This is a genomic window from Kurthia huakuii LAM0618 (genome assembly GCF_000505545.1).
GTDB classification, from domain to species: Bacteria; Bacillota; Bacilli; order Bacillales_A; family Planococcaceae; genus Kurthia; species Kurthia huakuii.
In genome coordinates this window covers 113,334-160,740 of record NZ_AYTB01000012.1, presented here as the reverse complement: position 1 = coordinate 160,740, position 47,407 = coordinate 113,334, and the positions used below count along the sequence as shown (strand labels likewise).

Sequence of the window (47,407 nt, the reverse complement as noted above, 5' to 3'; positions counted from 1 at the left end):
GATGAAATTTACGAAAGAAAAAATGAATTACTTTACGATTATCGGCTTTGGCGTTTGTAATTTTGCAATCAGCTATTTGTTACTTTATTATGGAACAATTTATAGTACAGCAGCACTTGTCACACTAATTTTCTCATTGAAAGCAATTATAACGCCTATTTTTTTAAATATTGTATTTAAAACAGAGCTACAGAAAAAAATCTACATAGGTGGCGCACTAGGCTTGTTAAGTGTTGTTGTCATTCTTTATCCGGATTTACACACTATTTCGTCAGGTTTTGTGATTGGTATTGTTTTAGCGTTAGTTGGTACTATTGTTACGTCAATCGGTGATGTGTTTTCATACTACAATAATAAGAAAAATATCGACCCTATAATGGCCAATACAATCGGAATGTTTTCAGCTACTATTTTAATATTAATATTTACGATTGCTTCAGCAAAAAGCTTTGTTGTGCCTAATTCTCTTCATTATTGGGTAGGGTTACTCTATTTAGCGGTTCTAGCTTCATTTGTAGCCTGGTTATTGTATTTATTGTTAATCAAAAATCTAGGAGCTTCGGAAAGTAGCTATATGGTTGCCCTATTCCCAGCTATCGGTGGTTTTGCTAGTGTGATCATTGGTGAAACACAAATTTCAATTAACTTAGTTGTCGGCATTATATTAGCTGTCGTAGGTGCTTACATTGCAGTGGCTAAAAGGAAAAAGACTGTAATTTAATTATGGTTTGTTTAAACGAAATAAAAAGCGAACGCATATACAACAAGTGCGTTCGCTTTTTCATTCCCAAAGTGTCATTTGGGAAAGTTATTTTGTATGAGAAATTAATAAGATTCGCCAATTGCATAGCGATTTTGCTTACCCATCCAATCATTAACTTCTCGCCATTTCATTCTTTTAGCTGAAATCCAATTGCTACAAGCGTCCGAATTTTCTTTAGGATGCCAATTATAATCATCAGCCCAATAAAAATTATCTTCAACTTTCAAAATGATTGCATCACGTATGATTGAATCATAATTTTCTGGACTCGGAATAATCTGAACCCCTGTTACGTTTTCAAAAAGGATTTCAATTGCAGATGGATTGGCAAATTGACGCTGAAATAATATCTTTACATTTGTATCTAATTCTCCCGGTACTGCCATAGATAAATCTTCATTCACATAAGTTCCTGTCCACATATACATTTCTCTTAAACAGCCATCGTGAAAATAACCAAAATGCTCTAGTAAATGCTCAATATCTGATTGTTCATTTATTTCAACCCAATTCATATGTATTCCCCCTTTGAATCATACTCTAATACATTTCGTAATGGATAAGCAAAGAAGATTCCCAAAGCGGTGTTTGGTCACATTTTGAAATGTTTGTTGAACTAAAGCACCTCGTTTGTTTAAGTAGATTGATTCACAAAGAGCAATGAATTTTATGGTGTCAAAAAGTACGAAATAGAATTAATAAATCTGTTACAACAAAAATTGTTAGAATAATTAGGTTGATAATCAAAATTATTTTTCCAAATAAATCAGGATTCCTTTTCACGCTAATTATACTAAAGACGAATCCAAGGATAGCGATTATATGGCTTGCTAAAAGGTAATCAGATGGCGGATAAACACTAATAAAAATAGGGCAAAGAATAGACAAAAGTTTAAGCATTGGCAATTGATAACTGTTTTCCAAATTAAACACCTCACTTTGTTTAATACAGCCAATTTTTATTTAATCCAATTGTAACATTTTGTAAAAATATAACAAATCCTTATAGAGCTAACCTGCTCCGTTAATTGAAGTATAACCTTCCCAAACCGACGTTTGGTAAACAAAATTTCGCAAATTCCGTAAGTGCCGATAATAACCCTTTATGCGAAATGTATAGACAATTTAGACGTTAAATAAGTACGATTTACTTTCTTTAATTATTGTAACATAAACAGTTTTAAAGTTTCGCTCACCCTTGACTCCAAAGTTTTCAGGCCATGTTTTTCGGACGCTGGGCCAAGCTTGATAAAAACACTTGGCGTCCGAGTGAAACAGCGTAACATGGCCTTGTTTGACGTCAAGGGACGAGCTGCATGAATCAAAAATAACGTCATTTATACGATCAAATGACGTTATTTTTGCTGAAATATGGATTATTAATATAAGTGGAGAAATGGGTTGACAATAAAAATAAAGGTGTGATATCATGGAAAATTTGATAAAAATGCGGAAAAGTGTTAAAATTAAATAGGTGATTATAAATGGAGGCGAATTATTTGTTTCAAATTGGCGAAAATATTATTTATCCAATGTACGGAGCAGGTATCATTAAAGCGATAGAACAAAAGGAAATCAAAGGGCAGCCGCAAGCATGCTACGTGATCCATTTAACAGCAAGCAATATGCAACTGACTGTCCCAGAGACTAAATTCTTGAGTTCAAATATACGTTCTGTTACGGATATAACGGAGTTACAACATATTATAGACATTTTTCAACATGGAGAATCAGATAGCTCATTACCATGGAAACAGCGGTATACAGTGAATACTGATAAAGTAAAAACAGGAAAAATACAAGAGTGTGCAGAAGTTGTACGTGATTTAATGCGCTTGAAGGAAGACAAAGCACTTAATACGAGCGAAAAAGCGATGTTAAACAACACACACAAGTTTTTACTTAGCGAACTTAATCTAATTAAAGGGATTACAGAAACGGAAATAAATATTTTTAGTTAAAATTATTTGTAATAGGTGCTTTTAAAGGTAGCCAAATGTTATTTTTTGTTGTATACTATATGTAATAAGAATAATAAATTCACGTATTACAAAATGTATTAGTGTTTTATTTAATATTTTTTGTAATACGTGAATTTTTTCTTTTTGAGGAATTATAATCTTATTAATATAATTATTGGAGGTCATTTAAATGACACAAGGTACAGTAAAATGGTTTAACGCAGACAAAGGTTTCGGCTTCATCGAAGTTGAAGGCGGTTCTGACGTATTCGCTCACTTCTCAGCAATTCAAGGTGAAGGTTTCAAATCACTTGAAGAAGGCCAAAAAGTAGAATTCGACGTAGAAGACGGCCAACGCGGTCCTCAAGCTGCTAACATCGTAAAACTTTAATCGTTGACGATAAAAAAAGGCACCCCATCTAATGGGCGTGCCTTTTTTGTGTTTGCAAAGCATGTTATTTTTTCTTTTGATCGTCCATTTCTTTTTTTAAGAAATCATCAAACATTTTTTTCACTTCATCACTGCTCAATAAGTCCGTAACAAATTCCGTAACATCTTCGCCACGAATATTTTTCTTCGCGATGCGATAGCAAATTTCGGACACTGTAAAGCCAAGTGATACTGTAATTGCCGTAGCAACGGAACCGTTAATAACCGAGCCGGCGCCAGGAATAAATTTCGTTAATTGTGCGACTAAATAACGACCAAGATTACTAACAATTGTACCTGCACCAAGCGCACTAATAATGACCGAAATATTTTCAAAGTCGCTATCAAGACCGTATTGCTTCATAATTCGGCCAATCATTGCGCTCTGATTGGCTAATAAAATCGGTCCATCAGCAAAGGGAATCGGTGTAAAGCCTACCGCAAATGATGCGGCCGCATGTTGACGAATCGCTTTGTTCACTTCTTTTTTCACGAGATCGATATTTGAGCGCTGTGCACGTAAAAACGCATATTTGACAGAAGGTTCGATCTGTTCATACGTCCATGAAATTAACTGACTTAATTCAAAGTTGCCGCCCGCATCAAAGACGGTTGAAACATAAAAATGTGGAATCGTTGCTTGTTGTAAAATCGCCATCATTGCTCGTAAATCGTCTTCTGCCGCCATATCCGCCTTCGTTAGTACGACAGCTAGCGGTTTACCGGTTTTACGGAAACGCTCAATCATTGCGATATCCATATCCGTTATACGACTATTTGGCGCAGCAATACAATACCACACCATATGAATTTGGTCCTCGGGTTTTGTCGTATGATCTTCCATATAGAGTTGCATTTCATTTAAAAATCGCGTATGTTCTTCGCTCGCAAGTTCATAACCTTTCGTATCGAACAATGTCAGTGGCATATTAGGTACCGTATATTTCGTTGTTTCTTGCGTGACCGGTTTACCATTGCCCACTTTCGTAAAATCGATAGCGAAAACTTTGTTGACGAGTGCTGATTTGCCGACGCCAGTAGCGCCAACAACGAGAATATTCGCATTGCCATCCTCTTTTAAAAATAGCTCGAGCGCCTGTTCAATTTGCTCGTTCATTTGTAAATTTTCTTTTTTCATTTATCGTTCCTCCTTATCAATAACGGCACTTGCGCGCGCAATCGTTTGGCGTGTTTCCGCGTCAATACGCTGGCGATTGTCCTCTAAATAGCGTAGCATTTCCTTTTGGAATTTGCGGCCAACTTGTGGTGGTGATTGCATTAAAATCGTCGCACGAAATGCTTCTTCTAGTTTACCAAATGCGATGTCTAGTGCTTCAATGCGCCAGTCATTCGTTGATTGTTTATGACGGTGAGCGCGACGCGTTGGATGTGTTACATCAAGTGTACTCGCATAGGTCGTCATCGCCGCATGTACTTCACGTTCGATTAGAACATTTAAATCTTGTGTAATAAAGCGCTCTGATAGCTGTTTTGCCAGTGCAACTGCTTCTTTACTTGACGGGCTTTCTTCAATACGCCGGCGGTATTCCCCAGCTACTTTACGCTCAGCTAAATAAAAAATACGTTCCGGTAAGCGTTCATTTAGCATTTCTAAATAATTGACGCGAATATGCGCGGTAATCTCGTGAAGGCCTTGTTGTTCAATCATTTGCCCTGTCATAAGCTTTTGCGCGACACTATTAACAGAAATGACCGTCACATTTTTTTGTGTGGCATCGTGAATCGTAGCGGTCAACTCAGTAACGACTTGTGGTGAGACGAGCGCCGCTTTGGTTAAGGCAACAATGACATGAATTTTTTGCGCGCGCAGCATATCAATCACTTGTAAATCAAAATCTTGGACGCGTGTAGACGCAGCTGAAATGCAGTAAACAGCGATATGCACCCATTCTGACACCGCTGACTTATAACCACGTGTTTCAAGGAAATGTTTAAAATCAGCGAGCCATAATTGGTCTTTTCCTTGCTCGATACCCCATGAATCAATGAGTGAGACAGGAATACCATTTAACACGAGCTTTTCTTCAAAAAAACCTTGTTCGGTTACTGGTTTACCGGCACCGGTTGCCCGTTTTGGCTCGTTAAATAAGTAATTAATAAGCGAAGATTTACCGACGCCTGTCTGTCCTAAAATGGCAACATTGACAGCGTGTCGTGCGCGCACCGGTAGCATCGCTTCTTTCACTTGTGCAATATATTCTTCGATTAAATCTGCGACATCACGGTTTGTGCGTAGTTGTTCGAGGACATATTGTTCAAAAGCATCCGCTACATGAAACGATGATTTATTCACAATGGAGCGCGCTTTATGCGATGTTTTGTCAAAGAAGTTTTTAAGGCGTCCAGATTTTTCTTCGGTCAGTTCTTCGGTGCCACGTAGTTGTTTGAAAAAATTAGCGATATTTTGTGTAAATGTTTCAAACGATAAATTTTGCTCGTCTTGCTCTTCAAAAAAAGCGATTTTTGGCGATAACGGCATGAGTAATTGTTCTGCTACACGATGCAAAATAGGGCGTAAATCTTGCGTTAAAAACGTGAGCGTATATTGCTCAGCTTGTTGTTCGGCATTTTTAGTACGCCATATTTTTTCGACTTTTTCTTTGTATGGTAAAAGTGCTTTTTTAGCATACATCATCATTTTTGCGCGGAAAAAGGCTCGCACAACACGTAAATAGCCATCAAATAATGCATCTTCAAGTAGGATGGCATCGTCGGCACTTGTGAGTGTCACATTTGCTGGCAAGACCATATCTAAATCAATCGGACCATTAATATGGCGGAGTGCGAGAATGACCGGCATTTTTTTTGCCGCTTGCTGAATTGTAAACAGCTCTTCTGCGGTTGGACCGTTAGCTGTCATGACATACAGCATGATTGTTGCAGCATTCGCGCTTTTAATAATCGGTACGTCACCAACTTGTGTGAACGGCAGCGAGAAATCGTGCGCGCCCGGTTGTTTATAGAGTAAAATATTGAGTTGTGTTAAATCCAACATCATCACCATCTTTTTTAGAATGTATTATACTATACGGAATACACCAAAAAATGTTTCATCGAACGCAAAAAAAACCGAGACATTGCGGTGCCTCGGCCATTTATTATTTGACATATTTTTTATAATCACTGCGCTTTACACTCATAAAATTGACGTGGTCAAGCGATGTTTTTTTGCCATTTAAACGGAAATCAATCGTTTGTAGACGCGGCATATTTTTAAAGAATGTTACAGCGATGCGATCAGTGAAGAATTGACCACCAGTAGAACCTTGTACGACTTGACTATTTGCTAGCGTAGATTTGAAGTTGAGCGTTACGCTTTTTTCAGAATGTGAGACAGCATAACTTTTTAAATAGCGTGTATAGCCAAGTTCATGCATCAAAAATTTTGTTAATAAGCCATCTTCATGATAGCTGTAAGGTGCTTTATGCTCAACGACTAATTTTGTCGCTGTTTTATTTGGTGCATAGACAATTACTTGCTGTTCGGCATGTGCAGCAAGCGGAGCGGTCATGAGCGGAAGTGCCATCATCATCGCAATTATTGGTTTTGTCCATTTCTTCATTGTGAATCACACCTTTCGTTTTAAGCTATAGTTTACTATTCCCGGAAATAGCTAAAACCATGCTAGGGAAAGGGACTTATTACTCTTTTAGGTATGTATGACTACGAGACAGATCTCTTACTGAATGGCCGAATGAGCGCGAACGTTTTTAAAAATGTCCTTATTTTTTAAGCGACCAACATAGCTTAGCGTCCATTTAGTTGCTTTGTTGATAGACTTTAAGGAAGCAACATAATGCACTTTTTTGTTAGAAGTTCATTTTTTGGGGCAACCTCTTTATATAAGGGTGTCTGTTTCTTACTAATCGCATCCGATTCATTTTAGCACCTATGAAATTAAAGGAGGACAATGAACATGGAGCAACATAATAAGAAAAAAGAACAATTAGAGCAGCATACGGTGGAAGATCGTGATAAAGCGCTAACGACAAATCAAGGTTTAAAAATGAGCGAAGATGAATTTTCATTAAAAGTGGGAGACCGCGGTCCAACAATTATGGAAGATTTTCATTTTCGTGAAAAAATGACGCATTTTGACCATGAACGCATTCCAGAGCGTGTCGTTCATGCACGAGGAACAGCTGCACATGGTTATTTTGAGTGTTATGAAGATGCAAGCGACATTACAATGGCAGATTTTTTAAGTGAAAAAGGAAAACAAACGCCGGTGTTTGTACGTTTTTCAACTGTAGCAGGATCACGCGGTTCAGCAGATAGTGTACGAGATGCGCGCGGATTTGCGACGAAGTTTTATACCGATGAAGGCAATTATGATTTAGTCGGCAATAATATTCCTGTTTTCTTTATTCAAGACGCAATTAAATTCCCGGATTTTGTCCATGCCGTAAAACCGGAACCACATAATGAAATTCCACAAGCGCAAAGTGCTCATGATACATTTTGGGATTTTGTCGCAAACAATCAAGAGTCTGCACATATGGTTATGTGGCACATGTCAGACCGTTCGATTCCGCGGAGTTACCGGATGATGGAAGGTTTTGGTGTGAACACCTACCGTTTTGTTAATAAAGAAGGGGTGGCGCATTTTGTAAAACTCCACTGGAAACCAGTGCTTGGCGTTCATTCGCTTGTGTGGGATGAGGCGCAAAAAGTCGCTGGTAAAGATCCTGACTTCCATCGACGTGATTTATATGATGCTATTGAATTAGGCAATTATCCACAATACGAATTAGCCGTTCAAGTTATCCCGGAAGAACAAGAATTTTCGTTTGACTTCGACATTTTAGATCCAACAAAGATTTGGCCGGAAGAACAAGTGCCACTTCGTAAATTAGGCATGATGACGTTAAATCGTAATGTCGATAACTTCTTTGCGGAAACAGAACAAGTGGCCTTCCACGTTGGACACGTCGTACCTGGTATTGATTTTTCAAATGACCCGCTGTTACAAGGGCGTTTATTTTCATACACCGATACCCAACTCATTCGTTTAGGTGGTCCTAATTTCCACGAGTTACCGATTAATAAACCGGTTTGTCCATTCCATAATAATCAACGCGATGGCTATAATCGTCAAACGATTAATCGTGGGCAAGTAAGCTATCACCAAAATAGCCTTCAGAATAATACGCCAAACCCTGTACCGCGCGAGCAGGGCGGCTATGAACATTACCAAGAAAAAGTAGATGGGCGCAAAATTCGTGCGCGTAGTGAAGGATTTAAAGATCACTTCTCACAAGCACGTCTATTTTGGAATAGTATGACGCCAGTAGAAAAAGAGCATATTGTCAAAGCCTTTTGTTTTGAAGTAGGAAAAGTGCAAAGTATGGATGTTCGGAAACAAGTAGTGGAAATGTTTGCACATGTTAGCCACGAACTTGCGGCAACGTTAGCAAAAAAAGTCGGCGTCACGACAACGATCGATACGATTCCAGAAGAGACAAATACGAAGCAATCGCCTGCTGTAAGTATGTATACGAATCCTGTACGTTTTGTCGAAACGAAAAAAGTGGCTGTAATTGCCAATGAACAGTATGATGTCACGCCAGCGATTAAAGCGCTTGAAGCAGCTGGAATCGTCGTTGAAGTAGTAAGTGACCACCAGGGACAACTTAACGACGTCACAAGCGACCATACATTTGAGACGGCATCACCTGTTTTGTATGATGGTCTCGTTGTTGCGGCAACATTTGAAGACGCGCAGACTCAGCGCAAGGTCGAAACATTTATCGATGAAGTTTACAATCATTATAAAGCTATTGGGTATACGCATGAAGACTTTGTGCTTGCTGCCTATAGTGAAGCACCAGGAGTTGTCAGCGGTGTTGAATCCTTTATAGAAGCTCTTGCAACGGATCGTCACTTTGATCGTGATTATGCGATTGGCTAAAAAAAGCGCCACACGTACGTGGCGCTTTTTTTACGGTATTTAAACGTTCTTAGACGGTAATTTTAAAAAACAACCGACACTTATTAAGTAAAACGGCTTATTTTTCAGTTAGTAATAAAGTTATGTTAAACCGAATTTTGATAGGGAATACTACAAGTAAGGACGTTGACCACATAAGGAGGAAATGGCATTGAAAAAAATTTTATTTATTTCAGAACATGGAGATCCATTAGCACCTTTAGGAAGTAAACAGGCTGGAGGGCAAAATAATTATGTGCAACAATTAGCCTTAGAATTAGACAATCTAGGGTATTCTGTAGATATTGCCACGCATTGGTGTAATACAGAAGCCCCTCAAATCGAACGAATCGGGCAACATAGTTATGTACATCGCTTTGATGCAGGTGTACATGGGTACGTGGATAAAAATGAGATGCGTCATTTAATGGATGCTTTTTACGAAGAAATTGTTGAAACCTTGCCCATTGAATCCTACGACTTAGTGCACACGCATTACTGGATGTCAGGCTTAATTGGCTGTCAATTAAAAGAGCATTATGCGCTACCATTTATTCATACGAACCACTCGCTCGCCCTTGCAAAACAACAAGGCGGTGAAGAACTAGACCGTTATCGTTTAGCTTGTGAACGTCAAGTACTAGAACAAGCAGATACAGTGCTTGCGACGACAAGACAAGAGAAAGCGTTGATTGAAAAATGTGCGCCGAACAGTCAAGTAGAAGTGATTCCAATTGGAGTAGCACCGGTTTATTTAACTAAAACAGTTGATGTATCTTATGCCAATACAAACTATTACTTTTATGCAGGTCGACTTGTTAAAACAAAAGGAATCTTTGAATTAATTGCTGCTTTTAAAGCCTTAATTCAACAACAGGAAATCCCTAAAGACGTCTTACTAATCGTCGCAGGGGGTACAAAGGCAAGCATTAATCCAAAAACGCAATTGCCTCGTAACCGTAAAATTTTAAAGGCATTAAAAGGAATTGAAGATCGTGTACTGTTTATCGGGCCGCAAAATGCGAACCAATTAAAAATTTTATATGCCAATGCGATTGCCACCATTATGCCCTCTTATTATGAGTCATTTGGTATGGTAGCAGCAGAAGCACAAGCGACAGGGTGTCCTGTCATTGCAACAAATGTGGGCGGATTACAGGAAGTCGTGGTTAATAATCATACAGGACTTCATGTACCAAAAGCGTCTACACATGCTTTAACGGCAGCTATGCGTAAATTGCTAATTCGCAAAACAACACGTCTCATGATGAAACATCAAGCGCGAAAGCGAGCGATGACGACGTTTAACTGGAAAGAAATTGTGACGGATGTGACCGCACTGTATAGAAGGAGTTTGAATTATGTATCCAAATCTTAAAGACCAAGTACTCGCAACAGATCTCGATGATACGCTTGTGAGTAACCAAGTGGACCATCAAAAGTTATGGGCGTATTTTGGAGCGCATCGCCCCTCACTAATTTACATTACGGGGCGTTATTTTCAGTCCGCTTATCAATTAATCCAAGAACAACAATTACCGCAACCTGATATTTTAATTTGTGATGCCGGGGGGGCTATTTATTGCGGTGAGACACTAAATGAAGATTTGTTGTGGAGCACGGCTTTTCAAAAAATGCCTCTCTCGACGATTGAAAAAATCGCCGAGGATATAGGCATTCAACGTCAACCTATCGAAGCAAATAATCGCTTTGCGTTTACTGCCACATCCGAACAATACAAGCTATTTAAATATGCGCTGCAAGCACAAGGTATCGACGCGACAACGATTTTTAGCAACGCCAGTCAATTGGACGTCTTAGCACCGAATGTCAATAAGGGAGCGGCACTTCATTACGTATTAGAGAAGTGCCAATATACGAAAAATGTAGTAGTTGCTGGAGATTCTGAAAATGATGTTCATTTAATTGCTGCAGGGTATCCTGCGATTATTGTAGGCAATGCATGTGAGGAATTAAAAATGCTTGAAGGACCGCTCATTTATCATGCGCAACAACAAGCAGCTGATGGCATTATTGAAGGATGGCATTACCATCGTCATCAATACGACATTATTTAATGAGCGAACAGGATTAGTCGACACTTTTTAAGAAAAACTCTTAAAAGGTGTTTTTTTATGCTTACTATTTCGTCACAACACGGCCGAGCAAAAAGAGGTTGGGACAAAACAGTTCATGTTCCTTTTTTAGCGTTCGCCACAAAAAACCGGAACCGCACCACAGCGCGATTCCGGTTTTTCTTATGCTCATCTAAGAGGGTGTTTCAGCCGCTTAAAGAAATACTTACAAGCGAGAACTACACTCTTTTAACGAAATATACAGGTACTAATAATAAAGTACCTAGCACACCACCGAAGAAAATACTACCAAATAATAAGAAATAGAAAAATGCCGTCCAGCTACCTTCAATGGATAATGCAATGAAACTACAAATCAATGCTAACAGGCCAATCCCAACACCTTGTAAAAGAAACAGGCGACGGCTGCCAAAAAGCTTCATCGAAACGCCGATGAATAACACAATCGTCATCGTTAACATTGCATACATCATTAATGGATTTTCCATGTTATCACCTCTTTCATTATCCTCATACCCGTTTCGAATGAGAGTATGCACGACGAAAAAAGCGTTAACAAATTATTTACAAAATAGCTGATTGTTACACCGTTTTTTGAAAATTTAATGTAAATAAATAGTTTACATCATCGTTGTAGTGTAAAATATATAGAAACAATCGAATTAAGTGAATAAAAAGGAGGTCTTTAATTATGAATAATATAGTTAATAATATTTATAATGCGCAGTTTTCTTATCATTTAACGAACTTAAAAGCAAGAATTTATGCATGGCCTAACACTAGAATGAAACGAGAATTACAAACGAAACTTTTGTATATTGAACGCTTGTCACAGTTGACGGACGATGATTATATGCTTATGTTATGTGCGCTCAAAAAGATGAAGCTGTCGGCGCTTGAATTTGATTTATGCGTGTATTGTTTAAAAGGGCTGACGACATATAGTTTACATCGGTATCGTTTAAGTGAAGAATCGCTATAGGACAACTGAATCGATAACTTCTCTATTAAAAAAAACAACGTCGTAAGCGTGCTTACAACGTTGTTTTTTTTAATTAGTATGGGTTTGTGCCAAGAATCGTTGCTTGTTTTACGTAAATGCGATTTGGCAATTTTAATTGGTTAACGATGACTTCTGCTAAATCTTCTGGTTGCATCATGCGTTCCGCTTTCGCTTCATCAATTAAACCAGATTCGCGCGCAAGTTCCGTTACAACCGTACTTGGTGCTAATGCGGTTACACGGATGTTGTTGCGGCGTACTTCTTGTGCAAGTGACTCTGTTAAGCCGATGATGCCAAATTTAGCTGCTGAATAGGCAGTTGATGTAGCAGCACCGTTTAAGCCATTTGTTGAAGAAATATTGATGATGTCGCCTTCATTTTTTTCAATTAATTGTGGTAATACCGCGTGTGTGACGTAGTATGTACCTTTGATGCCGGTGTCGACAATTTTCACCCATGTATCTTGATCTTGTTCAAGTAATTTGCCAAAGCCACCCATGCCGGCGTTGTTAATTAAAATATCGGCATTACCAAGCGCTGTTGTTAATGTAGCAACGGCTTGTTGGACTTCCTCATTATTTGTTACGTCAGCTGTAGCATATGCTGCTTTGCCACCTTGTGCAGTGATTTTTTCTGCTACCTCTTTTACTTGTGCTTCTGTACGAGCAAGTAAGCCTACGTGTGCGCCTTCTTTTGCTAATGCTTCGGCTACTGCACGGCCAATACCGCGTCCTGCACCTGTAACAAATGCGATTTTACCTTCTAATGATTGTACCATTTTACTCATTCCTTTCATGAACATACATCCATTATAAACTTTTTTCCTGATTTTTAAAAAGATACTGTTTCCATGTTTAAAATAATGGAAAGTTGTCAATAATGTAAAGTAGATATTACAAATGCCTGACAGACAACAATAAGGAGGATAAATTGTGGACATCCAGAAATATGATCAGACAAAGCAACGCGTTACATTACAATTTTCAGCAGAAGAGTGGGGAACGCTTTGCCAGCTTTTAAAAGGCCAACGCTATGAACAAACTGTACCCGATAAAATTTTATCTATTGCCTCGCATATCGAGACGCAGGAACATTTTCTTGCACGCCGATAATTTAATAAAGAAGTAAGGTGAAGATATGTATTTAAAATCTTATAATCATGCGAAGCAAAAAATCTTACTTGAAATGAGCGAACATGAATTCGAAGAACTGTGTGAGTTATTAGAGACACATCAAATGTCGCGACAAGCTATGGACAGGTTGAATTTTTTAAAGCAGCAACAAGAAGAGCAACGTAAAAGTGACATATGAGTGTCGAAATGACGCTCTTTTTTTGTGCTTAAATGGTATACTATAGGGCAACAAGGAGGCGATTGGCCGATGGAAGCAGCATGGATGGTAGAAGCTTTTAATGCATTGAATGGTAAAAAACTACGTCACGTTTATAGCATGTATGTCGAAATGACGTCGCTCGACTTATTTGGCTCAGCATGGAATAAGGAACTTGAAGCGGCGATGGACAATCATGTGGCGCGTTTGGCGAGTATGTCTGACGACGAAATTCGCCTGCAACTAGTGTTACAATTACTACAAACGACAAATCAACGTGCCGTACATATTGAAACGACGCCAGAGCTAGAACTAGCTTGTGCGCGGCTTTTAGGAGCGACCGGAGAGACAACGATTCAGCCGCTAATTGACCGAGCGTGGCAGCAATTACTCGAACAATTAGAGCAGCAATGGCAACAATTATCGCCGATTGAACGCTCGCATATTGCCAAAGCCTTATATGATTATAGTGCGACATTTTCAGTGGATGTGCGCGATCAATTGCAGCAAGCACTGCAAATGCCGCAGATGACGTCACGCCATTTAGAGCAAGCCTTAACTGAACGTGGTGTCGTAGAAGGGATCGAACAACTTCACGAACAGTTTGGAAATGCGATTTTATCGCTTGTGGTGAACAGTGTTATAGAGGTTGAAAAAATCGATATACCGCTTGCGTTTTTTACACTGACTGATTCGGACAAGGCGGTAGCTGCTGTGTCGAGTAGTTTTTTAACATATCGCATTGCGAATAAATCAATGAAGCGCGAAATGCTCCCAGCTATTATTGTGCAAGCCGTATTACCTTATTTTATTGCGAATAAACCAACTGTACCACCGCATTTGCAAACCTATTGGGCACAAATTGTGAAACATTACAGCACGCTAAAAAAAGCATTGCAACAACTTGAAGAGCAGCAACAAGAAACGGAATTAGATATTCAAATGCTGACCGATATGACCGGTATTTTAACGGGAAAATTGCAGCAGGAGCGCGAACAGTTACTAGAAGCGGCGAATGCACTGTATCGTCGCCTAACCACAACGGAGCATTTGCCAGACATTGAGCCGCATACAACGACTGTACAAGCACTGCGCGATGATATTGCACGTCTACAGCGCTTGCAAGAAACAAGCGTTGTGACGCAAAGTTTATTTGATAAAATGAAGTCTGCTACGAAAAAATTAGAGCATCGTACAAAAGTGAAGGCGAAAGAACGTGCGCTTGAAAAAGCATTGGAAAAAATGGCTGTCGCGATGTTGCAACAGCAAATTCCATTTGATGACACGCTGCAATTACCTTATACAATGGCGCAAACGCAAATGACATCTGTTCAGCAGGAACAACAGCTCGTTGCTGACAAGCTTGTGCAGCGTACGGAAAAACTACGTCAAATTATTGCACAATATGAGCGTATGGAGCAGCAAGTATTTGAACTAGCAACGCGTTATCCACTCATTCGGACAATATAAAAGAGGTTAGGACAGAACAAAAATAGGGTTTCTAAAAAACGAAGAATTTTCTAATAATTACGCTATGAATAACGAAAAAAAGCGAACGATGCTGAATCTTTGGAGTAAAGTTTCAGCATATCGTTCGCTTTTTTCATTGGCTGAAACCTTTTTGTCCAAGCCTCTTTCTTATGAGTGGGCAGGCATACGAGCTTGTTGTGTTGCCGTAATTACTTGCATCATGTTAATTAATTGGCTTAATAAAGCATCGTCCTCGCGTTCAAAATGCGTTGTTGCGATTGTCGTATGGTTGATTTGGCATAGGCCATCGCGAATGAGCAGCTGTTGTACTGCCGCATACGGTACGTCAATCGTTTTAAACCAGCGCCCTTTCCCGCGAATACCTGTCGTCGTTAAGACGAGCACCGGCGATTTTCGGACAATATACGCAAACAACACAGCTTCTTGCTTTAGTTGTTGTGTGAGCAACGGTTTGGTTGCAGCGCTAAACTGTGCAATTGCTGCCGCAAATGCTGTTTCTAGCGATTGAAAATCATTTGTTGTAACGAGTGTAAAAAATAGCGGATTTTGCACGAGCTCTAAATGAATCGTTGCATTATGCTCGCCAAAAAGCGCTGCAGTAGTTGCACAGCCGGGTAGTAAATCAAGCGCTTCACTATAGCCAATGAGCGTTAAAAAATGTTGCAATTCTTGATTATCATCGCCATATAGTGCATAGGCGAGCGCAACATGCACCGGATTGTATGGGTCGGCTAATAATAGTGCGACAACGTTTTCTCGTGTCGGCTGTTGCTTTAAACACTGTAACAGCGTAGGAACTTCTTGCCATCGTTGAAATGGTAAGTTTTCAGGTAGCCAAGCTTCATCGAATTTAACGTCGACCGCAAGTTTTGTATAAACGATATGTAATGAAATAAGCGCATTGTAGATCGTTTGGTCATAGCGTTCAAACATCGCCGGCGTAAAAATTTCATCGTTAATCTTCGTTAAATTATGCGTTTGTGTGGCCTCATCAAATTGAGCTGTAATCTGTTGTTCAAATTCATCAATAGGGTGCAATGCATGTGCGGCCTGCTGACGAAAAGTCGTTTCATCAAGCGTTGGGTCAAGAATGCGCCCCTGTGAATAATAATAATCGATTTCTTGTGTCATTAATAATGCGCGTTCTGTACGGATTTTTGAGAAGGCGGCTACAAGATGCAATGCATGTTGCCCAATCAGCTGTAATTTTTTAACGACTGCATGCGCACGCACAGCAGCAATTTTGCGGATTGCAGCATAATCTTGCGTAATGGTTGGAACGGTAATTTGTTGCTTATATAATGTAACGGAATGAGTAGAAATCATCGAAGTCGCCTCCTTTTTCTACAATAATATCATATAATGCTATTTTGCGTATACGATAAACTGCTTTATGTTTTAAAAAAGTTCCTTCAAGTAGTCTAGACGGCTATAATAGAATAAAAGGAGGTTTTTTGAATGCAATTAGAACAATTAATGAGCAAAGAACGCTTAGCAGAAACGTTAATTGGGACACTTGATATTGAATTTCAAGAATTAACGAAGGAGCGCGTAGTTTGTACGATGCCGGTAGGACCTAAAACGCATCAACCACTGGGCTTGCTTCATGGCGGGGCATCCGTTGCATTAGCAGAAACAGCTGCATCCATTGCTGCTTTTTTAAATATTAATCCAGCAACGCACTATACAGTTGGTTTAGAAATTAACGCCAACCATATTCGCGGAAAACGTGAGGGCGTTGTGACGGCGACTGCTACACCGCTACATATTGGGCGCTCAACGATGGTATGGAATATTGAAATTGTCGATGAACAGCAACGTCAAATTTGTATTTCGCGTTGTACGATGGCAGTTGTTGAACAAAAATAACAAAAACGAGGCTGGGACATAAGCGTAAAAACACCATCTTAGATGAGCATAAAAAAAACCGGAATCGCGCTGTGGCGCGGTTCCGTTTTTTTGTTGCGAACGCTAAAAAAGGAAAATGAAATGTTTTGTCCCAGCCTCACTTTTTTAGTAATAGCGTACAATATTGACAATTTTTGTTTTTCCAGAAGTAAATGTCAAACGAATTTTTTCATTTGTCAGCCATGTTGCCGTTTTAATAGGTGGAAACGCTTGCGTAATTTTAGGCGTATCTAGTATGCCATTTGTATAGCTGAAATGAAGATGTGCCTCGTTCTCTGTGCGCATGATAATTAAGACCATCGCTTGATCTTTCGACAAAATTTCAGCTTGTACCGTTCCATTTCCTAACTTAGCAATAGAGCCTGAATTACCATGATCTAATACAGCAATCGTCGGACAGTGTTGTTTCCCACAGCGTGTCGTCACGTAGTCATTGTTTGTATAACGGGCTGGTGTATACAGAAGCTTTGCTTGCGGCGGAGCATGAAGCGCTTCTCGTACTTCATCTACTAACAATTCAGAAATGCCCTTTGTTTGGCCCGTTTTTTCGTTTATCATAATATCCCCAACTTCAACGCTAACACCCATGTCAACTTCAGTTTGTATTTGTTGTGGTGCCTCTTTTTTTACACTAAAGAAGGACATGCAAATAGCGATAATACTTAGAGCAATGAACCATTGAAACACAGGCTTTTTCCTTTTGTTCATACGTTGTGCTACACGTATTTTGACGCGCTGCTCTTGTGAAGCGGTATCACCTATTTTTTGTTGTAGCTGCTTACGAATTGGATTCATAGTTAAACAACTCCCACTCTGTTGCTGTAATTTGTTGTTGCAGTTTCTTTTTTGCTTGTGTAAATCGATAATGTACTGTACTTTCTGGTAGTTGAAGGAGTAGACTAATGTCGTGAAATGTTTTATTTTGATAAAAATATAAAATAATCGGTTCACGATATTTTAATGGCAATGCCAAAATCGCATCAGCAATTGCGAGCTGCTCTTCTTTAACGAGTAATGTATTTGGCGTTGAGATACTTTGTGTAAAGTAATTCGTTAGCTGTTGTGTACGATAACGAAAACTTTTCAAATAATCTTTTGAGCGATTGATTGTCATACGCGTCAAATAAGTGGCGATGGAAGCTTCATGACGAAAAAGTTCCTGCTTTTCAAAAAATTTAACGAAAACATCTTGTACGATATCTTCGGCGGCATGCCAATCTTTTACATAGAGAAAACTGATATGTAGTAATGCTTGGGTATGTTGTTGTAACAATGCTTGCCAATAGGATTCTTCCAATTTATTCACTCCTTCCATACTTATTAGACGATGCTACTGAAGATTTCTCCAACTATTTTTAAAAATAAAAAGAGGCTGGGACAAAACCCTAGTCAATAAGAAAAGACATTCATGATTTGAATAAAATCGTGAATGTCTTTTTTGTCTGCTAGGCAGCCGTTGTTCGTTGTTTCGGCCGACGCTTTTCGCAGGCACGGCTCCATCTAATTTTTTTCGCGCCCTCGCGAAAAAAATGGATATTCCGCTCGTGCTGTTCCCGCAGAAGTCGCGGCCTTCACTCCGAACAACTCTTATATGCTTCTATCAAAAATTCCTTATAGAAAAAAGGACAATGCCTGTTAAAATTTAAGTATCCTACTACCAAATCTTAAACGAAAGAAGTGTCCTTATGTTTAAAAATTATAACATGAATCAATTCATATTGCCGCTAGGTTTAGAAGCAAAATTACAAAAAAATGATATTGCCATTCGCATTTATCATCTCGGCGAAAGTATTCCGAGAGAAGCTTTTAGAACCAAAAACAGCTGCAATCTATCGTCAACGTAAAATAGATGTAGAGCTAATTTTTGGATTTTTGAAAGCTAATTTAGGTTTCATTCGATTCTCCGTCCGAGAAAAATTGAAAGTGAAAAGCGAAATTGGCCGCGCATTAATGGCTACAAACTTATGAAAATACGCTATACGTGAAGGCTAGTTCTCATATCGCGTATAAAAATAGAGAAGGTGATGTCAAATTCGACATCACCTTCTCTATTAGAGGATGGAATTTTTACTTATGTCCCAGCTTCTTTGTTCGTTAATAATTTGAAATGTCTGCAATTGTTTGCATCGTTTTGAAATTACCAACGCTTAATGTAGTATTACCATAGTAGGATGAGAATCCAACGTAATATTTTGACGTTTTATATAAATTATCGAGTGGATCACCATATAAATTTTGCATATCTTGTTTTGTATAAGCTTCTTTGAAGTACACTTTATTAATAGCTTGTACTTTAGCAGAGGCATTTGGCGTTGATTTATTACCATTGGGCTTAAAAATATATGTTGCGCCATCTTTTGCTTGATATACGATAAAATTACCTTCTGTTATTCCTGAATAACCCGGAACTTTTTTCTTCAATGTTTTATAGGTCATGTTAATTGAACCTTTTGTATTCGGTAGCGTTCCTTTTTTCGTAAAGTGTTCTAAAGAAGTTGTCGTAGTTGACTTTGTTTTATATGTTGAAGCCTGTGCTTGTGTTGTTGTCGCTAGTGAAATTGGTGCCATTAATAAGAAATTGCATAGTAAAAAACCAAATGTATATTTCATTTTTGCCATAATAATTCCTCCTTTTCTTTAATTCTAATAAAATGATAGGTCAATGTAAATAGTTTCGGTGAAATTAATTGAGATAAAAGAATCATTTAGTGCGATTTCTCTATAACACATAAAAAGCCCAACCCTGGGGAGGAGTTGGACCTTTTACGTTTCAAACTGAGATGAGTGGAGTTGCATACAAGTGTATGCAAAAAAATCATTCTTATGAAGGGACCTCTTCATAAGCCAACATGCAACAATGTTGTAATTTAAATATATATGAAAATTCTGAATTTTTCAAGGAAAAAAATGAATTTTTTAGCATATTTCATCCACTAAATAGCTTTAAATGGAAATAAATGAGAGGGAGAATGTACATGAAAAGTTGGCTCGTGCTGTTATGCGGCCTAATATTGTTATTAGCTGGTTGTAGTGAAAAATCCGAATCAGCACCAGAAATAGATGATAGTTATAAACGTCCTCCGACATTGTTTTTAGCTGTTAGTGACGTCTTAATTGAAAAAATAGAAGCACAAAATTATACGTGGCAGTATGTAGATAAAACAACACAACAAATAGAAAAAGCCTCAACAGATGCCTTACCACCATCGAAAACGGTGTCGATTACAAAGCCCGTTCAAATTAAGAGCATGCGTTATTTGAAAATTGGCTTTCAACCAAAACCGCAATATTATCGTATTATTTTATGGGATGCGTACGATCGACAACAACAGACATATACAAATACAGCAGATATTAAAGAACAAGGAACTTATATTATGGAAGTAGAAGCTAATTTTGAAACCGGCAAAGCACATTATTATATACCGGTAACATTTCCTGAAAAATGATACGAGCAGTACGACAAAAAAGGAGGAGATTCTATACGATGAATCCCCTCCTTTTTTGTGTTAAAAAATACGTTTTAGCTCTTCTGCTTCAAGCTGTAAATCGCTCGCCTTGTTTGTTAAATTTTCATACGATTCGGCGTTTTCAGCGATCACTTCTTGCACAATCGCCATCATTTGTGTTGCAGCCTCGGAACTTGCAGAGATTTTTGTTGTTTGTTCGGTAATTTGCTCAACGCTTTCGCGTACTTCGACGATGGCTTTATCTACTTGTTGTGATAATTTTCGCACTTCGTCAGCTACAACGCTAAAGCCACGGCCATATTCACCGGCACGCGCTGCTTCAATTGCTGCATTGAGCGCCAACATATTCGTTTGACGAGAAATACTACGAATCATATCGACAATGTGATGGATTTGCGTTGTTTGTGTATCCAATGTTTCAACGGCATCTTTGTTTAGCTCCGAAGCATAGACGACATCATTCATATTGTTGTTTAGCAGTGTGATTTTTTCTTGGCCAACAACGGATAATTCCGTTAATTGTGTGGCAATGTCGAAAACAGTTGATGAAGCTGCATTAATACGTTCTGTGCGTCCTGTAATGTTGAACGCAATTTTTGCGACCGCAATGACTTGCTGTTGTTCATCAAAAATTGGAAAGTAATTCGCTTCTAAAAAAATTTCATTGTTGTGTCGGTCGCGGCGAATAATTTTGTCTTGGAAGCTATTTCCTTGAAATAAATTATGCCAAAACTTACGATATTCAGCACTTTGTGAGAACGAAGGAAAACATAAGTCTTGATGGTACATTGTCAGTAATTCTTGTTCTCGATAACCAACTGTTTTTGCAAATGATGTGGTCGCAAAAATAATCTTTTTATTTTTATCGAAAATAATAATCGCCAATTCTTTAAAAAATGACGGTAAAAGAGCATTTAAAATAGTTTGTTCGATATTCATAACTGGGCACCTCGTAATTCAGTGTTACAATGTAGATATTTACCTGAAAATAAAGCTATTATTTTCAATGCATAAAATAATAGCTTGTATGTAATGAAATATACCTATTGTTTAATTCATTATAATTAAAAAACGATAAAAAATATAGCTGTTTACGATTTAAAGGTCTTATATTCTAATTTAAAAAATAAAAAAATGATAATAGATTCTTTTGACCTATTAATTTTGAAGAGATAAGGAATATGTTTTTCTTATCATGAACTTTATGATATTTTGTGAAACTATAGGCTGTATTTTGCAATAAAAATTAGGCGGAAATATGTATTATGTTTGAAAGTGGATAGTTTTGTTCGAAAAATGGGAAAAGTACAATGAAATGAGGTGAGAAACGATGGCAATTGATTTTCATGATGAGAAAAATAAAATGACGTATGCTTCACGTAAAGCAAATGCATCGTGGAGTGAGGATTTAGAGAGCTTATTACCACCAGGAAAACATTTTGTTCGTGCCGTAGATCTTGGCTGTGGTGGTGGGATTTATTCAAAAGCTCTTGTAGATGCAGGGGTAGAATCCGTTGTAGGTGTTGATTTCTCAAAGGCAATGTTACATGGAGCAAAAACAAATTGTGAAGAGTATGACACGATTTCATTTCAGTTAGGGAGTGCATTTGAAACAGCACTACAAGATGAAACATTTGATTTAGTGTTGGCACGTGCACTTATTCACCATTTAGACGATTTGCATCTTTTTTTCGCAGAGGCTCATCGCATTTTAGAGAAAGATGGGTACTTTATTGTGCAAGATCGCACACCTGAAGACGTATTACTTCCAGGTAGCGAAGAGCATATTAGAGGTTACTTCTTTGAAAAGTTTATTAAGTTAAAAACGGCTGAAACGGAGCGCCGTCATCGTGGGCCAGAAGTGCGCAAGGCGTTAGAAGAAACAGGCTTTACGCTTGTTAAGGAAGTACCTTTTTGGGAAGTACGCGGCACGTATCCATCGAAAAACTTATTAAAAGAAGAGTTACGCCATCGCATTGGTCGCAGTATTTTGTATGAATTGGATGACTCTGAACTGGACGAATTGATTGACTATATAGATAATAAAGTAACACAAGAGCGCAATATTGTTGAAAAGGATCGCTGGACAGTATGGATTGCACAGAAAAAATAAAAAGAGGTTGGGACATACGTGTAACAACAGCCTCTCAGATGAGCATAAGAAAAACCGGAATCGTGCGGTGGCGCGGTTCCGGTTTTTTGTGGTGAACGCTAAAAAAGGAACAGGAACTGTTTTGTCAAAGCCTCTTTTTTACGCTTGTGCCGCGCTGCGCAAAAAATCAGCACATGCTTTTCCAATGGCACTAATAACGGGGGCAGCATAGGGCAAGTTTTGCGTTAGTACAGCGACATATAATCGGTGTTGACCGACCGAGAAAATCGCAACATCATGTTCAATGCCGGTATTATCACCGGACTTGCTCGCTATTTTGACATCGCCAAACTCGTCCACTTGACCGCCGAGTAAATGGTTAAATTGTTGATCATAAAGCATACCGTAAAGATGGCGACGGCTTTCTTCAGTGAAATATGGATTAGGTTCGCCAATTAATTTGAGCCACGTCACCATGTCATGTGCCGTTGTAAAATTATCGCGCATACGATTGAGTGACATAAAGTTGCGTAACAGCACTGTAGACGGTGCACCGACTTGCTGTGCTAAGTCATTGACTGCTTCAAAACCGACCAATTCGATTAAGTAATTCGATGCGCTATTGTCCGATACGATAATCGCGAGCTTCATTACGTCATGTAGCGAAAATTCATGCGCATGATGAAGATAGGCTAATACGCCAGCGCCTTTCACTGTGTCGTCGATTGTACATCGTTGTTCGAGTTGCAGTGCATCTTCTTGAATACGTTTCATAACTGCTAATACAAGCGGTATTTTAATAATACTTGCTGACGATACTTCGTTTAGTTCATGAAAACTAAAGCTTTGTTTACCATATGTAATCTTTAGTTGTAAACCTTCTGAATGTTCATCACATAGGCTTTGTAAGCGATTTGTTAATTCTGACCAATTCATACAAACACCTCGATAGTTTAGTTTTTCTTAGTGTAACTTAATTAAATGTTAAGTGCATAGTAATATGATTTACTGTAAAGTTAGTGTACATTCGACATATGACAAGACAGGTAAGGGGGACCTATTTATGAAAAATGTTGTGAATTTTCTGGAAATGAAGCAAACAGGTGAGCCAATTGTGATGATGACGGCGTATGATTATCCATCAGCACGCCTAGCAGAACAGCAAAATATCGATATGATTTTAGTTGGAGATTCATTAGGGATGGTCGTATTAGGCTATGATTCGACAGTATCGGTGACAATCGATGACATGATTCATCATGCGAAAGCAGTACGCCGCGGTGCACCAGACACGTTTGTTGTCGTTGATATGCCATTTGGAACGTATCATGTCAGCACCGAGCAAGCTGTACAACATGCGATTCAATTATTCCAACAATCAAATGCAAACGCTATCAAGGTAGAAGGTGCTGGCGAGCTTGTACCAGCGATTGAGCGCATTGTCGCAGCAGGAATTCCGGTAGTAGGGCATTTAGGTTTGCAACCACAATCGGCCGAAGTGCTTGGCGGCTACAAAGTGCAAGGTAATACCGCTAGTAGTGCTCAAAAATTAATTAATGATGCGAAGGCGCTTGAAAAAGCAGGGGTTTGTGCCATTGTTTTTGAATGTATTCCAAAACAGCTTGGAGGCATTTTAGCAGCGCAAGTGTCGGTGCCAATTATCGGCATTGGTGCAGGCGTTAATGTCGATGGGCAAGTGCTTGTGTATCACGATTTACTTGGCTATGGAGATCACCGCGTACCGAAATTCGTCGAAAAATTTAGCGATGTACATTCGGTGATGGCAGCAGGTATTGCAGCGTACCGCGATGGTGTCAAGGCACGTACATTCCCAAGTGATGCACAAAGCTTTACGATGAATGAACAACAACTTGATGGACTGTATGGGGGCGTAATAAAATAATGAAAGTTATCACAACAATTCAAGAATTACAGCAGGCGTTAGCACCGTATTATGCGGCGAACAATACGATTGGGCTCGTACCGACGATGGGCTATTTGCATGAAGGGCATCAAACATTAGCAAAGGCGGCCGTTTCAGAAAATGATGTTGTCGTCATGAGCGACTTTGTTAATCCAACGCAGTTTGGTCCAAATGAAGATTATGAAGCGTATCCACGTGATTTAGAACGCGATGCGCGTATTGCAAGCGATGTCGGTGTAGACATTTTATTTGCGCCGAGCGTTGAAGAAATGTATCCACATCAAGGGGGCATTACGTTTGAAGCAGGAGCTGCATCAAAAATTTTATGTGGTGCTACGCGTCCAGGGCATTTTAATGGTGTACTACAAGTCGTGACAAAATTATTTCAAATTGTGCGGCCAACAACTGCTTATTTTGGTCAAAAGGATGCGCAGCAGCTTGCGTTAATTGAAATGCTCGTGCGCGACTATCATATGCCGATTACGATTCGACCGATTCCAATTGTACGAGAGGTAGATGGACTAGCAAAAAGCTCGCGCAATGTATTTTTATCAGCCGAAGAGCGTAAATTAGCACCCAATTTATACAAAACGTTACAGTCGTTACAGCAGACGATTACGCAGTTTGACCACATAGCAGCGAAAGCGCAAATCGAAGCGGCAACAAACGGACGCGTTGATTATATTGAATTGTTGAGTTATCCCGATTTACAACCTGTCAAAGAGGCCGATACGCAACTGATTTTAGCGACAGCATTATATTATGATAATGTACGTTTGATTGACAATATTATTTTTACGGTAGGTGAGTAGTATGTTTAAAGAAATGATGACATCAAAGCTACATCGTGCAACAGTGACACAAGCTGATTTGAACTATGTAGGGAGTATTACGATTGATGAAGATTTAATGGATGCGGTAGGTTTACTACGCAATGAAAAGGTGCATATCGTCAACAACAATAATGGTGCGCGTTTTGAAACGTATACAATTGCTGGTGAACGAGGAAGCGGCGTTGTGTGTGTTAATGGTGCAGCGGCACGTCTTGTACAACCTGGAGATATCGTTATTATTATTGGGTACACGTATATGTCTGTTGAAGAGGCGGCAAATTATTCACCAAAAGTAGCGGTTATGGGACCTGAAAATACTATCGTAGAAATGATTGGTCATGAACCAGAAGCAACGATTATGAATTTTTAATCAAAAAATATAAAAGCAGGCACCGTACATGACGCGGTGCCTGCTTTTGCGTTATTTTGTGAATTTGGCTGGTGTGACAAAGAGCGTTAAGACAAAGCCAACAATCGAAATGGCTAAAATGAATAGAAATGCAAATTGTGTGCCAGAAGCCATCAATGCTGCTTCTGACGTACCTGTTGCTTGTGTCATACCGACATTCATTAATGTGATAGCAAGCGCAGTTCCAGCGGCGCCAGCGATTTGTTGTAGGGTGTTCATCGCTGCTGCACCGTGTGGGTACAGTTGTGGCGGTAGTTCATTTAACCCGTTTGTTTGTGCCGGCATTAATGACATAGCCAGTCCTAAGCAAAGAAGCGCAAATGCTACAATGATTATCCATTGCGGAGGATTGTCATTCAATGTGAACACAAACAAAGCATTCGCGAGCACTGTCAGCGCAAAACCGCCAATCAATAAGAAGCGGGGCCCAATTTTATCGAAAATACGACCAACAACGGGTGCTAAAATAGCATTTAAAATATTTCCTGGTAGCATCATTAAACCTGCTGCAACAGCTGTTAATAATAGCGCACCTTTTAAATAAAGCGGCAATAAAATAGCTGACGATAAAATAAGCGAAAAGCCGATAAATAATAACATCGTGCCAAGTAAAAAATTTTTAAATTGAAAGACGCGTAAATTGATCATCGGTTCATCCATGCTCAATTGGCGTTTGCCAAACAGTACAAGGGCGATAGTACCGAGAATTAATGGTACAAAAACAGTTGGCTCTGTAATCGATGTTCCTGCCAACGTACCAAGACCATAAATCAATCCTCCAAATCCGATTGTTGAATAAATAATAGAAGGCAGATCAATTTTTGGCTTTGTCACGTCTGATACATTTTGAATCGTTGGTACCCATAAGATAAATAGTACAACGTAAAATACTAAACTAATCCAAAAAATATAATGCCAGCTTAGAGCATCGACGATAATGCCTGATAGTGTCGGACCGATTGCCGGAGCTAATGTAATCACAAGCCCCATAATTCCCATCACAGAGCCACGTTTTTCAATCGGGAAAATGACTAAAATAACGTTCATCATAAGTGGAATTAAAATCCCCGTGCCGATTGCTTGAGCAATACGACCAAGCATTAATAACGTAAAATTTGGTGCAAGCGCGCAAATAATTGTACCAATTATTGAAAATATAAGTGCGGTTATAGCGAGCTGTTTAGTCGTGAACCATTGCAATAATAATGTGGAGACCGGAACTAAAATACCGAGTACAAGGAGATAGCCTGTCGTTAACCATTGTACGGTTCCAGTTGAAACAGAGAAATCGGCCATAATATTCGTCAATGCCATATTAAGTGCAGTTTCTCCAAACAATCCGATAAAGGCGCTAAGCATGAGACCAGCAGCCATCAGTTTCGGATTGGAAATTACTTTTAATGTTGTCATAAAAACCTCCAATATGTTGTTGTTCTATATAAAGCTAATCGATTACATAGGATTCGGCAACCGCCATTGGACTGAGATGTGTATTTTTTAAAAAGATACGTGGTATAACGAGCTGAAATAAGTAAAAAAGCAAGGAACCGTATTGATACGATTCCTTGCCTGCTACGATCTAGCCAAATGCGACGCTATAAATAAGTCGAGGTGTTAATGCGAGCATAAATAACAACGTAGCATAGTAAAGTACATAGTTTTTATCATTTTTTTGACGATAGCCCATAACAAGAACAATGCACAACATCACAAACGCGATGAGGGCGAAGACAAGTCGCCAAGCAAATGGGGATAGAAATGTCCAACTATAAAACAAAGTTGCGAGTGGTGTAATGAAAATAGCAATCAGTAAGGCGATTAACAGCAACGCGCCAATTTTCAATTGTTGAGTCATAGGAATCACCCCTTTCTTACAGTGTACCCCTCTCAATAAAAAAAACACGCAAACAAGTGAAAAAAATACAGTGTTTGGTTTACGAAATGCGCATATTAGTACTATAATAACTAGGTGTGTAGATTGTACACAACTGTAGATAAAATGTGCTTTCATGTCTATTATACTAAGTCTATTATCATATACAAGTAATAGGAAAGCGCGTACCATTTCTTATAGATAACTTATGGAGGCTATCATGGCAAAATTAAATTTCATCCCGATTATTGTCGGTACAGATATTAATGCATATAATATGTCTATTTCTTTTCACGAAGAATATGACGTGAACCCAATTTTAGTAGGACGCGGCGAATTACCATTTACAAAATTCAGTACGATTCCTGGCAAAATTGAATATTTCCCAAAATTAGGTGACCCAGCGGAATTCCCGAAAATTATGGAAAAAGTCGCAAAAAAATATGGGAAATCAGGTAAGAAATTAATGCTTGTCGGCACGAATGATATGTACGTGCGCTACATTGTAGAACATGCAGAATTCCTTAAAAAATATTTCGTATTCAACTATCCTACAATTGACGTAATGGATAAACTGCAATACAAAGCACAATTCTATCAACTTTGCGAAGAGTATGGCATTGACTATCCCGTAACACGTTTTTATGATTGCACAACAATTGATGCACCATTTAACGATAACAAAATTCTTTACCCATTAATTTTAAAACCAAGTAACGTCATTCTGTATTTAGATTTAAAATTTGAAGGCAAAGAAAAAGTATACAAAGCGGAAACAGAAGAAGAAGTAAATCGTATTTTAAACTTATTACACGATGCAGGTTACCACGATGAAATTATCATCCAAGAATTTATTCCTGGTGATGATACGTTAATGTGGGATGGTGTTGTGTACGCGGATCAACATAAAAATGTGCAATTAGTAGCACTTGGTCAAGTCGTGTTACAAGAGCATACACCAACAGCGATTGGGAACTACACATCAATCATTAGCCGTTTCGATAAAGAGTTAATGCGTAAAATGCAAGACTTCATCGAATACATCGGGTACACAGGTTTTGCGAACTTCGACTTAAAATATGATACGCGTGATGGAAAATTCAAAGTGTTTGAAATCAACATCCGTCAAGGGCGCTCAAGCTATTATGTGACACGTTTAGGTCACAATTTAGCGCGCTACCTCGTAGATGACTGTGTCAACAATGAGAAAAAAGACGTTGTTTACGCAAATGGCGAATTTTTATTCTCCGTTGTACCGAAAAAAGTATTACGCGATTTCGTGGATAATAATGAAATCAACGCGGAATGCCGTCGCTTAATTAAAGAAGGCAAATGGGCAAATCCGTTGTTCTATCCGAAAGATAAAAGTTTTAAACGCAAATTGTATATGGCGGCACGTCAATACAACTACTATCAAAAATATAAAAATAACCAATGGTAACAAAAAAGAGCTGGATGCGGTCCAGCTCTTTTTTTATTTGGAGGAAATAGTGTCTGTTTTTTTGGACATATCTTGTATTATTCTCTGTTTAAATCAGTAGATTAAATTATCTATAAGTCCTTCTATTATAGTATAATAGTTTCTAATTACAGCTGATTGATAAGGGGAATATAGTGATAATGGCACAAAATGACAAAGTTCAGCGCGCAACACAACTACATCCATTTTACACGTATATTATTTTGCGTGACTATTCAAGTGCAAGTAACCCGATGAATGCTAAGCAAGTTGCAGTGAAAATGCGCGAACGTTTTTTTGAACAAGACGTGCGTGAGCAATTCAAAAATGGTGAGCATATTCAAAAGCCGTATGAGCTAAATCGCCAGACGATTTATAAGCACTTTAATTTACTAGCAGAAATTACAGAAGACTATAGCGAATACGTTCCATTTAAATTTACGCGTAATGATAACGGTACGGCATATATCGAGCCGTTATTTGAAAAAGGAGAAGCTTATTTATTAAGCGATGCGGTTGCAACATCGCGTTTTATCGATAAAGAAAAAAGTGTAGAGCTCATTACGTTACTTGGAAATTTAGTTAATTTAAATTTATTAAGCTTTTATAAGCCACGCCTGGAATTTAAAAACAATAGTGACAAAGCTTATAACGATGAAATTTTTAGCAACGTGACGTTACTAGCAGAGGCGATTCAAAAAGGTATGAAGGTAACGTTAAATTATATGAAATATGATCTTCATAAAAAGCTCGTACCGATTAGTGAAAAAAATGCAGGGTTCCGCAAAATCCGTCCGTATTATTTAATTTGGTCGCTCAATAAATATTATGTGATGTATTTATATGATGATAGCACCGAGCCGCGTTTTATGCGCGTTGATAAAATGAAAAATATTGAAATGACGAATGAAAAAGTCGGTACGCTAACATCGATTTCTAATTTGTCGGATTATACGCGTAATCAAGTATTTATGTTTGGTGGCAAGCCGGAATGGATTAGCTTCCGTTGTAAAATGGATATTATCGGGCAAGTAATCGATTTCTTCGGCGAAGATGTCAAATTGACGAAAGCAGGTGAGCATCATTTTACGGTCGAAATCTACACGTCGAAAGCGAGTATTCGCTATTGGTTAATGCAATATAGCTCGTCTGTTGACCAGATTAAACCGGCTGAGCTTAGGGAAGATGTTATCGCGATGCTAGAAGATGCGCTCGCGCGTAATCGTGCCGACAATTAGCTATTGCTAAGTACTTCGAGGAAGCGTATTTTTAACGTAGGGGTGATGAAGAGATGGAAACGAAACGCATTGCGGTAATTGCTGGAGATGGCATTGGACCAGAAGTAGTTGCAGAGGGGATTAAAGTCATGAATCGCGCAGCAGAAATTGATGGTACGATTCAATTTGACTATACATATTTCCCGTGGGGTTGTGAATATTATACAAAGCATGGCACAATGTTGCCGGAAGATGGCTTAGAACAATTAAAGGCATTTGATGCGATTTATTTAGGCGCAGTAGGATTTCCTGGTGTGCCAGATTACATTTCATTACGCGAATTGTTGCTCGTGATTCGTAAAAAATTTGATCAATACGTTAATATCCGTCCAGTGAAGTTGTTAAAAGGCATTGAATCGCCGCTCCGTCACGGGACCGAGAAAAATATTGATATGCTTGTGATTCGTGAAAATAGCGAAGGCGAGTATGCCGGTGCAGGGGAATGGCTTTATAAAGGTGAACCAAGCGAAAAAGTGCTACAAACCGGCGTTTTCACACGTAAAGGGGTCGAGCGTATTATCCGCTACGCCTTTGACGAAGCACGCCGCCAAGGTGGTAAATCGGTAACGAGCATTAGTAAGGCAAATGCTCTGAATTATTCAATGGTATTTTGGGACGAAGTGTTTGAGGACGTTGCAAAAGATTATCCGGAAATTCCAACGCATTCGTATTTAGTTGATGCAGCAGCGATGTTTATGGTTATGGACCCAGGACGCTTTGAAATTGTGGTGACATCGAATTTATTTGGTGATATTTTGACGGATTTAGGTGCAGCAATTGCCGGTGGGATGGGGATTGCAGCCGGTGCGAATGTAGACCCAGAGCGCCGTTATCCATCGATGTTTGAACCGATTCATGGTTCCGCACCGGATATTGCGGGCCAAGGAATTGCCAATCCACTAGCGGCTATTTGGTCTGTTAGTCAAATGTTCGACTTTTTTGAACGACCAGCGATCGGCGCGCATATTTTAGCGACGATTGAACAATTGCTCGCTGAAAAAACGACACTGACGCCTGATTTTGGAGGCACTGCGACAACAGAAGCAGTTGGTACGCGTCTAGTAGCGTTACTATAAGTTGAAAAATTTGAACTGACCCAAAAAGAAAATGACACGTTCAAAGGATAAAATCTTTGAACGTGTTTTTTGATGGATAAAAAAACAAGCGTATCATACGAAATAACATTAAAAGCGGTTGAGATGATATTGGCAAATGCAGCTAATTTAAAATAATTCGTGCTATACTGAAAAAAAGAGGGAAGCGTTAAAAGCCATTTATGATGTAAATCCAGATGCCTTCATGTTTGGGTCCGATTTACCATCAATGCGTGCAAAACGTCCGTTTCATAAAGCTGATAATACGTTGATTCAAAATCTTTTTGAAGCGTCGGCAGTTGAAAAAATTTTGTACCAAAATGCGCTGCAATGGTATCGATTGTAAGTTAAGGAATGAAACGAGGGACTATGTTTGGATGCACAAGAATTAGCGATAAAAGATTATTTAATTGCCCAAATTGACAATGGTACATATGCGACGACTGAGCCGCTACCGAGCGATTATCAATTAGTCGAACAGTTTGGTGTCCCGCGCATGAAAGTACGAAACGTGTATGCGCTGTTAGAGCAACTTGGTTATATTTATGCGCGTAAAGGCATCGGGCGCTTTATTTGCGCTAAAAAGCAACTGCTCGACATGGTATTATCAGGAGATGTTAGTTTTAGCGAAAAAATGAAAGCGCAAGCTAAACAGTATTATTCAGTCGTGAAGCGTGCAGAAGTAGTGCGACATGAGCATGCTATCTTTCAAAAATCGTATGTAACGGCGCAAAATCTTTATTTAGTCGAGCGCTTACGTTTTGTTGATGAAGTACCAGCCGCCCTACATCGTTCGTATATTTTGTTAGAGCATGTGCCAGAAGTACAAGAGCGAGAGCGCGTGCTGTCATCCATTCATTCTTTTTACCGTGAGCTAGGAATCGAGCAGTTTCATAGTACGTTTTCAAAACTCGATATTCTTGTACCCGATGAAGAAATACGCCATTTATTGCAAAGCCAATTGCTCGTCCCAATTATGAAGCTAGAGTCTGATAACTGGGATTCAGCAACAAATCGTCAATTAGAGTATACAGAAATTTTTTATCGTACCGACCGTTTTCAATTTCAATTTTAATCATAAAACCATCCTTTTCATGAGAGCTGAGAAGGGTGGTTTTTATTATGTCTATCGTCCCTTTGTAAATGCCGCTTTACAAATTCTTCAAAAAGGCCATACACTACGCTGCTTGGCGCCAAGTTACAGTAGTAAGTGAGAGGAGTGAGCTACATGATGACAGCACGACAAACGTGGACAAAATTATTAATTGAAGTTGGTGAAACGGAAGCTTTCGGAAACTTATCGACAGTGCTTGAAAAATTAGTTGAAACCATTGTGTTGTCGATACTTGCGACGACAACAGCTGCATTTTGTGCGCTGTTTTGTGCGATGCTTGGCTCGCGTACAACACAAATTAATGCTTGGTTAGGTTTTATTGTTCGTATGATTGCCTCGTTTTTCCGAAATGTACCGGTTGTTGCTTGGGCACTTGTCCTAGTCATTTCATTTGGCCATCATGTTATTACAGGTTACTTCGCGCTATTTTTCTCGACGTTTGGATTACTCGTGCGCATGTTTATTGACACGATTGATGAAGCTTCTTCGGATGGCGTAGAGGCGCTAAATGGCGTGGGTGCTACCTATTTACAAATGGTGTTTAAAGGAGTACTACCAGAAACGTTACCGCAACTACTAAGCTGGATTTTCTATATGATTGAAACAAATATTCGTAGTGCGACACTTGTTGGATTGTTGACTGGGACCGGCATTGGCTATCTTTTTGATTTTTATTATAAACAACTCAATTATGAAATGCTTGGATTGATCACATTTGTGATTGTAGTCGTTGTATTTCTAATTGAATGGATGTCAAATCGCGTAAGGAGAATCATTTCATGACACAGGCGACACCAATTCGAAAGGCTGGGAAAATTCAAGTTACGCAACGGACAAAAGCGACGCAAACAATGCAACTTATTCTTTGGTCACTTGTACTGTTTACACTCATCGGGCCATTTTTATTGAATTATGAAGTAATCGACGTTCGTGCTGCTGTTAGCATGACGCTAGAAAATTTGCAGATGATGTTTTTGCAACCCGCACTCCATCAAATTACATTTAGTACGGCGCTATTTCAAATTGTTGTGACGCTCGCTCTAGCTTTTTTAGCGACGATACTAGGAGCTATTATGTCGTTTTTCTTAGCGATTTGCAGTGCTAAAAACTTAGCGCCAAAAGGAATTGCCAATGTGATTATTGCGTGTAATTCATTTGTGCGTGCCGTTCCAACGGTATTATGGGTATTAATTTTTGCGATTGTCGCTGGACTTGGTTCCGTTGCTTGTATTCTCGGCATGATGCTTCATACGATTGCCTATTTAACAAAAGCTTATGCAGAATCATTTGAAGAACTAGACGACGGTGTGCTTGAAGCGTTGCGAGCCTCTGGTGCGAGTTGGTGGCATACAATCATTCATGCTGTAGTGCCACAATCGTTTTCATATATGGTATCATGGACATTTTTACGCTTTGAAACAAACTACGGTGTCGCAGTAGCGATGGGTGCCGCAGCTGCAGCAGGTGGTATAGGATTTGAGCTATTCATGGCGTCTAGTTTTTACTATGATCTCCATGAAGTTGGGATGATTACGTACTGCGCGCTAGTAGTAGCGATGTTATTAGAAGGCATTGCATTATTGATTAAAAAGCGCCTCTATACAGCACGTTAAGAAGTGGAAGAATCGCATTGATGCGGTTCTTTTTTAATGGTCATCGTCTTGGAAAAATGGCTTAATACGAAATAATACGACGGCTTTCACATCTTTTGTCATGTCAATCGCATTAAAAATCCGCGAATCGGTAGAATGATTGCGATTGTCGCCCATCACATAAAGGTGATTTTTAGGGACGGTAATATGCAGCGATGTCTCGGTCATTTGCTCTTTAATATACGGTTCGTCAATGAACCTATTGTTGCGATAGAGCTGATTGTTACGAATATCAAGTGTATCGCCGGGCAAGCCAATGACACGCTTAATGTAGAGTTCATGCCCAGGGATTATTGCCGCATCGAGAATGACAATATCGTTATAGCGGGGTTCTTGCCATTTGTACGCGAGCTGACTCGTAATAAATTGGTCGCCATCATGAATCGAATTTTCCATACTTTTGCCGTTAACGATGACGGAGCCAATACTATAATGAACCGATGCCGCAAAAAAAATAAGTAGTACTAAACTAAAAAATAACATGTACATCGAGCGTTGTTTAAAAATGGTTACCCCTCCCTTGTTCTTCAAAAACCGATTATGGTATGGTTAGTAGTACTTACTGTATACCACGAAATACGGTAGATTATGCGAAGCAGGGGGAATGAATGATGGCAAAAGTGTTAGTGATTGGAGGCACGCGCTTTTTTGGCAAACATTTAGTCGGAAAACTTGTGCAACAAGGGCATGATGTAACGATTGCAACGCGAGGACAGCATGATAATCCATTTGATGAGCGTGTGCATCATACGATACTTGATCGAACGAATAGCGGCGAATTACGTGAAGCTTTTGAAGACACGGTTTATGATGTAGTGTACGATAATATTTGCTATACGCCAAAAGAGGCGATGGAGCTATGTGCCATTTTAAATGACCATACGACGCGTCTTATTTTCACATCCACTATGTCTGTCTATGACGTCGATGGCAATGCAAAACGCGAGGAAGATTTTAATGCGCTTCATTATATGTACGATTTAACACCGTCCCAGCAATATAGTTATGCCGAAGGAAAGCGGCAGGCAGAAGCAGTTTTTGAGGACTATGCCAATTTTCCAGTCGTTGCGGTGCGCTTTCCAATTGTTATGGGCGATGATGATTATACGAATCGTTTAAGTTATTATGTTGAACATATCGCAAAAGGCGACGCAGTTGAGTTTTTAAATCTTGATGCAGAAATGTCGTTTATTTTGGCAGATGAAGCGGCAGCATTTTTATATTGGCTCGCTTTTAGCAATGTAGATGGACCAATTAATGCAACGGCAAATGGCACAATTTCTATGCGCGAACTCGTTGAACGGATTGAAACAGTTGTAAACCGACGAGCGACAGTTATTGAAGGCGATTCTCCGTATAGCATCCCCGCTTCGTGGTATATGGTCAATGACAAGGCTCAGCAAGCTGGTTTTCAATTTTCACATCTCGATGATTGGCTAACACCGTTAATTGAAAAATTAAGTAAATAATAAAGCAAGAATCCTTAAAAGCGACTACGCGTTGTAGATGAAAGTCGCTGTATACAAGCTTAACTATAAAAAAACACTTTCAACGATATGATTAAAATCGTCGAAAGTGTTTTTTCTATGCGCGAAGTTGTTTTGTACAAGCTGCTTCGCCTGCGCGTTTAATATGTTTATCAAAAATAAAGTTACCAAATGGAATGAAGGCGACGATACCAGCAATTAAACTGTAGCCGATGTTCCAGCGAATGCGCAATTGCACAATCGCAATTGAAATCACATATGTAACGAAAATCGCCCCATGAATACTACCAACAATTGTTACGGCCATTGGTAATCCCGCAAAATATTTTAATGGCATTGCGATGAGCAATAACACAAGCAATGAAACGCCGTCTGCAATCCCCATCACGCGTAGAAATCGAATTTCTTTCGGTTCCAACGAACATACCCCTCTCTTTTAAATAAGCTCATTTCATTATAAAACGTGTATATGAACGGAATATGAACGAATTAAGACGAAATTGTAGACAAAATAGTTTCAAGCTATTTCAAAAGTCATAGATTGTTCGAAAAAAATTCTATAAAATGGATGGAATACAAGAAAATACACAAAACGTCTATCATATTTAGCATGCTTTCTTTACAATAGTACAAGTAGTGGTAAACTGCAATGATTGTTAAGGGGGAATTAGATGAAAAAAAGTAGTGTGTGGCTAGCAATTTTTGTGTTAGTAATAAGTGTGCTTTTACCGACTGTGCGGGTTGCAAAAGCGAATCTTGTTACGGAAAATACACTAGCAAGTGCTGTTGAATTAACCGATAACGTCGCAATTGACGAATCATTTAGTACAGCAGGCGTGAAGTGGTTTAAATATACGCCAACTGCGAGTGATACGAAAAAACATTCGCATGTGAAAGTAACATTGAAAAGTGATTATATTTTAAATATCACAATGTTTGCGAGTGCAGAGAAAGCACAAAATAATGAAGTGTATGAACAATATGTAGCGGGAACGGTTGAGAATGGTAAAGCGATTCTTAAATTCCCATATGCTTGGGAAGGTACATATTATATTAAAGTCGAATATAGCGGCTTTATGGATGATAGCTTCATGATGAATGATGTACCAGCAGAGCCGCCAACAGATGAAAATCCTGGCGAAGAAATCCCGGTTGCCAACGTACCCTATACATTAACAGCAGAGCCTGTCACATTAGCACCGTCAACGGAGCTTGCAAGTGGCAATGCTTGTCCTGTAGAGCTTGGTGTCGATGGTAAAAAAGATGCAAAAACGATGCTATCAGATATTCGTATTTTCCGCGATGGCATTTTATCAAAAACAGCAGATGGCCGCGAGTTATCATCATTGTATTACAAAGCAGCACCATTTTTAGCAGCAAAGTTAGTAACAGATAGCACATTAAAACAACAAGTGTACGGACATTTAGTAACGATTCAGCCACTTGTTAAAGAGATGAATAAACATGGCGCTGCGAGTACGCGCGTGATTTCAAAATCAGAAGCACAAGCGATTCAAGCACTATTTGACATTACATTCACTAATGTACCAGTAGCGTTACAGAAAAAAATGTCGGTTGCAGCGAAAAATGTCGGTTTAACAGATGGACTAGCTGGCGAAGATTTAGCGAACGTTGTCCAAAAGGCGACGGGCGAGTTAGCGAAGAAATCATCAGGTAAATATATTGTGAAGTTAAAAGATGGTTATTCATTTAACAAATTTAAACAACAGGCAACAGGTAAAGCAACGGCTTCAACGTTAGCAGTGAACAACAATGAAATTTTAGCAGACACGTATGTAGTGGAACTAAAATCACAAGATGCAACAGTATCCACAAAAGCACAGCAAGCGATTACTGAAAAATCAGCAGCACAAATCGCCAACATGGCAGCTGTTGAATACATCGAACCAGTGACGACCTATCATGCATTAGCAGCTGATGTGCAATATCCATATCAATGGTCATTGCAAAATACCGGCTCGGAAGGGATTACCGGAGCAGATGTGGGCAATGTAAAACTACAAAAGTTAGTGAATGACACAGCACTAAAATCAACAACAATTGCGGTTGTTGATACAGGTGTAGATAATACATTAGCAGATTTAAAAAATGTTGTCTTAATGAATAAAGGGCGCAACTACGTAGATCGCCAACAGCCAGCAGTAGATGACCATGGGCACGGCACACATGTGTCAGGCATTATTGCGGCGCAAGCGAATAATGGCTATTCGATGCGAGGAATTAATCAACATACAAAAATTTTACCGATTAAAGTATTAGATGCATCAGGTGGTGGTTCACTTGAAAATGTGGCATTAGGGATTAAGTATGCTGTAGATCAAGGTGCAAAAGTCATTAACTTGAGTCTTGGTGGTACGTATAGCCGTACAATTGAAGCGGCTTTAAAATATGCACATTCGAAAAACGTAGCAGTCATTGTTGCAAGTGGTAATGACGGTATTCAAGGAATTTCATATCCAGGGTCATCGCGTTACGTTATTTCTGTTGGAGCCACAAACCCACTAGACGTTGTATCGGATTATTCAAACTACGGCTACAAATTGGATTTAGTAGCGCCAGGTTCTAATATTCCAAGCCTTGTACCAAATGGTAATGTAACATATATGAGTGGTACATCAATGGCGACACCACATGTAGCAGCAGTCGTTGGTTTATTAAAGAGCGCGAATCCATCAATGAACATTGGTCAAATTCGTACAGTACTACATGAGTCATCAAAAAATGTCGCATTTGATGAAAAAGATAATAATGGTTCGTCAGCAGGTACAGGTGACATTCTAAACTTACTTCTTGGCACAGGTGGCGGCGAAGAAGAACCTGAAACGGGCACATTAGCAGTCGGCAAAGATTTAGTATCAGGTTATGGCCGTTTAAATGGCTTTAACGCATTAAGTGCGGCCATTTTAAAAACCGATATTGCGAAAACAACAAAACCAACTGTCTTAACAGGTAAAGCATTAGCTGGTTCAAAAGTTGTCGTGAAAAAGGGCAGCAAAGTATTAGCAACGAAAACGGTACCATCGAATGGTAAATTTAGCATCAAGCTAGCGAAACAAAAAAATAAACAAAAATTAACCGTGACGGTGACGCATAAAGCAACAACTGCTAAAACGACACTTGCTGTTTATGTAAAAAAATAACGCATCATTATTTAAAACAGGCACCGCCTCACGGTGCCTGTTTTTTTGTATAATATATGTAAATATTTGTTATAATAAGACGAAAATATGTAGAGGTGAACACGAATGATGTATCGTGAAATTCGAGCGTTTGTCGTTCAAAAAATAATTGAAGAGCAAGCATCAAAGGCAGAGGTGCTGATGGATTTACGAGAGCAAGGCGAGGAAATGAATTATCGTCAGATTGAACGCATTTTAGAAAGTGAAGGCATCGTATTTCATGACAAGATGTCTCGGTGGATTCGCTGCAAGCCATATTATTCAGTAGAATCAATTATTGAAGATACCGAGGCACTTGCGGCGGAGTATGAGATGACACTAGAAGAATATCTTGAAAAAGTGTTACAACATCGCCGGTAATGGTGTTGTTGAATTAAAAAAACCCCCGCATAAACGGGAGTTTTTTGCAATGGAATAGCTATTGAAATTATAGACGTTTGTAGCCGACAAAATGATCTTTCCAGTATGCGCCGTGGATATTATCTACTTGTACGCCGCCTGAAGCTGCGCTAACCATTTGGCCATTCCCTACATAAATACCTACGTGTGAAATACCTGCTTTGTATGTGTCTTTGAAGAATACTAAGTCGCCAACTTGTGGAGTTGATACAGTTGTACCCATATTGTAGTAACCTGCTGATGTGGCATAACCGATATTGACACCAGCTTGTTTTGTTGCGTAGTAAATTAAACCAGAACAGTCGAAGCCACCAGGTGCTTTACCAGCCCATTTGTATGGTGTGCCGACTTGTGCTAAAGCAATTTTTGCCGCGCCAGCCATGCCAGAAGCTGATGTTGAGGTTGTATTTGTATTCGATGTTTGAGTTGTACGTTTATATTGTGGTGTAGCGCTTGTTGTATTCGATGTTTTTGAAACAGCTGATGTTGCAGCTTTTGCTGTACCTTTTACTTTTAACGTTTGGCCACTATAAATTGTAGTCGATGATAAACCGTTTAGTGCCATAATGTTTTGGTAAGAAGTACCGTATTTCGCTGCAATCGCACCAAGTGTATCACCTTGCTTTACAGTATATGTATTTGAAGATGAAGCTGTAGTCGCTGTTTTTGTCGGTGCCGCGCCGCCATCATTGGCCATTGCTGAGGCGTTAAAGCCACCTGTTGCTGAGAATAACATACCGGTCAATGCTAGTGATGAGAAGATTTTTGCTTTTTTATTCATGAATCCATAAACTCCTTTTGTTTTACGTGTTTTTTTATTACAAACACATCATATCGCGTTTATATAACAATACGATTATGCGAATATGATAAATATATAACAAAAAAATATCATTTTAATGTAGTTGTTAAATTTGACATATCGTCATCGTTTTGTCATGTAAATGCGATGATTTTGTTATTGTATAAAATTATTAATAGATGATAAACCATTTTTTACACAAAAAAAGAGCCGCGAAAAGCGACTCTTTTAAAAGGAATAATATTAATCATGAATGCAAACAGATTTAGCATAGACGTATTCATGGATCCCCTCTGTACCATTTTCGCGACCGAAACCAGAGTGCTTAACGCCGCCGAATGGTGTTTCCACTTGGGAGATGGCCATTGAATTGACACCAACCATACCGTATTCAAGCGCTGTTGAGAAGCGTGAAATACGCGCAATGTTTTTTGAGAAGAAGTACGAAGCCAAACCAAACTCAGTATCATTTGCTGCTTCTGCCACTTCATCATCTGTATCAAACTCAATTAATGGAATGACCGGGCCAAATGTTTCGACATAGTAAATATCCATATCTTTTGTGATGCCATCGATCACAGTTGGTTCAAAGAATGGACCATTGGCGAATTTATCGTCTGTTGGGCGTTTCCCACCATGTAAAATCGTCGCACCTTTACTTGTGGCATCTTTTAGTTGCGCTTCAACGTGTTCGCGTGCTTCTTCATTAATTAAAGGACCAACTGTTTTATCTTCAATGCCTAAGCCAACTTCAACTTCTTGCATCGCTTGTAATAACTTATCAGTAAATGCTTTTTTTACGGATTTTTGGACATAAATACGATTTGGACACGTACATACTTGACCGTTATTACGGAATTTCGCTGTTACAAGATTTGTCACAGCTTGATCTAAATCGGCATCATCAAAGACGATGAATGGGGCATGGCCGCCGAGTTCCATTGATACTTTTTTCAGAGAATGGGCAGATTGTTCATTTAATAATTGACCTACTTCAGTAGAGCCTGTAAACGTAATCTTTTTCACCGTTTCATTCGTCGTTAATTCTTTCCCGATAGCGCTAGATTTCCCCATGATGATGTTTGCCACACCATTTGGTAAGCCAGCTTCAACAAATAATTCAGCAAGTGCTAATGCAGAAAATGGTGTAGCACTCGCTGGTTTCAGTACGACTGTACAACCAGCTGCAAGGGCAGGGGCAATTTTACGTGCAATCATATTGGAAGGGAAGTTCCACGGTGTAATCGCCCCAACGACACCAAGTGGTTGATAAACCGTTAAGAAATGATGCTCACTTGGTGCTGGAATCGCGCGGCCATATAGACGGCGTGCTTCATCTGCATTCCAATGGAACGAATCGGCAGATGACTGAACCTCTACTTTTGATTGTGATAATGGCTTTCCTTGTTCAAGCGTCATAATAAGTGCAAGGCGATCAAGGTTTTCTTCTATTAAAAAACCAATTTTATGCAAGATGCGCGCGCGCTCTTTAGGGTCAGTAGCGGCCCATGCTGCAAAGGCACCTGCTGCATAAGCAATTGCCTCTGCTGTTTCTTTTGTGCCACCTTGCGCAATATCGGCGATTTTTTCACCTGTTGATGGATTATATACGGCTACGGCATCTGCGCTACCATCCACCCATTCACCATTTATAAAAAGTTGATTCTTCACTTCTGGAAAATTCGTCATCATTTCTCCTCCTTAAAAACATTCTATATTATAGGTTTACCACGAAATGGATAAAATAACCACTCTGAAGATTATTGAAATATATTTATATAATAAAATTCATTTGGTATAGGGAAAAAAACTGCTGTATTTCCATTTATAATAATGTCTAATCGTTTGATTTTCAAGTATATGCCTTGCGAATAGTGTTAAAACATCATTATGCAAATAATTATATTATTATTATAAAAAAGTATATATTTGTCAAAAAAACTACCTTGAGATTATAATGAAAGAAATGAGTAGGAGGGATTTTGATGGCAGAAAAACGATGGATACCGCTTGCGGCTGCGCTAGGACTAGCGGCAGTATCGTATCAATTGAAAGAGGGCCAAAAAAAGGCGCTTTATACGACTGAAGAGACGAAATTGAAACGTGTACCGTATGAGGGAACAACGCTAGCTATTATTCCGGCACATACGGAATTGTATGCAACAAATTATGAAGGCGCACATTATTATGTCACATATGGTGACTTTGTAGGATGGGTGCCGAAAGTCGATGTAGCGAATAGGCCACGTGGCTATCAACATACGGAATTGCCCGTGCCCTATATTAGCCAATATCGCCCGTTAGATGCGCCGTTTGGTTGTGAGGGGACATCGTTATTAATGGCTTTACGCTACAAAGGCTATAGCGAGGTGTCGTTAAAAACGATGCTCGATCAAATGCCAAAAGCAGAGCGTAATCCAACGCAAGGCTTTGTTGGTTCACCGTATTATACGATGGAAGGTTATTTTCAAACGATTTTTCCAAAACCATTAACAGCGTATGCGCGCGAAGTATATAGTAAGATGGTTGTTGATATTTCAGGAGCATCGCCTAAGCAATTACAGCGAGAGCTAGCACAAAATCATCCCGTTGTGGTGTGGGTAACATTCCGCTTTGAACCACCGCGCGAAGGGGAATGGGATGTTGGTAAAAAACGCCCAGCAACATACGTCAGCAATTTACATGTCATGCTTTTAACGGGCTATGACAGTGTAACGCAACAATATCGCGTTCATGACCCGGCGGATGACCGCGAAATTTATTGGGTACCAAAAGAGCAATTTGAAACAGCTTATGTAGCGCGTAAACAAGCTGTAGCGATTCGCTAAAATTGAAAAGAGGCTGGGACATACGTGTAAAAATACCCTCTCAGATGAGCATAAAAAAAACCGGAATCGCACTGTGGCGCGATTCCGGTTTTTTGTGGCGAACGCTAAAAAAGGAACATGAACTGTTTTGTCCAAGCCTCTTTTCAGCGAAATATTAGTGCGATGAATCTTTGTCAAACGACGGCGTATGTGTCGTTTGGGTATTGATTTTTTCTAGTAGTGCGGTTTGCTTTTTCAAATGCTTTACAGTCGTAATCATAAACCAAATAACAAAAATGAGCGGCAAGAGCCACAATAAAAATCCGCCCATCATAAATAGTGTGAAAAAGACATCGCCGTAATTCGTCATTTCTTCCATCAGCTCCACCTCCGTATATTTATTAAATCAAATTTTAGGCTATTTTAGTAGTATATGTTAAAAAAACTTGACTGTCTGTTCATAATTCATCTGAAATAGCACAGCTTTTCCTCCTAAAAAAAGGTACAATAATAGTAAGACTTAAAAAGTTGGTAGCATAGATTTAATTATTATTTGTGGACGTTCACGAATAATAGGTTATAGAAAGTGAGGGACTTTTATGTTCCATCTACAATCAAAGCGCTTACGTTTTCGTAACTATACGAATGCAGATTTTTATTTTTTAAAAGGATTATTACAATCAAAAGATATGATGCGCTATATCGGTGACGGTCAAACTCGTAATGATGCGGAAGTCGAACAATTTTTATCATGGATTTATACTCATTATCGTGAAGATGAGCAGACGGGTCTAAAAATTATCGAAAATCGTAAAACAGGCGAGCCAATCGGTCATGCAGGCATCGTGCCACAAATTGTTAATGGCCAAATGCAATTCGAAATTGGTTATTGGGTTGCGAAGGCGTATTGGGGGCAAGGTTTTGCGACAGAAGCGGCAGAAACGATGAAAGCGTATGCTGAACAAGAAATGCAGTTAACGCAGTTAATTGCCTTAATTCAACCGGGCAATTTTGTTTCCATGCGGATTGCCGAAACAATTGGTATGCATTTAGACAAAACGGAAATGTTGAATGGACAAGAAGTACATGTTTTTGTGACGAACAAACCATAACAAGCGGAATGGGAAAGTAGCAATCGATAAAGGAGATTGCTACTTTTTTGTTATGTGGTAAAATATAGTTTATGTATATTTTTTCTTTTTAACGAGGTTTTATTGTCGTAAATGTCGAATTTTAATAAATGAAGAACTTGTTTGGAGGTGTGTGTATGTCAAAAAATCATCTCTCGTTATCCATCAGTCCAACATTCGAGAAATTTGGACCCGAACTCGCTAAATTGCGTGCGCGTATTGACCCGTTTTACGCGTTATTTATGTTCGAGCAAGATGCGCAACCGTATGATTATGTGAAACTATTTGACACGTATCAGTCATTAGGAACAATTTTAAAATTAGATGAAGAAAAAATTTTTCACACGTCAAAGATTTTTATTGTCAAGGCGTGTTCGTATAAAGAAAATGAAGCACTATTTTTCCAACTGCGTGTACGAGCTCGTGAGCGTGTCATTGAAAAGCTTGCGAAGTCGATTATTTTTTATGTGGTCGAACAACAGCAAAAATTAAATGTAGCAATGCTACAAGATCGACATTTACTCGATGATTCGCTTGATATTACAAAAAAAGTATTGAAAAAATGGACGTTTATCGGCGAAGAAGAGACGTGGAATACATTTACGACATGGTATAACGATATGTTGACGATGGCGATTTTAGAGGATGTCGTCGTAGAGGAAGGGCTTAATTCGTTAAAAAAATTATCGGATGAGGCGTTAAATGAGCTCTTTTTTGCGTATATGAACGACGTGTCGAATAATGCTTTGTTTATTGATAAAGTGTCATTGATTGTTGATCAATACATCAAAGATTGGCAAGAAAATATCATTCGCATTTTAAAAAAGGATTTACAAGTGTACATTGAATTAGAAAAAAGCGTTACGCAGACGATGCAAAAAGAACGTGATTTTTCGAAGTTGACGACAGTTCCAAACTATATGTATGTCATGAACAATACGCTTTATCAAGTTATTCGAGAAATACTGTATCAGCTAAAGGATGGGCAAACGAGCTATGCATTCCAAAAGGGAAAAACGAAAGGGTCGTTGTCATTCGTGTTGCCGGAAAATGTTTTAGTCGATGCAACATTGCCGATTTTAGCAGTCGATGTGCTCGACATTTTATGTGGCTTTTATCTCCATAATTCAAAGCAATTAGATGAGACGATTACCGTGCGCCTAGCTGATATTTTAATGATGCGAGATATTAAGCAAAAATTAGGTGGCGAGGGACGTCGCGGTGGCTATGAAGCGAAACAAAAGCAACAAATTGAAGAAGTGTTGCAACTGCTTGCAAGCATTCATGTCGAAATCGAGCGAACCATGAGTTACCATACAAACCAATTGGCACCGTTAAAGACGGCTGGACCATTACTCGTTTTTGAACAACCGTATCGCTATAAATTGGGCCCTATTTTTGCGCATTATTTAAGCGGCACACAGCGTCAACTGGCGTTGTTGCCATTTCATGCTTTTAACTATCATTTATACCGCTTCCGTTATGAAAAACAGCTCTGTCGTTATTTGAGCTGGCGCTGGCGCACACAGGCTTCACAAGCAAATTATTGGCAGCCAAATAAAGTGGCGACATTGTTAGAAGCAATTGGTGAAACATTAAATCGCCGCTCGCCGACACGAACGCGTGAACGTTTTGAAAAGGCGCTCGATCAATTGACAACAGATGGTGTGATTGCCGGTTGGCATTATACGAATTGGCAGGAGGAAGCCGCTGTTGGTAAGGGTTGGGGAAATTATTGGCTCAATGCCTCTGTTATTATTGAACCACCACAAGCGATTTTGGACACGTATCGTTCGCTTGAAAAACAGCGCAATGTATTACCAGCGAAAAAAGATAATACGGCACTTGCACAGCAGCTCGCCGAGTTCCGAAAAAAACGGCAGCTCACGCTAGCGCAGGCAGCAGAAATGCTTCATTTATCTGCTGCCTATGTTAGCCAATTAGAGCGTAATTTAGTCAATCCATCGCTCAAAGTGCGCAAACGTTTAGAACGCTGGATTTTATCGTAAGAACCGCTTTATATAGCGGTTCTTTTTTTGTGGATTTTTGTAAAGCGCTTACATTGTGGAAAAGTCGGGCTTACATGTTGCTATGTCGGGGCTACGATGCGCATAAAAAAATTTAATTTTTTTTGAAACGTTGCTATATCAAGGATTAGAGCCTATTTTAAATGTCTTAAATTACTTATTAGTTTATTACTTTAGCGAATCTTAATTTTCTTTATTTTCAGAATACTAAAGGTATTATTGAGTCACAGATAACGAATCTGCGAATGAACGACATAAGGGGGATAAATTGATGACACAAGATTTACAAAACTATGAATCATTGAAACCGTTGTTTAACCCACAGTCTATTGCTATTTTAGGTGCTTCAGAAAGCCCGTATAAAATTGGCCATCTTCAAATTCGAGCATTAATCGATGGCAAGTTTGCTGGAGATATTATTCCAATTCATCGTACGGCAAAAGAAATTGCTGGTCTTACATGCTATCCAACATTAGCAGAGGTGCCAGGGGATGTTGATCTCGTCATCTTCTGTCTAGGCCTGGAACAAATTAAAGAAGGGCTTGAAGCATGTGCGGCGAAAAATGTCAAAGCGGCGATTATTTTTGCGTCAGGATTCTCAGAAGCTGGGGAATATGGCGAACAGTTGCAGCAAGAATTGGCACAATTAGCGAAAGAGCATGGCATTCGCATCGTTGGACCAAACTGTGTTGGACTCGTCAATACAGAAAATGGTTTAATCGGTACGTTTACACCATCATTTTTAACGGTACCACTTGATGGCAAGCGCGGCGTTGGGTACATTTCGCAAAGTGGCGCATTTGGCGTGTTAACGTATATGGCCGCTGCACAACATGGCATTAACTTCAATTATTTTGTCAGCACAGGCAATGAAATGGAATCAGGATTTGAAGATTTCATGGAATATATGGTGCACGATTCACAAACGAGTATTATTAGCGGTTATTTAGAAGGTGCTAAAAATCCTGAAAAATTGAAAACGTTATCAAAAGAAGCACTCGCAAAAAATAAACCTCTTTTATTAATGAAAACAGGCAAAAGCTCGGCTGGTAGTCGTGCAGCTGCTTCGCATACAGGTTCACTTGCAGGTTCAGATAAAATTTATGACGCCTTCTTTAAGCAGCATGGCATTATTCGCGCAGAAGATTTTGATGATGTCATCGGTTTTACGAAATTATTTAATCCCGACAAATTACCAAAAGGGAAAAATACCGTTATTATTACGAGCTCAGGTGGTCGTGGTATTAATGAAGCGGATCGTTGCGAGGCGCATGGCTTAAACATTATGGAGCTGTCACCAGAAACGCGCGCAGCAATTCAAACAAATTTACCAGATTATGCGAGTACGGCAAATCCTGTTGATTTAACAGCTGCAGCAAGCGTCTCCAATCCGGAATTTTATTTGGAGCCGTTAAAAGCTTTAGTA

49 protein-coding genes and 2 pseudogenes (1 of these 51 running past the window's edge) are annotated in these 47,407 nt (G+C 39.2%); 32 read left to right on the top strand and 19 right to left on the bottom strand.

Translation table 11 applies throughout. The annotated features are described in order from the left end of the window. Nucleotides 1-721, top strand: a 721-nt coding sequence (locus V514_RS0109800; protein WP_029499776.1) for a DMT family transporter, incomplete at its 5' end; no start/stop codon positions are given. Nucleotides 722-825: 104 nt separating this feature from the next. On the opposite strand, the gene V514_RS0109795 is transcribed toward V514_RS0109800, so the two are convergent. Further along, the gene (locus V514_RS0109795; protein WP_029499775.1) at nt 826-1,278 is read right to left on the bottom strand and encodes a hypothetical protein; all 453 of its coding nucleotides are present in this window, start codon (nt 1,276-1,278) and stop codon (nt 826-828) included. A 969-nt stretch (nt 1,279-2,247) separates the two neighbouring features. Between V514_RS0109795 and V514_RS0109790 the strand changes: the two genes are divergently transcribed. Then, complete coding sequence (locus V514_RS0109790; protein WP_029499774.1) at nt 2,248-2,724, top strand: CarD family transcriptional regulator; 477 nt, start codon at nt 2,248-2,250, stop codon at nt 2,722-2,724. A 190-nt stretch (nt 2,725-2,914) separates the two neighbouring features. After that, nucleotides 2,915-3,115, top strand: coding sequence for a cold-shock protein (locus V514_RS0109785; protein WP_029499773.1), 201 nt, complete (start codon nt 2,915-2,917; stop codon nt 3,113-3,115). Between the two features lie 64 nt (nt 3,116-3,179). On the opposite strand, the gene V514_RS0109780 is transcribed toward V514_RS0109785, so the two are convergent. The 3 genes from V514_RS0109780 to V514_RS0109770 all read right to left on the bottom strand — a co-directional run bounded on the left by V514_RS0109780 (nt 3,180) and on the right by V514_RS0109770 (nt 6,738). Further along, nucleotides 3,180-4,292 (bottom strand): YcjF family protein, encoded by a 1,113-nt coding sequence (locus V514_RS0109780; RefSeq protein ID WP_029499772.1) that lies wholly within the window; start codon nt 4,290-4,292, stop codon nt 3,180-3,182. Next, nucleotides 4,293-6,173, bottom strand: coding sequence for a GTPase domain-containing protein (locus V514_RS0109775; RefSeq protein ID WP_161630186.1), 1,881 nt, complete (start codon nt 6,171-6,173; stop codon nt 4,293-4,295). It lies immediately after the preceding gene. Between the two features lie 100 nt (nt 6,174-6,273). After that, nucleotides 6,274-6,738, bottom strand: a complete 465-nt coding sequence (locus V514_RS0109770) for a hypothetical protein (RefSeq protein WP_029499770.1) — start codon at nt 6,736-6,738, stop codon at nt 6,274-6,276. A gap of 354 nt (nt 6,739-7,092) precedes the next feature. On the opposite strand from V514_RS0109770, the gene V514_RS0109765 reads away from it, so the two are divergent. From V514_RS0109765 to V514_RS0109755, 3 genes are all read left to right on the top strand, one after another. Beyond that, complete coding sequence (locus tag V514_RS0109765; protein ID WP_035944596.1) at nt 7,093-9,087, top strand: catalase; 1,995 nt, start codon at nt 7,093-7,095, stop codon at nt 9,085-9,087. Between the two features lie 190 nt (nt 9,088-9,277). Next, entirely contained in the window at nt 9,278-10,483 is a 1,206-nt protein-coding gene (locus V514_RS0109760) for a glycosyltransferase (RefSeq protein WP_029499768.1), read from the top strand. Continuing rightward, nucleotides 10,467-11,183 (top strand): HAD-IIB family hydrolase, encoded by a 717-nt coding sequence (locus tag V514_RS0109755; RefSeq protein ID WP_029499767.1) that lies wholly within the window; start codon nt 10,467-10,469, stop codon nt 11,181-11,183. The genes V514_RS0109760 and V514_RS0109755 overlap by 17 nt, the downstream gene beginning before the upstream one ends. A 236-nt stretch (nt 11,184-11,419) precedes the next feature. On the opposite strand, the gene V514_RS0109750 is transcribed toward V514_RS0109755, so the two are convergent. Next, the gene (locus V514_RS0109750; RefSeq protein ID WP_029499766.1) at nt 11,420-11,689 is read right to left on the bottom strand and encodes a hypothetical protein; all 270 of its coding nucleotides are present in this window, start codon (nt 11,687-11,689) and stop codon (nt 11,420-11,422) included. Between the two features lie 203 nt (nt 11,690-11,892). On the opposite strand from V514_RS0109750, the gene V514_RS0109745 reads away from it, so the two are divergent. After that, nucleotides 11,893-12,183: a hypothetical protein gene (locus tag V514_RS0109745; RefSeq protein ID WP_029499765.1), complete on the top strand. Its 291-nt coding sequence runs from the start codon at nt 11,893-11,895 to the stop codon at nt 12,181-12,183. A gap of 73 nt (nt 12,184-12,256) precedes the next feature. Here the strand turns inward: V514_RS0109745 and V514_RS0109740 are convergent, their stop codons facing one another. Continuing rightward, nucleotides 12,257-12,982 (bottom strand): 3-ketoacyl-ACP reductase, encoded by a 726-nt coding sequence (locus V514_RS0109740; protein ID WP_029499764.1) that lies wholly within the window; start codon nt 12,980-12,982, stop codon nt 12,257-12,259. Between the two features lie 154 nt (nt 12,983-13,136). Here V514_RS0109740 and V514_RS0109735 point away from each other — a divergent pair, with 154 nt between their 5' ends. From V514_RS0109735 to V514_RS0109725, 3 genes are all read left to right on the top strand, one after another. Next, nucleotides 13,137-13,316 (top strand): hypothetical protein, encoded by a 180-nt coding sequence (locus V514_RS0109735; RefSeq protein ID WP_029499763.1) that lies wholly within the window; start codon nt 13,137-13,139, stop codon nt 13,314-13,316. Nucleotides 13,317-13,341: 25 nt separating this feature from the next. Further along, a complete protein-coding gene (locus V514_RS20380; protein WP_161630185.1) occupies nt 13,342-13,515 on the top strand; it encodes a hypothetical protein in 174 nt (57 codons plus the stop codon). 69 nt (nt 13,516-13,584) lie between these two features. After that, a complete protein-coding gene (locus V514_RS0109725; protein ID WP_029499762.1) occupies nt 13,585-15,003 on the top strand; it encodes a hypothetical protein in 1,419 nt (472 codons plus the stop codon). Between the two features lie 168 nt (nt 15,004-15,171). On the opposite strand, the gene V514_RS0109720 is transcribed toward V514_RS0109725, so the two are convergent. Then, nucleotides 15,172-16,350: a hypothetical protein gene (locus V514_RS0109720; RefSeq protein ID WP_029499761.1), complete on the bottom strand. Its 1,179-nt coding sequence runs from the start codon at nt 16,348-16,350 to the stop codon at nt 15,172-15,174. A 132-nt stretch (nt 16,351-16,482) separates the two neighbouring features. Here V514_RS0109720 and V514_RS0109715 point away from each other — a divergent pair, with 132 nt between their 5' ends. Beyond that, nucleotides 16,483-16,893, top strand: coding sequence for a hotdog fold thioesterase (locus V514_RS0109715; protein ID WP_081715025.1), 411 nt, complete (start codon nt 16,483-16,485; stop codon nt 16,891-16,893). A gap of 144 nt (nt 16,894-17,037) precedes the next feature. On the opposite strand, the gene V514_RS0109710 is transcribed toward V514_RS0109715, so the two are convergent. Both V514_RS0109710 and V514_RS0109705 read right to left on the bottom strand, forming a co-directional pair. Next, on the bottom strand, nt 17,038-17,727 hold the full coding sequence (locus V514_RS0109710) for a hypothetical protein (protein ID WP_029499759.1): 690 nt from the start codon (nt 17,725-17,727) through the stop codon (nt 17,038-17,040). Then, on the bottom strand, nt 17,711-18,229 hold the full coding sequence (locus tag V514_RS0109705; RefSeq protein ID WP_029499758.1) for a sigma-70 family RNA polymerase sigma factor: 519 nt from the start codon (nt 18,227-18,229) through the stop codon (nt 17,711-17,713). The genes V514_RS0109710 and V514_RS0109705 overlap by 17 nt, the downstream gene beginning before the upstream one ends. Nucleotides 18,230-18,635: 406 nt before the next feature. Here V514_RS0109705 and V514_RS20515 point away from each other — a divergent pair, with 406 nt between their 5' ends. Next, complete coding sequence (locus tag V514_RS20515; protein WP_162531335.1) at nt 18,636-18,776, top strand: hypothetical protein; 141 nt, start codon at nt 18,636-18,638, stop codon at nt 18,774-18,776. Further along, nucleotides 18,730-18,900: pseudogene (locus tag V514_RS0109700) on the top strand (transposase); the annotation flags it as partial. The gene V514_RS20515 and the pseudogene V514_RS0109700, both read left to right, overlap by 47 nt. A gap of 126 nt (nt 18,901-19,026) precedes the next feature. Here V514_RS0109700 and V514_RS0109695 read toward each other — a convergent pair. Then, entirely contained in the window at nt 19,027-19,551 is a 525-nt protein-coding gene (locus tag V514_RS0109695) for a hypothetical protein (protein ID WP_029499756.1), read from the bottom strand. Nucleotides 19,552-19,907: 356 nt separating this feature from the next. On the opposite strand from V514_RS0109695, the gene V514_RS0109690 reads away from it, so the two are divergent. Continuing rightward, nucleotides 19,908-20,381 (top strand): hypothetical protein, encoded by a 474-nt coding sequence (locus V514_RS0109690; protein WP_029499755.1) that lies wholly within the window; start codon nt 19,908-19,910, stop codon nt 20,379-20,381. Nucleotides 20,382-20,441: 60 nt separating this feature from the next. On the opposite strand, the gene V514_RS20840 is transcribed toward V514_RS0109690, so the two are convergent. Then, a complete protein-coding gene (locus tag V514_RS20840; RefSeq protein ID WP_029499754.1) occupies nt 20,442-21,341 on the bottom strand; it encodes a methyl-accepting chemotaxis protein in 900 nt (299 codons plus the stop codon). Between the two features lie 391 nt (nt 21,342-21,732). Between V514_RS20840 and V514_RS0109680 the strand changes: the two genes are divergently transcribed. Further along, nucleotides 21,733-22,515, top strand: coding sequence for a class I SAM-dependent methyltransferase (locus tag V514_RS0109680; RefSeq protein WP_029499753.1), 783 nt, complete (start codon nt 21,733-21,735; stop codon nt 22,513-22,515). Between the two features lie 138 nt (nt 22,516-22,653). Here V514_RS0109680 and V514_RS0109675 read toward each other — a convergent pair whose 3' ends face one another. After that, nucleotides 22,654-23,430, bottom strand: coding sequence for a serine hydrolase (locus V514_RS0109675; RefSeq protein WP_029499752.1), 777 nt, complete (start codon nt 23,428-23,430; stop codon nt 22,654-22,656). 127 nt (nt 23,431-23,557) lie between these two features. Here V514_RS0109675 and panB point away from each other — a divergent pair, with 127 nt between their 5' ends. The 3 genes from panB to panD are packed head-to-tail and all read left to right on the top strand — an operon-like array spanning nt 23,558 to nt 25,621. Further along, the gene (panB, locus tag V514_RS0109670; protein ID WP_029499751.1) at nt 23,558-24,397 is read left to right on the top strand and encodes a 3-methyl-2-oxobutanoate hydroxymethyltransferase; all 840 of its coding nucleotides are present in this window, start codon (nt 23,558-23,560) and stop codon (nt 24,395-24,397) included. Then, entirely contained in the window at nt 24,397-25,230 is an 834-nt protein-coding gene (gene panC, locus V514_RS18990) for a pantoate--beta-alanine ligase (RefSeq protein ID WP_035944589.1), read from the top strand. The genes panB and panC overlap by 1 nt, the downstream gene beginning before the upstream one ends. Before the next feature lies 1 nt (nt 25,231). Continuing rightward, nucleotides 25,232-25,621, top strand: a complete 390-nt coding sequence (gene panD / locus V514_RS0109660) for an aspartate 1-decarboxylase (protein ID WP_029499750.1) — start codon at nt 25,232-25,234, stop codon at nt 25,619-25,621. 51 nt (nt 25,622-25,672) lie between these two features. Here the strand turns inward: panD and V514_RS0109655 are convergent, their stop codons facing one another. Together V514_RS0109655 and V514_RS0109650 are read right to left on the bottom strand one after the other, a co-directional pair. After that, complete coding sequence (locus tag V514_RS0109655; protein ID WP_029499749.1) at nt 25,673-27,070, bottom strand: MDR family MFS transporter; 1,398 nt, start codon at nt 27,068-27,070, stop codon at nt 25,673-25,675. A 169-nt stretch (nt 27,071-27,239) separates the two neighbouring features. After that, nucleotides 27,240-27,515 carry a hypothetical protein gene (locus V514_RS0109650; protein ID WP_029499748.1) on the bottom strand — a complete coding sequence of 92 codons (276 nt, stop codon included), beginning with the start codon at nt 27,513-27,515 and terminating at the stop codon, nt 27,240-27,242. A gap of 238 nt (nt 27,516-27,753) precedes the next feature. Between V514_RS0109650 and V514_RS0109645 the strand changes: the two genes are divergently transcribed. The 7 genes and pseudogenes from V514_RS0109645 (at nt 27,754) to V514_RS0109615 (ending at nt 34,090) form a co-directional block, all read left to right on the top strand. Next, nucleotides 27,754-28,974 (top strand): carboxylate--amine ligase, encoded by a 1,221-nt coding sequence (locus V514_RS0109645; protein WP_029499747.1) that lies wholly within the window; start codon nt 27,754-27,756, stop codon nt 28,972-28,974. Between the two features lie 179 nt (nt 28,975-29,153). Next, complete coding sequence (locus V514_RS0109640) at nt 29,154-30,230, top strand: WYL domain-containing protein (RefSeq protein WP_029499746.1); 1,077 nt, start codon at nt 29,154-29,156, stop codon at nt 30,228-30,230. A 53-nt stretch (nt 30,231-30,283) separates the two neighbouring features. Further along, on the top strand, nt 30,284-31,345 hold the full coding sequence (locus V514_RS0109635; protein ID WP_029499745.1) for a tartrate dehydrogenase: 1,062 nt from the start codon (nt 30,284-30,286) through the stop codon (nt 31,343-31,345). 184 nt (nt 31,346-31,529) lie between these two features. Then, nucleotides 31,530-31,709: pseudogene (locus V514_RS19970) on the top strand (amidohydrolase family protein); the annotation flags it as partial. A 27-nt stretch (nt 31,710-31,736) separates the two neighbouring features. Next, nucleotides 31,737-32,438: a GntR family transcriptional regulator gene (locus tag V514_RS0109625; RefSeq protein ID WP_029499744.1), complete on the top strand. Its 702-nt coding sequence runs from the start codon at nt 31,737-31,739 to the stop codon at nt 32,436-32,438. A 153-nt stretch (nt 32,439-32,591) separates the two neighbouring features. Further along, nucleotides 32,592-33,260 (top strand): PhnE/PtxC family ABC transporter permease, encoded by a 669-nt coding sequence (locus tag V514_RS0109620; protein ID WP_051392450.1) that lies wholly within the window; start codon nt 32,592-32,594, stop codon nt 33,258-33,260. Further along, nucleotides 33,257-34,090 carry a PhnE/PtxC family ABC transporter permease gene (locus V514_RS0109615; protein WP_029499742.1) on the top strand — a complete coding sequence of 278 codons (834 nt, stop codon included), beginning with the start codon at nt 33,257-33,259 and terminating at the stop codon, nt 34,088-34,090. Before V514_RS0109620 ends, V514_RS0109615 begins: the two co-directional genes overlap by 4 nt. A 33-nt stretch (nt 34,091-34,123) precedes the next feature. Here V514_RS0109615 and lepB read toward each other — a convergent pair whose 3' ends face one another. Next, the gene (lepB, locus tag V514_RS0109610) at nt 34,124-34,612 is read right to left on the bottom strand and encodes a signal peptidase I (protein WP_161630184.1); all 489 of its coding nucleotides are present in this window, start codon (nt 34,610-34,612) and stop codon (nt 34,124-34,126) included. 125 nt (nt 34,613-34,737) lie between these two features. Here lepB and V514_RS0109605 point away from each other — a divergent pair, with 125 nt between their 5' ends. Beyond that, nucleotides 34,738-35,598, top strand: a complete 861-nt coding sequence (locus tag V514_RS0109605) for an NAD-dependent epimerase/dehydratase family protein (RefSeq protein ID WP_327059464.1) — start codon at nt 34,738-34,740, stop codon at nt 35,596-35,598. Between the two features lie 115 nt (nt 35,599-35,713). Here the strand turns inward: V514_RS0109605 and V514_RS18985 are convergent, their stop codons facing one another. Beyond that, nucleotides 35,714-36,034 carry a DUF3817 domain-containing protein gene (locus V514_RS18985; RefSeq protein ID WP_029499739.1) on the bottom strand — a complete coding sequence of 107 codons (321 nt, stop codon included), beginning with the start codon at nt 36,032-36,034 and terminating at the stop codon, nt 35,714-35,716. Between the two features lie 253 nt (nt 36,035-36,287). On the opposite strand from V514_RS18985, the gene V514_RS0109595 reads away from it, so the two are divergent. After that, nucleotides 36,288-38,777, top strand: coding sequence for a S8 family peptidase (locus tag V514_RS0109595; protein WP_029499738.1), 2,490 nt, complete (start codon nt 36,288-36,290; stop codon nt 38,775-38,777). A gap of 105 nt (nt 38,778-38,882) precedes the next feature. Then, nucleotides 38,883-39,176 (top strand): hypothetical protein, encoded by a 294-nt coding sequence (locus V514_RS0109590; protein WP_029499737.1) that lies wholly within the window; start codon nt 38,883-38,885, stop codon nt 39,174-39,176. Nucleotides 39,177-39,243: 67 nt separating this feature from the next. Here V514_RS0109590 and V514_RS0109585 read toward each other — a convergent pair whose 3' ends face one another. Then, nucleotides 39,244-39,996, bottom strand: coding sequence for a C40 family peptidase (locus tag V514_RS0109585; protein ID WP_029499736.1), 753 nt, complete (start codon nt 39,994-39,996; stop codon nt 39,244-39,246). A gap of 264 nt (nt 39,997-40,260) precedes the next feature. Next, a complete protein-coding gene (locus V514_RS0109580; RefSeq protein WP_035944585.1) occupies nt 40,261-41,706 on the bottom strand; it encodes an NAD-dependent succinate-semialdehyde dehydrogenase in 1,446 nt (481 codons plus the stop codon). 296 nt (nt 41,707-42,002) lie between these two features. On the opposite strand from V514_RS0109580, the gene V514_RS0109575 reads away from it, so the two are divergent. Continuing rightward, a complete protein-coding gene (locus V514_RS0109575) occupies nt 42,003-42,845 on the top strand; it encodes a C39 family peptidase (protein ID WP_029499734.1) in 843 nt (280 codons plus the stop codon). A gap of 154 nt (nt 42,846-42,999) precedes the next feature. Here the strand turns inward: V514_RS0109575 and V514_RS0109570 are convergent, their stop codons facing one another. Next, complete coding sequence (locus tag V514_RS0109570) at nt 43,000-43,203, bottom strand: hypothetical protein (RefSeq protein ID WP_029499733.1); 204 nt, start codon at nt 43,201-43,203, stop codon at nt 43,000-43,002. Nucleotides 43,204-43,423: 220 nt separating this feature from the next. On the opposite strand from V514_RS0109570, the gene V514_RS0109565 reads away from it, so the two are divergent. From V514_RS0109565 to V514_RS0109555, 3 genes are all read left to right on the top strand, one after another. Continuing rightward, nucleotides 43,424-43,936: a GNAT family N-acetyltransferase gene (locus tag V514_RS0109565; protein ID WP_029499732.1), complete on the top strand. Its 513-nt coding sequence runs from the start codon at nt 43,424-43,426 to the stop codon at nt 43,934-43,936. 155 nt (nt 43,937-44,091) lie between these two features. Further along, nucleotides 44,092-45,963: a helix-turn-helix domain-containing protein gene (locus tag V514_RS0109560; protein ID WP_029499731.1), complete on the top strand. Its 1,872-nt coding sequence runs from the start codon at nt 44,092-44,094 to the stop codon at nt 45,961-45,963. Between the two features lie 289 nt (nt 45,964-46,252). Beyond that, nucleotides 46,253-47,407 carry the 5' portion of an acetate--CoA ligase family protein gene (locus V514_RS0109555; protein WP_029499730.1) on the top strand. 1,014 nt of this gene lie beyond the right edge of the window, so only the first 1,155 of its 2,169 coding nucleotides appear in the window; the start codon lies at nt 46,253-46,255; its stop codon lies beyond the right edge, outside the window.

What these genes read in the sequence shown, in the direction of transcription:
- V514_RS0109580 (WP_035944585.1), bottom strand. Translation starts at nt 41,706, where the DNA reads ATGACGAATTTTCCAGAAGTGAAGAATCAACTTTTTATAAATGGTGAA.
- V514_RS20840 (WP_029499754.1), bottom strand. Translation starts at nt 21,341, where the DNA reads ATGAATATCGAACAAACTATTTTAAATGCTCTTTTACCGTCATTTTTT.
- V514_RS0109725 (WP_029499762.1), top strand. Translation starts at nt 13,585, where the DNA reads ATGGAAGCAGCATGGATGGTAGAAGCTTTTAATGCATTGAATGGTAAA.
- V514_RS0109575 (WP_029499734.1), top strand. Translation starts at nt 42,003, where the DNA reads ATGGCAGAAAAACGATGGATACCGCTTGCGGCTGCGCTAGGACTAGCG.
- V514_RS0109790 (WP_029499774.1), top strand. Translation starts at nt 2,248, where the DNA reads ATGGAGGCGAATTATTTGTTTCAAATTGGCGAAAATATTATTTATCCA.
- V514_RS0109715 (WP_081715025.1), top strand. Translation starts at nt 16,483, where the DNA reads ATGCAATTAGAACAATTAATGAGCAAAGAACGCTTAGCAGAAACGTTA.
- V514_RS0109655 (WP_029499749.1), bottom strand. Translation starts at nt 27,070, where the DNA reads ATGACAACATTAAAAGTAATTTCCAATCCGAAACTGATGGCTGCTGGT.
- V514_RS0109750 (WP_029499766.1), bottom strand. Translation starts at nt 11,689, where the DNA reads ATGGAAAATCCATTAATGATGTATGCAATGTTAACGATGACGATTGTG.
- V514_RS0109690 (WP_029499755.1), top strand. Translation starts at nt 19,908, where the DNA reads ATGAAAAGTTGGCTCGTGCTGTTATGCGGCCTAATATTGTTATTAGCT.
- lepB (WP_161630184.1), bottom strand. Translation starts at nt 34,612, where the DNA reads ATGTTATTTTTTAGTTTAGTACTACTTATTTTTTTTGCGGCATCGGTT.
- V514_RS0109710 (WP_029499759.1), bottom strand. Translation starts at nt 17,727, where the DNA reads ATGAATCCAATTCGTAAGCAGCTACAACAAAAAATAGGTGATACCGCT.
- V514_RS0109740 (WP_029499764.1), bottom strand. Translation starts at nt 12,982, where the DNA reads ATGGTACAATCATTAGAAGGTAAAATCGCATTTGTTACAGGTGCAGGA.
- V514_RS0109570 (WP_029499733.1), bottom strand. Translation starts at nt 43,203, where the DNA reads ATGGAAGAAATGACGAATTACGGCGATGTCTTTTTCACACTATTTATG.
- panC (WP_035944589.1), top strand. Translation starts at nt 24,397, where the DNA reads ATGAAAGTTATCACAACAATTCAAGAATTACAGCAGGCGTTAGCACCG.
- V514_RS20515 (WP_162531335.1), top strand. Translation starts at nt 18,636, where the DNA reads ATGAATCAATTCATATTGCCGCTAGGTTTAGAAGCAAAATTACAAAAA.
- V514_RS0109775 (WP_161630186.1), bottom strand. Translation starts at nt 6,173, where the DNA reads ATGATGTTGGATTTAACACAACTCAATATTTTACTCTATAAACAACCG.
- V514_RS0109795 (WP_029499775.1), bottom strand. Translation starts at nt 1,278, where the DNA reads ATGAATTGGGTTGAAATAAATGAACAATCAGATATTGAGCATTTACTA.
- V514_RS0109605 (WP_327059464.1), top strand. Translation starts at nt 34,738, where the DNA reads ATGATGGCAAAAGTGTTAGTGATTGGAGGCACGCGCTTTTTTGGCAAA.
- V514_RS0109770 (WP_029499770.1), bottom strand. Translation starts at nt 6,738, where the DNA reads ATGAAGAAATGGACAAAACCAATAATTGCGATGATGATGGCACTTCCG.
- V514_RS0109620 (WP_051392450.1), top strand. Translation starts at nt 32,592, where the DNA reads ATGATGACAGCACGACAAACGTGGACAAAATTATTAATTGAAGTTGGT.
- V514_RS0109675 (WP_029499752.1), bottom strand. Translation starts at nt 23,430, where the DNA reads ATGAATTGGTCAGAATTAACAAATCGCTTACAAAGCCTATGTGATGAA.
- V514_RS0109780 (WP_029499772.1), bottom strand. Translation starts at nt 4,292, where the DNA reads ATGAAAAAAGAAAATTTACAAATGAACGAGCAAATTGAACAGGCGCTC.
- V514_RS0109680 (WP_029499753.1), top strand. Translation starts at nt 21,733, where the DNA reads ATGGCAATTGATTTTCATGATGAGAAAAATAAAATGACGTATGCTTCA.
- V514_RS20380 (WP_161630185.1), top strand. Translation starts at nt 13,342, where the DNA reads ATGTATTTAAAATCTTATAATCATGCGAAGCAAAAAATCTTACTTGAA.
- V514_RS0109590 (WP_029499737.1), top strand. Translation starts at nt 38,883, where the DNA reads ATGATGTATCGTGAAATTCGAGCGTTTGTCGTTCAAAAAATAATTGAA.
- V514_RS0109745 (WP_029499765.1), top strand. Translation starts at nt 11,893, where the DNA reads ATGAATAATATAGTTAATAATATTTATAATGCGCAGTTTTCTTATCAT.
- panD (WP_029499750.1), top strand. Translation starts at nt 25,232, where the DNA reads ATGTTTAAAGAAATGATGACATCAAAGCTACATCGTGCAACAGTGACA.
- V514_RS0109585 (WP_029499736.1), bottom strand. Translation starts at nt 39,996, where the DNA reads ATGAATAAAAAAGCAAAAATCTTCTCATCACTAGCATTGACCGGTATG.
- V514_RS0109565 (WP_029499732.1), top strand. Translation starts at nt 43,424, where the DNA reads ATGTTCCATCTACAATCAAAGCGCTTACGTTTTCGTAACTATACGAAT.
- V514_RS0109595 (WP_029499738.1), top strand. Translation starts at nt 36,288, where the DNA reads ATGAAAAAAAGTAGTGTGTGGCTAGCAATTTTTGTGTTAGTAATAAGT.
- V514_RS0109650 (WP_029499748.1), bottom strand. Translation starts at nt 27,515, where the DNA reads ATGACTCAACAATTGAAAATTGGCGCGTTGCTGTTAATCGCCTTACTG.
- V514_RS0109720 (WP_029499761.1), bottom strand. Translation starts at nt 16,350, where the DNA reads ATGATTTCTACTCATTCCGTTACATTATATAAGCAACAAATTACCGTT.
- V514_RS0109645 (WP_029499747.1), top strand. Translation starts at nt 27,754, where the DNA reads ATGGCAAAATTAAATTTCATCCCGATTATTGTCGGTACAGATATTAAT.
- panB (WP_029499751.1), top strand. Translation starts at nt 23,558, where the DNA reads ATGAAAAATGTTGTGAATTTTCTGGAAATGAAGCAAACAGGTGAGCCA.
- V514_RS0109765 (WP_035944596.1), top strand. Translation starts at nt 7,093, where the DNA reads ATGGAGCAACATAATAAGAAAAAAGAACAATTAGAGCAGCATACGGTG.
- V514_RS0109635 (WP_029499745.1), top strand. Translation starts at nt 30,284, where the DNA reads ATGGAAACGAAACGCATTGCGGTAATTGCTGGAGATGGCATTGGACCA.
- V514_RS0109755 (WP_029499767.1), top strand. Translation starts at nt 10,467, where the DNA reads ATGTATCCAAATCTTAAAGACCAAGTACTCGCAACAGATCTCGATGAT.
- V514_RS0109695 (WP_029499756.1), bottom strand. Translation starts at nt 19,551, where the DNA reads ATGGCAAAAATGAAATATACATTTGGTTTTTTACTATGCAATTTCTTA.
- V514_RS0109560 (WP_029499731.1), top strand. Translation starts at nt 44,092, where the DNA reads ATGTCAAAAAATCATCTCTCGTTATCCATCAGTCCAACATTCGAGAAA.
- V514_RS0109785 (WP_029499773.1), top strand. Translation starts at nt 2,915, where the DNA reads ATGACACAAGGTACAGTAAAATGGTTTAACGCAGACAAAGGTTTCGGC.
- V514_RS0109615 (WP_029499742.1), top strand. Translation starts at nt 33,257, where the DNA reads ATGACACAGGCGACACCAATTCGAAAGGCTGGGAAAATTCAAGTTACG.
- V514_RS0109640 (WP_029499746.1), top strand. Translation starts at nt 29,154, where the DNA reads ATGGCACAAAATGACAAAGTTCAGCGCGCAACACAACTACATCCATTT.